The following is a 56,289-nucleotide window of genomic DNA, read 5'->3' as shown; positions in this document are numbered from 1 at the left end:
GTTCATCTATCTCGATCTCGCCTACGCACCGCCGTTTTCACCCGTTTGGGACCCGGTCGTGGTGGCAGCGCGGAAACTCGCTCGCGAGGCATGAAAAGAACGCGGGCCGACTCGGTCGAGTCATCGCGCGCTCGGCAAGGCACCGCTCGAACCAGGCAACGGTGCGCTGGCACGCGGCGCAGCAGTCCTGACTTCGTTCGCTGGCTTGCGCGACCGTCCGGGTCGACTACCCACAGCAGCCGGGTCCCGGTGTGCGACGAAGACTGGTCGTGCCTTGACAGCGCTCTTCCTTTCCCGGTAGAGTGAAGATGCTCGGTTGCCCTGCATCCTACACTGAGGAACGGACTCGAGGATGAGATCGGCAGGCAGGGGAGAATCGCGAGGCTGATTTTCATGCTCACAGTCGCCCTGAGTGATTGCCCCGGCAAGGAAACGAAGGCCATCGTCCGATGATCGTTCGGCTCATCATCCGAAGGCTTTTCTTCCTCATCTTCGTGCTGCTCGGCCTCTCGCTCATCACCTTCACCTTGTCTCACGTTGTGCCGAGCGATCCCGCGCGGATGATCGCTGGGCCACGGGCGAGCCCGGAGGCGGTCGAGAAGATCCGCAAGGAGTACGGGCTCGACCAGCCGCTTTGGCGCCAGTACGTGCGCTACGTGAGTGGTTTGGTTCGCTTCGACTTCGGCAAGTCGTTGACCTCCCGCCGTCCCGTCGCCGAGGATCTCAAGCGGTATCTGCCAGCCACGATCGAACTCGCGTTCTCCTCGATGCTGTTCGCGGTGATCCTCGGCATCCCTCTCGGTATTCTCTCAGCGGTCAAGCGCAACTCCCTGCTCGATCTCGTCGGCCGGACCATCTCGATTCTCGGCCTGTCGATTCCATCCTTTTGGCTGGCGCTCGTCCTGCAGTTCGTCCTGTTTGCCCAACTGGGGCTGCTCCCCGATGGGCAGCGACTCCCGATCGGAGTCAAGGAGCCGCCAACAGTCACGGGCTTGTTCACGGTCGATGCGCTCTTGGCTGGAAACCTTCCGCTCTTCTTCCTGGCCCTCAAGCACTTGCTCATGCCGTCATTGGTGCTCGGGCTCGCGGCGCTCGCGATCGTCACACGAATGGTCCGCTCGGGAATGTTGGAGGTTCTGGGACAGGATTACATCCGAACCGCGCGGGCCAAGGGACTGCGCCCGAGTACGGTCATCCTCCGCCACGCGCTCAAGAATGCTCTGCTCCCTGCTGTCACGGTGATCGGCCTGCAGTTCGGGTTGCTGATGGGCGGAGCCGTTCTCGTCGAAATCATCTTCTCCTGGCCAGGCATCGGTCGCTACGCCTTTCAAGCCATCCAGAACTTCGATTACAACGCCGTCATTTCGGTGACTCTAGTCATCGGTGCCGCCTACGTTCTCGTCAATCTCTTGGTCGACATCGCGTACGTGCTGCTCGATCCACGCATCCGGGTGACGTGACATGGAGCGAACCACGACTGCGACGACCAGGCCAGTGACCGTTCTGCTCGAACGACCACCGCGCCCGCGCACCCTCTCGAGCACGTTCATCGACTTCCTTCGTCACAGTCCGCTCAACCTGCTGGGCGTCGTCCTGATCGCTCTGTTTCTCTTCCTCGTGGTCTTCGGCAGCGCCCTCGCACCGCACGACCCGATCCAGCCGAACGTCGCCTTCAAGCTGCAACCACCCTCGTCCACGTACTGGTTCGGTACCGACGAGCTCGGACGCGACGTGTTCAGTCGGGTGCTGAGCGGCGCGAAATATTCCTTGGGTATCGCGTTCATCATTCTGTCGATCGCCGTCGTTGTCGGAACGCTGGTCGGTCTGATCGCTGGCTACGTGGGTGGGCTGGTCGACGAATTGCTCATGCGCCTGACCGATCTTTTCCTCGCCTTTCCGGCTCTCGTTCTCGCCATGGCGATCGCTGCGACACTCGGTCGCAACCTTCAGAACACGGTGATCGCGCTCGCCGTCGTGTACTGGCCATGGTACGCACGCCTCGTGCGCGGTCAGGTGCTGTGGCTCAAGGAGCGCGAGTTCATCGAGGCAGCGCGCGCGATCGGTGCCTCGCCCTGGCGTATCCTCAGCCGGCATATTCTGCCGAACACGCTTGCGGTGATCATCGTCCAACTGACGCTCGATGTGGGTTATGCAGTGTTAGCGACGTCCGGTCTGTCGTTTCTCGGACTCGGTGCCCAGCCTCCCACGCCCGAATGGGGTACGATGATCGCTGGTGCCCGAACCTTCTTCCGCGATGCCTGGTGGTACATCACGTTCCCAGGTCTGGCGCTCACCCTCACCGTTTTGGGTTTCAATCTCGTCGGTGACGGATTACGCGACTTTCTCGACCCGCGGACTCGGCGACGGTAACGATCGAGAGGAGGAGCACGATGGATCCCCGACGTCCCGAAGAATCGCTCGCCCTTCTGCTGGCAGCACGCAGTGGCCGGCTCACGCGACGGCAGATCTTGAGCCGCGGCCTGGCACTCGGTCTGTCCACCCCGACGATTCTCGCCTTGTTGTCTGCGTGTGCCCGAGGCGGTGAAACGCCGACCGCCCCTGCTCCAGTCGCGACCCCACAGCCCGGCCAAACCCCCACCGGCCGACGCGAATCGACGAATCGCGAGTTCGTCGTCCTCTTCTCCGGTGGCGTACCGGACCTCGATCCGCAATCAGCGTACGATAACCAGGCTTCGGCACTCTTTCTCGCTTGTTACGAGATGCTGATCAAGCTGAAGGGGGAGTCGACCTTCGACTACGAGCCGATGCTGGCTCGTGAGTGGTCGCACAACGACAACTTCACCGAGTTCACCTTCAAGCTGCCGCCGAACGCTGTCTTCCACGATGGCTCTCCGTGCGACGCCGACGCGGTCAAGCGCTCGTTCACGCGTTTCCTCGAGATGGGTCGAGGGCCCGTCAATGTGATCTCGCGCTTCGTCGAGGATCCCGACCAACAGATTCAGGTCGTCGACCCCACGACGATCAAGTTCGTCATGACCAAACCACAACCCCTCTTCCTGGCTGCGATGGCCTCCGAGTACGGGCCGCTGGTCGTCTCGCCGAAAGCGTGGGACGAGCACAAGACTGCCGACGATGAATTCGCGCACGACTGGTTCAGCCAGAACATCGTCGGTACCGGCCCGTACAAGGCGGTCGAACTCCTGCAGCTAGAACGGTTCGTCTTCGAGCGGTTCGAGCAGTATCACGGCGAGCGGCCCTTCTTCGACCGGATCATCGCTCGGGTCGTCCCCGAGGACGCCACCCGACGCCAACTCATGGAGACGGGCGAGGCTCACGCCTGTGCCTACATCAATCCGGAAGACCTTCTGGCCATGAAGCAGAATCCGAATCTCCAGATCGTCGAGTACGACACGACCGAGGTCGATTGGGTCCGGATGAACTACGCCTTGTTGTCCGCGAAAGCGCGTCAGGGATTCTGTTACGCGTGGCCATATCGAGAAGTAATCGAAAAGGTGTTGCGCGGCTATGCCAAGCCGATCAACGGGCCGATCGCTGATACCGTCATCGGTTACGACCCCTCCATACCGACCTACACGACCGACTTGCAGAAGGCCAAGCAGCTGCTCAGCGAGGCAGGGATCAAGGAAGGCGACACCTTCACGTACATGTACTCGAGCGGCGATCAGACGGACGCCGCGATGGCTCAGCTCTTCCAGGCCAATCTCGCCCAGATCGGTATCCGGCTCGAGCTCCAGCAGGTCGAGCGGGCAGCGCTCCTAGAACTCGCCTACGGTGATACACCGCCGGAACAGCGCCCGCACTTCATGTCCGGTGCATGGTGGCCGGACTACAACGATTCCTGGAACCAGATCTACCCAAATTATCACTCCGACTCGGTGGGTTCCAAGGGTTCGAACGCGATGTTCTACCAAAATCCCGAGGTCGATCGACTCATGAATCAGCTAAAGGATGCAGCGACGGAGGACGAGATCCGGCGCCTCACCGGGCAAATCGTCCGCATTCTCACCTGGGACGACCCAGCCGCTATCTTCTATGCCCAGATCAAGAAGGCCACTGTGCTGCAGAAGGATATTCGCGGTTACGTCCCCAACCCGATCTACATCAACAGCTACAACTTCTGGGCCATGTGGCGAGAAGCGCTCTGAACCGAGCGATCGGAGTGAGCCTCGTGAGCGCCAGCCGTGGCGCTCACGAGGCATTTTGCTGAAGGGAGTTTTTCGGATGACGACCGGATGGGGTGCACAGTCGATGGTCGCGCCGCTCCGGCGCGTCTTGCTCGTTCGACCTGTTCCACCCCCGAATCCAGACTGTTGGCGGGACTTCGGGTACCTCCACCCGATCGACCACGAGCGTGCGGCTGCCGAGCACACCGCACTCGTCACCCTGCTCGAGCGGGAGGGAATCGAGACCATCGTCGTCGAACCGGAGGACCCAGCTCTCCAAGATGCCATCTTCCCGTTCGACCCCGTCCTGGTCACATCGGCAGGAGCGATCCTCCTGCGTATGGGCGAGGAACTCCGTCAACCGGAGGTCGCTGCCCTCGAGCGGGTGCTGCGAGATCTCGGGATCCCGATCGTTGGCCGAATCCAGTCACCAGGCACCGTGGAGGGAGGCGATTGCCTCTGGCTCGACGAGCAGACCCTGATCGTCGGCCGCAGCTACCGGACGAACGATACGGGCATCGCCCAGCTCGCCGATCTGCTCCGCCCTCAGGCTGTCCAGGTCATCGCGGTAGATCTGCCGCACTGGCATGGCCCCGGCGAATGCCTGCACCTGCTCTCGCTCCTCAGCCCGGTCGATACCGATCTCGTCGTGGCGTATTTGCCGCTTCTCCCCGTGCGGCTGGCAGAAATGCTCGTCGACCGCAGAATCGAGATCATCCCTGTTCCAGAGGACGAGTTCGCGACCCAGGCACCGAATATCCTGGCACTCGCTCCCCGGCGTTGCGTCATCTTGAAGGAAAACCAGCGAACGATCGCTGCCCTCGAGGGAGCAGGCTGTACAGTCTTCGTCTACGACGGTCGAGAGATCTCGCATAATCGATCCGGCGGTCCAACTTGTCTGACTCGCCCTGTGCTCCGCGCGTGGTAGCTATGTGAACGAGGAATCGACGATGCCTCCCACACCATCCCAGCAACGCATCCTCGAATTCGCGCACAGTTTCCGCATCGCTGCACTCGCCATCACCTTCGCCGAACTCGGGATCGCCGAACAGCTCGGCGACGGACCGAAGTCCACCAGCGAGCTGGCGCTCGCCCTCGGAGCTGACCCCTCAGCGCTGGCCCGCTTCCTCCGCGCCGCTGCTGCTCTCGAACTCGTTACCGAAACACCAGTAGGATGGCAGCTCACTACTCTGAGCAGAGAAACGCTCGTCCCCAGTTCGCCGTCTTCGTTGGCCCATTTCCTCGCTGCCCAAGCAGCCTTTTATCGTCGCTGGAGCCTGCTCGCGGAAGCGGTGCGCACTGGTCGCGCACCGGAGGCCAGTCGCCGCGAAGAAGATGCCGGCGACTGGGTACGCCGCTTCACCCTCATGCTGTACGAAGTCGCTCGGATGACGAGCGAGGACGTGGCAAAAGCCTTGTTGCCGCTCCTGACCGATCGTCCGCGTCCGCGCGTTCTCGATCTCGGTGGTGGCCATGGGGAATACGCGATGGCGCTCGCGCGGCTCCATGCGGGGCTCGAGGCGACCGTCTTCGATCGTCCACCGGTCATCGCGGTGACGCGCGAACTGGTGGATCGGCAAGGATTGGGGAACCGGATCCAGCTCCAGGGTGGTGATTTCTTCGAGGACCCGCTCGGGGAAGCCTACGACCTCGTCCTTCTCTTCGGTGTTCTGAACGGGATGGGCGAGCAGGAGGCCGAGCGACTGCTGCGACGCGTTCGGCAGGTCCTGCTGCCGACCGGCTGGTTAGCGATCCGCGCAACGCCGCCCACAGCACCCCCCAGCGCCATCCTTCAGCATGCCCTTCACGATCTCCAAATGCTCTTAGCCACCGAGCGCGGACGCAATCCAACGGCGCAGGACTTGGAGTCATGGCTGGGAAGGGCTGGCTTCCACGAGTGGCGATGGATCGCCACCACCGATCCGGGCACTGCGCTGCTCGTCGCCCGCGCTCAACCGAGCGCACCCAGCGCGAGTTCCAGCACCCGGGCCTGATCTGCGGGGAGCACCTGGCGGGCGCATGCGACCTCGCGCCACTCCGCGCCACCGGCGAGCATGCTCCCCGCGCTGCGCCCGACGGCCACTGGTCCAGCCAACTGGACGAGCGCCCCGTCGCCATTCCGGACGAGCAGCGTTCCGTCGACCAGCTCTGGCAGGAAGGTCAGTGAGACCGGCTGCGACGGGAGCATCCGGGCGAGCAGTCGTTGGGCAGCCTCGGCAAACGACTCGAGCGGCTCCAGCGCGACCCAGGGCAGCATCCAGCTACCGGCTACCGGCACCAGCGCGACCGTTTCGAGCGTCTCGTCGAGGACGACCAGGATGACACCGGCCACGACACGTTCAGGCCACCTCACGTCCTCGAACGGTCGAAGCGGTATTTCTGGGGAAGCCGTCACGAGTTCGGCGAGCGAGGCCACGACTCGCTCCGGACGACGCAAGTCGCGCGCGGGGAAATCCGGCTCCTCTCTTGCTAAGAGAACCGCGGGAAGTCCCGCGCGATGCGCGCCGAGGACATCGCTGTCCACCCGGTCGCCGACGACCAGCACTGTCGCGCTCGCGGGCAGTGTCTCGAGCGCGAGCTGGAACATGAGCGGCTCCGGTTTGCCGACGACGAGCGGGCGCTGTCCGGTCGCGAGACGGATCGCACACACGACTGCCCCGGTGGCCGGCACCGTTCCGAGGGGCATCGGGTAAGATGCATCGGCATTGGTCGCGATGAAGCGAGCACCGCGTTGGACCAAAAGACTTCCTTTGACGACAGTCCGGAAATCCAGCCGCTCGTCCGCTCCCACGACGACGGCGTCAGGTACTCCCTCATCCACCACGGTGAGACCCACACGGGCCAGTTCCTCGGCGAGTCCCGCGCTCCCGACCACGTACGCCGTGCCGATACCGAGTTGAGGCAGCAGGCGGGCAGTCGCCCAGCCGCACGTCACGAGTTCCTCGACCGCCACGTCGATGCCGAGACGACGCAAGCGCTCAGCGAGTTGCTCGCGCGTCGGTCGTGGATCGTTGGTCAGGAACCGGAGATGCTTGCCCGTGGCTCGCAGCGTCGCGAGCGCCTCGGCGACGCCCGGAAGGAGCTGATCGCCCACGTAGACGACGCCGTCCAAGTCGAGCAACCAGGCATCGAAATCCAGCGCACGCATCCTTCCCCCTTTCCGCACCGAGTATGCCGACCGCCCGAGCATCCCGGTTGACGCCGGTGTGTCCGTCACCCGAACGGAGGCGACCTGTCCTCGCCCATTAGCGAGAAGCAGGATCGGATGACCGATTCATCGCGGCGCTGCTCCCATGAGACGCGTCGAGCCGAGCTCGCTCGAACCGAGCGAGTCGCGGGGCCCTTGCCAGCGTGCTGGCAGTTGCTGCTCTGCTCCGCTACCATGAGAGAAGAGGGGAAGGGTAGGGTGCATGACGGTTCCGGCCGCGACACGGCTATCCGCCCAACCGGACCGGCACTGGCAACCAAAACCATCCGAGCCGGTCGATCTCTCGATCGTGATTCCAGTCTACAACGAAGCTGAAAGCCTGCCGGAACTCTACCGTGCACTCTGCGAAACCCTGGCCACCCTCCCCGTGCGAGCCGAACTCGTCTTCGTCGACGACGGAAGTTCGGACGGATCGTCCCGTGTACTCCGCGAACTCTTCGTGAGCGATCCCCGCGTCCAGGTCATCGAGTTTCGTCGGAACTTCGGCAAATCCGCCGCACTCGCAGCCGGGTTCCGCGCCGCGCAGGGGCGCATCATCGTCACGCTGGACGCGGACCTCCAAGACGATCCGCGCGAGATTCCGCGCTTGCTCGACGCGCTCGAGCGAGCCGACCTCGTGACCGGTTGGAAAGCACCGCGTCGCGATCCCTGGACGAAGCGCTTGCCATCGTGGGTCTTCAACGCGCTCGTGCGGCTCCTCACTGGTATCCGGCTGCACGATGTCAACTGTGGACTCAAGGCCTATCGTGCCGAAGTTGTACGGGAAATTCCACTCTACGGAGAGCTTCACCGGTTCATCCCGGTCCTCGCTCACGCGCGGGGCTTTCGTGTCGTCGAACTTCCCGTGACGCACCACCCGCGCCGCTACGGACGCTCCAAATTCGGGCCAGCACGCTTCTTTCGCGGACTCTTCGACTTACTGACCGTGCTGTTCCTCACCCAGTACAGCCCTCGTCCTCTCCATTTGTTCGGTTGGTTCGGGCTCGCAGCGCTCGGTCTCGGGACTATCATCAATGGCTATCTGGCTCTCCAGTGGTTCCTCGGGCATCCGATCGGGCATCGACCGCTGCTCACGCTCGGCGTTCTCTTGATGACGCTCGGCGCGCAGTTCTTCTTGACCGGTCTCCTGGCCGAGCTCATCGCGCATTCCTCCCCGCGTCAGGACTACAGCATCCGTCAGCATTACCGGCACGACCATGAGTGACCGTTCGCATCACTTGGTCGGCGTGTCCTGTGGCCTCTGCGGCGCTGATGACCCCGAGCCACTGGGCTGGCTCGACGACATCCGCTACGGCACGCTGCCCCACCCTGTCCAGCTAGTTGCCTGCCGCGTCTGCGGTTTTCGCTACTTGACCCCTCAACCGCAACCCGGCAGCGAAGCGCTGTTCTATCCTGCTGGCTACGATCCCTACCGTCGAACCGGCTGGACCGCGGCGGCCCGACGGCTCCTCCTGCGGCGCGAAGTCCGCAAGCTGTGGCCCTGCCTGGCTCCGCCGCGCCATGTGTTGGAAATCGGCTGCGCGACCGGCGAACTCCTTCTCATCATCCGGGCCGCTGGTAACCCATTCGTGAGCGGGATCGAACCGGATCCCGCTGCAGCGCAGATCGCTCTCCGGCATGGTCTGGACGTACGGGTGGGCACCCTCGAGACGCTTCCTCTCCCCCGGGCCGCCTACGATACCGTCTTACTGCAGCACGTCCTGGAACACCTCCCCGAACCCGGTCGAGCTCTCTCCCGACTGGCTGCACTCCTCCGCCCAGGAGGTACCCTCGTGCTCTGGTTACCCAACGGCGACTCCTGGGCAGCGCGATGCTTCGGCTCCGCGTGGATGGGATACGACCCGCCACGCCACCGGAGCGTCTTCACGCCAGCGACGCTGCGTCGCGCGTGTGCCCAGGTCGGACTCGAGATCGTCGCTGAGCACCACGAATGGCACGGTCTGGAGTGGGCGTGGGGACTCCGGTTGGCCGCCCGCACGAGGGGATGGCGACGAATCGAGCATGTCCTCGCCCGGCTGCATTTCGCAGCGATCCTGGCGACTACACCGATCGCGATTGCGGCAGCACTCGCACGACGATCCGGGCGTATTCGGGTCCTGGCGCGCAAACGCATACCAGGACCGTGACGATGTCGTCCGAACGACTATTCCCTGGTGCTCGGGGCGATCGCGGGACAGTACGAGGCTCAGCCAGGTCTCTCCTGTCGCGAGAGGACTAGTCGAGTGAGTTACCGATCTGCTACACTTCTCGCAGGGCATGGGCCCTCGTAGCTCAAGGGATAGAGCGCTTGGCTTCGAACCAAGAGGTTGGGGGTTCGAATCCCTCCGAGGGTACTGGGGCAGCGAGCAGGGATTACCCTGCTCGCTCGTCGTTCCTGTGGTACGCGACCAGGGGGCGCGCGATGGATGCGGTCGTTCTCTCCATCGGTACCGAGCTGATCAACGGGCATCTCACCGACACCAACGCCACCTTCCTCGCCCGCGAACTCGCTGCCCTCGGTATCTCGCTCCGCTGGGTCGCGCAGGTCGGTGATGACCTCGACTGGATCGTGCGGATGCTCCGCCGTGCCTGGGAGGATGCCTCGCTCATCGTCACGACTGGAGGGATCGGGCCCACGGAGGACGATCTGACGCGCGAAGCGATCGCGCATCTCCTGGCTGAGCCACTCACGATCGATCCCGCATTGCTCGAAGATATCCGCGCCTTTTTCGCTGCCCGTGGCCTCACCATGCCGGAACGGAACGCCAAGCAAGCCTCGCGTATTCCCTCGTGCGAGCCGCTCCCGAATCCGATCGGCACCGCTCCAGGGTGGTTCGTCCACCGCGATGGGCACATCATCGTGACCATGCCGGGAGTCCCCCGCGAAATGATGCGCATGTGGCGTGAGCAAGCTGTTCCACGCGTACTCCCCCACATCGGCGGTGGTGCGATTCGCTTCCGCACGCTCAAGACGATCGGTCTGGGGGAATCGCTGGTCGAAGAGCGAATCCGCGATCTTCTCACGAACAGTCGCGCGCGCATCGCAACCTACGCCAAGGACGACGGCGTCCATGTCCGGATCACTGCGCACGCACCCGACGCCGGTGCAGCTGAGCGCCTTCTCGACGAGGTCGAGCGCGCACTCCGTGCTCGGCTCGGTCCGGCAGTGTACGGAACCGATGACACGACGCTCGGTGGGGCGATCCGCGAGCTGCTCGCACGCGCTGGCTGGACGCTCGCCATCACCGAATGGGGGAGTGGTGGTCGCTTGACGAGTCTCCTCGCCGAGGAACCAGCTGCCGGGCAGTTCCTGCGCACCGCAACGATCCTCACCGCCCAGCCGCCCGTCGCCTCCTCCCTCGAGGAGGTCGCCCGCGATCTCGCTCGGCGTACCGCGGTCACTGCGGGAAGCGACTGTGGCCTGGCGATCGTCGCGCGCATCGATCCAGGACCGACCGTCGATCGCAGCGTGGGGCAGGCAGCGCTAGCAGCGAGCACACCGACAACCGTCGTGACACGCTCGCACGAGATCATGTCGCATCCGCAAGAGATTCGCCGGCGGGTCGGGTTATGGGCAGCGGAGTTCCTGCGACTGGCATTGCTGGAGGCAGCGACTCGGGAATCGACCGCCACGTCTGCCTGATCCCATACCGTCGCCAGCGCCAGGCGAGCCCGAACGGATACCCTGCTTGCTTGGCCAGATCGCCGATGAGCCGCACCAGTGGTATCAGCAGGGCAGCTCGCACGAGCCAGTGCCGCGGATACTGCTGCCGCCGTCGCCAGAGTCGCCGGTACGGGCGCCGCAGATACGACGCAGCTCCAGCGAAAGCGAGCGCGAAGAGCCACCAGCGTCGCTGCCAGGCGACGAGCGGCAGGAAACCGAGATAGGTCGCATAGCGGATCAGGTGCCGAGCTGCAAAGAGACCAGCTTTCCCATCGCCACGGGCATAGCGGAAATACTGCAGGGCGAACGCTGCCAACGAGGAGCGCGGACGATAGCGGACGAGCGCCCGCGGCTCGAAACGGAAACGAGCTCCCGCTCGGTGCAGGCGCAAGTCGAAGATCACGTCCTCGCAATAGTCGAGCCATATCGGATAGCGGATTCCTGCGACGAACAGGCTACGCCGGAAGGCGACCGACCGGCTGGAGGGGAGAAAGCGTCGCGGATCGATTTCATCAGCATCGGGTAGCGTCGTGACACCGATCGCCAGCTCGACTGGCGTGCGCGGGTCAGCGACGAAAAAACCAGCGACCACATCGGGCGAGTCAGGTTCCTCGAACGGTGCGACCAGCCGCTCCAGCCAGTCGGGTGGGAGGACGACACCTCCATCGGTGACAGCGACGATATCGCCAGTTGCGACCGCGAGCCCGGCATTCCGCCCCTCGGCGATGTTCGCCCTCGGAAGGCTGATGACACGAAGCGGCAGCTGATCGAGCCACCGGTCCAGCACCTCCATCGTCCCGTCGTCTGACCCGCCATCGACGACGATCACTTCGTCCGGCCGACGGGTCTGAGCGACGAGCGAGGCGAGAAGCTCAGGCAGTGTTGTCGCCTCGTTTTTGACCGTCATGACGACGCTGACGCGCAACGGGTTCCCACTGTCCTGGCTCGACGCGCTCGAAGGCATGGAGCAGTTCCTCCTGACGCTCCAACATACGCGTTCTTTCCGGCTGCGACAGATCGTCGTAACCGATCAAGTGCAAGAAGCCATGAACGGTCAGGAAGGCGATCTCGCGTCCCACGCTGTGGCCAACCTCGGCTGCCTGCATGGCTGCTGTTTCCGCTGAGACAGCGATGTCCCCGAGGTACGGCGGCTCTCCTGGGAAACTCATGACATCGGTCGGCCCCGGAATTCCCTGGAACCGCTCGTGAAGTTCGGCGATCTCGTCATCGCGGCAAATCCAGACGCCAACTTCTCCCGTGACCCCCTCGCGTTCGGCGACGAAGCGGAGGAAGCGGGCCAGCCGTCGTACCGAGACCGGCCGGTCGAGTCCCTCGCTCAGGCGAATTCCGACACGGAGTGGCCAGCTCATGCCTCGGCCGCCGCCCGCTCGTCCACGCCGGTCACGACCGGTTCGCGGCGAACTTCCGGATATTCCACACGTGGGTGATAGACCCCCTCCAGCATAGTGAGGAAGACGCGCCGGATCTCCGTGATCTGGCGGAAGGTGAGATCGGCATCATCCAGCTGGCCGTCCTCCAAGCGCTCGCGAATCACGCGGTCGACGATCTCCGCGAGACGCTTCGAGACCGAGTGTGGATCACCCGGCTCGTACAACTTCCCGGACTGAGCGGCTGCACGCACTGCTGCCTCGACGCTGTCTGCCAACATGACGACTGCAGCTTCCTTGGACTGCGGTCGCGGCCCAGGATAGCGGAACGCTTGCTCGTCGACGGCCAGGCCAGATTCCTTGGCCTTGGCGTAGAAGTACTTGATCAGGGTCGTCCCATGATGCTGCTGGATGATATCGACGATCGGCTTGGGCAAGCGTGCCCGTTTGGCCAGCTTGACCCCCTCTGTCACGTGTTCCTCGATCAAGCGAGCACTCGTGAGCGGATCGAGTGAATCGTGAATGTTGAGGCGATTGGCTTGATTTTCCACGTACAACTCCGGGTGCAGCAGCTTGCCGATATCGTGGTAGAGCACACCCACGCGAGTCAAGAGAGGGTCGGCACCGACGACCTCGGCTGCTGCTTCTGCCAAATTGCTCACGACGAGACTATGGTGGTACGTACCCGGAGCCTCCCTCGCCAACCGGGACAGAAGCGGTTGCGTCGGATGCGCCAGTTCCAAGAGTTGGAGATGCGTCGTGATGCCGAGTAGCCGACCGAGCAAGCTGAAGGACAAAAAGCAGAGACTCGCCGAGAGTACCCCATTGATCCCGCTCTGCAAGAGAACGTTTGCCGCGAGGTTCCAGTCGACCACTTGCCGTCCGAGCGCGAGGAGCGCCGCCAGCGCAGTCGCACTGGTCGCTGCTGCCACGGCGATTCCCGCCCAGAGGAAGGTCACCGTCCGCTCGGCTCGCCAGACGACGACCGCCCCGGCCAGACTCCCGAAGCCGGCGACTAGAGTGGTGAGCAAGGAGAACCCATCGAGAATCCCCAGCGCCAAGGCCAGAAACCAGCTCGCCAAGAGCGCCGTGCGCAAGTCGAGGAGAACCGCAAAGAGCATCACCGTCCCAGCGACCGGGAACGAATAACGAAAATCGGGGATGGTGACCAGCAGACGTCCAGCCGCGAGCGTCAGCAGGACGAGACCGACGATCAACAGAAGCTGGCGCGGCTGTCTGGTATGCTGGACCGAGCGATAGAGCGCGAGGGCAAAGCCTCCCGCCCACAGCGCCAGAACACCCAGCAATCCCAAGAATTCCGGCCAGGACTGGCGCGGCGAAAGCAGCCCGAAGTACTCCAACTTCTCCAACGCCTCCGGTGTCACCGGATCGCCATCGCGGACGATCACCTGTCCGGCTTGCACCGTGACCATGACCGGAGACACCGCGGCAGCAGCCGCCTCGCGGGCCGCGCGCGTCGCTTGCTCATCCACGCGGACATTCGGACGAATGAACGGTCGGACGAGCACGACGACGAGCCGCCGTTCGACCGGATTCAACTCGATCGACACCCGTTCCGGAAGCTGTTCCTTGATCTGCGCCACGTTGTCCGAGCGAACCTCACCGGAGAGCACGCTGGCCAGAAGCCGCCGGGCTTCTCCCTCGATCCGACTCCAGCTCGCATCCGAGAGGCTCACCAGCAGTTGAGCATCTTCCGCACCCAATCCTTCGAGAGCGGACTGGGCTTGCTGGGTAGCCGCAGCCAGATCGGTACCCCGTTGGGCCCGAATCGCATCCAGCTGTGTGAGCAGCCGGTTGAGCGCTTCGAGTTGGGCTGCCTCCACTGCCGGATCGCGGACGAGAACGATGTTCCGGGCATCGTCATAGGCTTCTTGTCGCGCTTGCTGGGTCAGCAAGCGCGACTCGAACGTCGCCGTGTACGGTGCTTTGATCGTCCGGTCGGCGATCTGCCCCGGTTGGAGCGCGATCCCGCTCGCTTCCCAGGCGCCATAGACCAGCGCAGCGAGGGGTGCCCACAGGACGAGAAAGACGCCGAGCCAGACGAGAATTCGACGCGCTCGATGACGCAGCGCGATGAACGACAGGAGACAGTCGGACCAGAAGCGATCGAAACGAGACAGCACCGGCGCTCGTCACCTCGATTCGCTGCGTCGCCTCTCGAGGTCAACTCCCCGCAACCTCAGCGAGCGCCTTCTGCGCTGCTTCGGCGATGGCACGTCCCTCAGCTCGCGGCCCCACGCGTTCGCGCAGAACGGGCATCACGCGGCCCATATCTCGTGGACCGGTTGCGCCGACTTCCCGGACGACAGCTCGTGCCAGCTCCATGAGTTCGTCTGGTGACAGCTGCTGAGGCAGGTACGACTCCAGGACGCGAATCTGCGCTTCCTCGCGCTCGACCAGATCCTGACGCCCGCCCTGCGCGAACTGCTCGATCGCCTCGCGTCGCATCTTGATCTGACGACGGATGACCTCGATGATCTCTTCGTCCGTCAGCGGTCGCCCCTTGTCGATCTCCCGGTTCTTGATCTCCGCTCGCAGGAAACGGATCACTTCACGACGCGTCACATCGCCCGTTTTGACCGCCTCTTGAAGATCAGCGAGCAGACGCTCCGCTAAGGTGCTCACTCGTTCGTTTCCTCTCGTCATCGGATTCTGCGCTCGCGCCGATCAGCGACGACTGCGCGGCAGCATGGCGAAGGTTTCCGGGGCAGTATAGTCGAGCTGGATACGCTGCGTCAAATTCACCGGATCGGCACGACCCGAGCGAATGCCGCTATCCGACTCGGCACACTGGTCGAGAACCGCGTGGCGAGACAACTGGACAAGGGATCAGCGGAGCTGGTATACTCTGCCCAGTGCCGCGGCGCATTCGTCTAGCGGCCAAGGACACCGCCCTCTCAAGGCGGAGATCACGGGTTCGAATCCCGTATGCGCCACGGATCAGTGCCCCGTTCGAACGGACGGGGCACTGTTCATTCGAGGATCGTCATGCCGTCACCGAGCAGCAAAGGTTGCGCGACCCGATTCCCGGCATCGTCGGTGAACTCCAACATCGTCCGGGGTCGCCCCCACACGACGACGCTCGCTCCTTCGCTCAGCCGCGCTCGCTCGATCGTGAACCGGTACAGCGGGAACATGACGACGATCGCGCGCCAGTCGTCCGGCCCGTCCCCAAAGGAGACGCGCACCTGCACGAACAACAGGTCTCCCTGCTCGACGACTGTCCAAACGGTGCCGTGATAACGGAGCGGCATGTCCGCGTACGCGAAAAGATCACGATAGAGCTCGCGAACATCGACGTCGTTTCGGTAAGCCGAGTCTGGTGAGACAGTCATCAGCCGATCGCGTTCTTCGCCTTCCAGCGCGCTCGGCTGCTCTTCCGCTCGTTGCCATCTGGGCTGGTCCGGTGTCGCCGTGGGTGCGGGACGCGGTGCCGGCAGCGATGGCCCGAGTGGACTCGTTGCCAAACAGGAGGCACCGACGAGCATGACGAGGAGCAAAAGAAGCGAGCCACCACGCACCAGCACCATTGCCTGCGCTCCCCGGCTTCGTTCCTCCAGTGTACGTCAACCATCTCCACTGCCGCTGCTGTCCGGCTCCGCTCGCAGCTCGGCGAGCGCTTCCAGATGGGGCCGAAGCCACACCGGCAAGAGCGCGATCGGCAGCCGGGCGGCGATGCTCCGCAAGAGCGGTGTGGGCACCTTGCGCAGCTGCGCTGGTGTCAAAGCCGGCTGTGCCAAAATCCGTACCGTAAAACCGTGTCGGGCGAAGCATGCCCGTAGCTCACCAGGCGACAGCATCGAAGGATGCCAGAACGGATAATCGTCCAACCCAGCGACTCGGTAGTACAACTCGGCGAGGAGGCGGTTCGGAGTCTTCACCAAGTACCAGCCCCCGCGACGAAGAACACGCGCCACTTCCGCCAGATGCGCATCCAGATCATCGACATGCTCGATCAGGTCGGTCGCGATCACGACGTCGAAACTCCCTGAGCGGAAGGGTAAGCGCTCGGCATCCGCCAAAACGAGTGCGGCCGGTGTTGCTCGCCGGCTCGCTTCCCCCAGCGCCGTCCGGGCCAAATCGAGCCCGACGAGCCGCTCGAAGCCGCGCTCAGCCAGTGTCCGCAAGAGTGCACCGCCACCGCACCCCAGTTCCAGGATACGCACGGAGCGAGGCATGGCATCGAGTGCAGCCAAGAGCGCGTGCGGCACGTTGTACGCGCCGAAGGTGTTCGCCCAACTCGGGTAGAGGAGGTCGACCGCCTCGTAAAATCGGCGCCGGAGTTCGCGACTCGGTCGTTCCCGCCGAAAACGCTCGCTACACTGGCGGCAGAGGAACCGCCGTCCCGTGAAACGCGTGCCGCACAAGACACAATTACGAGACGACCGCTCGACGACCACGCTTCCTCCAGCTCCAAGCCAGGAGACCGAGCGCACCGATCGTCACGAGCATGTACCCGATGCCGAGTACAGGATCGCTGACGATCGCGCGAATCGCCCGGACGAGGATTGTCCGGACGAGCCAGCCGATCGGAACCGTTTCGCTGTAACGAGCATTGAAGACCAGCCCGCCCCAAATGCCCGGATCGTCGCGACTCGCCAGCGGCAAATTACCCGGCGGGCGCACCATCGACCAGTGCACGATGAGCGGTCGCTCTTTCGCTTCGACGATGAGCCGCAGATAGACGTCGCGAGTGGGCTGGATCGGGGAGAACCGCACCTCGAGTGTCCCCTCCACCCCCGACCAGCGACCCGCATCGAGCGAGGCTTCGGCCAACACCTGCGTCGCATACGTCGGACGAAACACGAGCGTCTCCGCCTGTGGATCACTCCACACTGTCACCGCGTGACCCGGCGCCGATCCGACTGCCTCGATCGTGAATCGAAACACTGCTCGATACGATTCAGGAATGGGCGCAAAGCGGAAGGTCACGTGGCTCTCGTCGGCGAGGTCCTGTACCGAGAGCCGCGCTTCGCGGAGTGGAACGTCCTCTCCCTCGCGATAGAGTCGCAAGAGCAACTCACCCCAGTTTTCGCGCCTGGGAGCGGGAAGGTCGGCGAACGACGCACGATCGATGTAACCGACACGCCCATCCGTGAGCCGCACGCGCACCCAACCCTCACGACTGCCGATCACCTCGACGGCCCCACCTCCCGGGAGCGCCGTGATTTCCCGACCAGCGATCGGCGCTTCTCGCACGATCGCCGAAACATCCTCGCGCAACCGCCCTATTCCAGTTCCGACATCGGCACCGTATGTGCCGACTCGAACGGTGATCCCGTCCAGATTGGGGTAGCGTGAGAGGAACCTCTGGGAAATCACGCGCCCCGGTAGGAGCTCCCCGATCCACCCTTGCGATGCCGGCCAAGCATAGAAATCGCTGTCTGGATAACGTGGATCGACCTCCGGTGCATAGACGATGCGGATCGTTCCACCCCCACCGAGCGAGGGACGCTCTCCAGGCGCGAAGTTGTCCGGCAAATTGAGGCGAAGACGGACAGCAGTGAGACCGTCGCGCGCGGAATAGAATGGCTGCTCGACTCGGGTGCGTACCGTGAGTGTGCTCGTACTCTCTGGTAACGTCGCGACCAGCGTCTGGGGAGCTCGGCAACCGAGGGACCACAGAACGATCCAGCCCAGCACGCACAGTCCGCGCAGGTTTCGCGGTCTCATGCCTCCATCCTCACCAACTCGCGGTCATCCTCGGGCGTCCCCTGCAAGCTCCAGCGCGCATCGACGAGCGCACGCCAGCCGATCCAAAGTGTCACCCCGGCAAAAGCGCCCCGGACGAAGGGCTGCCAGACCGATGCCGGTAGGAGCGCAGCCAGCAACAGTTGCGGGTCGGGTAACGTCTCGATCACGTCGCGTCCGAGCGGTAGCAAGAGCCCAGTCGTCGCTGCAGCGCCCCACCGCGGGAGCCAGGCCAAAAACAGCGCAGCCTGCGCCGCCGCGAGCACTGGCCCGGTGCGGTCACGGACCAAGGATGGTACGGCCAAGGGGAGGGACCAAATGACGTATTGCGGATGAAACGGGGTCAAGGCGACGATAGCACAGAGCACCGCGGCTGCCCCCGCGCAGTAGGCATCGACTCCGCGTGGCCCACGACTCCCCCACCAGCAGACGAATACGGTATAGGCCAGGGGCAGGATCGGCACCGCGACGTCGTCGCCAGCGGGTAGAGCGAGGGCGATCAGATAGCGGACATGCGGGTACTCGCCCAGCAAGGTCAGCGTGGGGCTCTGCCCCGTGCGCTGCAGGAGAACGAGATCGATCACCATCCAGAGCCCGCCGATACCTGCTGCCCCCAAAAGGACAGTCCGCCAGGAACGCCGGAAGGCTACGAGATAGAGCGGCACCACGAATACTGGGAAAAAGCGGGCAGCTGCGGCGAGGCTCGTGACCCCCAGCCCTGTCCAGCGCGCTCCTCGCCGGGCGAACTCGATCCCGATCAGCACGCCGACGACCCAGATACTGTCGTGTCGCCCGAACACGGCACTCGTGTAGACGACGATCGGGTTGAGCCACCAGAGCGCCACTGCCCAGCGCCGCTGCGCCGGCACGACTTGTCGTCCGATCAGCCAGCCCGCGATCGCATCGGCGATCAGGTACGGAAGCTTCATCAGGACCAGAGCTCGCCCGAGCAGCGGGTAGGCGAGGAAGCGAGCGATATCCTCCGGTTGTGCTCCGATACCGGCGACCGCCGCCGTCGGCGACCAAACGCTGGCGCTCCCTGGCAGGAAGGGGAGAATCAGGGCCAGCCAGGCGTCGTGCAGGAGTTGCGCGACCAGCTGCGAACTCCAGCTCCACCACGCACCAGTGGAAACGGCGAGATGAGCACGCGAGTAGACCTGATACAGGTCGGAATGGAAGGAGAGAGGCAAAAGGGCGAGACGGACGACGAGTCCCATGCCCCAGATCGCCACCAGCACGGGATCGAGCTGCCCATGATGTTGCCGAAAACGGTTGCGGATTCCGGATCGCATCACTGACGCGTTCCCCCTGCGACAGCGGAAATGACACCTACCCCCGCAAGCCCGAGGAGCGTGACGGCACGGTGCCAGATCAGGATCGCTCCGGCCGCCGCCGGATCGATCCCGAGCCAAGCAGCGATCGCCACCCCGCTCGCCTCGCGAACACCGATTCCACCCGGAATCGGTACCAGTGCACCGGCGAGCGCAGGGACGGCCAGCAGCACGATCGAGCCTGCCCAACCGATCTGCAATCCGGAAAGTGCGGCGAGAAGACCGAGCAGCAGGAGTTCCGCCGACCAGCGTCCCGCAGTTGCGCCCCACACGAGTGGATCACCGAGCATGGTGGTCACGAACAGCCAACTCACCACGAGCGCTCGTCGCATCCCCGGCAGACCACCTTTGCGAGCGACCGAACCGAGTACCCCGAGGAAGAGAACGACGACGAGCACGAGGGCCGCGGAGACGGCGAACGTTTCCGCTCGCAGCGGGATGGGCCGCTTGCCGATGAGGAGCAACCCACTGCCCGCCAGCACGGCCAGCACGGTGAGATCGATCAGCTGCTCGAGTACGACCGAAGGCACCGTTTTGGTTACGCCCATCTGCAGCCAGCGTCGCGCCAGAACGATCTTTGCCGGAGCCCAGCCGAAAGCAGGAACGAGATAGTTCGCCGTCGTTGCCGCGACGGTCACTCGCAGAGCTTCGACCATCGGAATCGGCTGGTGGGCGAGTTCGAGGATCCGGCGCCAGCGCCAGGCATAGCAGACTGGCGGCACGGCGCCGATCGCCACAGCGAGGGGAAGAACGCCCAAGGGAAGTTCGCCCAAGGCCTGCAGGAAGGCCGTCGACCCCACGCGCCAGACGACGGCAGTGAGCAGGCCGATGCCGAGGAGGAGGCAGAGGGCGCGTCGCACCCTGGCCGGCGGGCACACGGTCATAGCCAGACACCTCCCGTCTCGGGTCGCGAGGGGTCGAGCAAGGGACGCAAACGACTGGCCCGAGCCCGATCGGAGGCGACCGCCTCGAAGCGTGCTCGAGCGGCCCGGGCCAGCTCCGCTCGCCTGTCCGGCGAGCGGAGGGCCCGCAGCGCGGCAGCCAGCGCGTCGGCATCAGCCGGGGGCACGAGGAGCGCGATCTCTTCGCCGTCGGCCAACCAGCGGAGCGCAGGGCTGTCGCGCGTCACGATCGCAGACGCCATCGCCATCGCTTGGTACACCTTGTTGGGAACCACTCGACCCGCCTTCGCTGTTGCCCCGAAAATCCCGAGCACGACATCCGCCCACGCGATCCAGTGGGGAAGCTCGTGCTCCGGTACCCACGGGATGAAGGTGATGGTACGCAGTCCAGCCTCCGCTGCCCGCCCGCGTACCACTGCCTCGCACTGGCCGGTTCCGATCATCACCACCGCGAGTCGCTCGCCGACTCGTTCCAAGCGGTGAACCGCGTCGACGATCGTCTCGGCGCCGTGCAAGGGACTGTAGGTGCCGTAGAACAAAACGCGCAAGCAATCCGGATCATCGCCGCGTCTCACGACCTGCACCCGCCGTGCAGGATCGAAGAGACGTTCGTCCACACCGACGGGAAGAACGATGAAACGGGAAAGCGGTACTCCGGCGAGTGCTGCCCAACTCGCTGCCTGCTGAGGCGTGTCGGCCAGGATCACATCCGCTGCACGGAGTGCCACGCGATCGAGCCAACGGATGAGTCGCGCACGGCCCGTAGCCGGCGCGACGAGTCGCCGATCTTCGATGAAGGTTTCCGTCAGCGTGACCAGGGGATCGAACAGGACTCGGCGACCGAGTCGGCGGGCCAGCGGTGCCCAGCTGAGGATATCCCAATGGCCGGGATAGCCGAACAGGAGATCCTGCGCCCAGACGATCGCCGAGCAGGCACGAGGAACGAGGCGTATCTCGCCGAGTGCTACTCGCCGGGCTGTGGCTAGCAAAGCAGCTGCGTCACGGGACGGCGCCAAGCGATCACCGATCGTTTCCAGAACGGGGAGATGGACATCGCGGAGCACCGCACCGGCTGCGGTGAGCGCCGCAGCTGTCGTGCGGTTGCGGTGGTACGCGGCATCGAAGAGTCCGAGACGGACGATCCGGCGCACGCTCAGCCTCTCTGTCCAACATGTTGGGCGGCTACCGGCACGCTCCGCAGTTCGGGAGCGTTCGCCATCGGCAGCAGTGTACTCGTCCCTCAGGAACGAGGGAGAAAAAGAAAACCGGGCGCACTGTTCGTGCGCCCGGTTCGGCATCCGATCGAGTAGTCGGATCAGTACTCCATGCTGGGAGCCGGCGTCTTCTCCTTCTCCGGCTTCTCGGTGACCAACGCCTCGGTCGTGAGGATCATGGCCGCCACGGAGGCCGCGTTCTCCACCGCCGAGCGCGTCACCTTGACCGGGTCGATGACGCCCCACTCGAGGAGGTCACCGTACTCTTCGCGGATGACGTCGTACCCGATATTCGGGTTGTTCTGCTCCTTCTGGAGCCGCCGCACCGTCTCGATGACCACCGAGCCATCCAGGCCAGCGTTCTCGACGATGCCGCGGAGCGGCTCTTCGAGCGCCCGCTTGACGATCATCACACCGGTCTTGATGTCGCCCTCGGCCTGCACCTCGTCGAGCGCAGCGACCGCGTTGAGGAGCGCCACACCACCACCCGGCACGATACCCTCTTCGACCGCGGCGCGGGTCGCGCTCAAGGCATCTTCGACGCGGTGCTTCTTCTCCTTCAGCTCGACTTCGGTCGCCGCACCGACCTTGATCACAGCGACACCACCGGCCAGCTTCGCCAGCCGCTCCTGCAGCTTCTCGCGGTCGAAATCGCTGGTGGTCTGCTCGATCTGGGCCTTGATCTGCTCGATCCGCGCCTTGATGTCCTCCTCGCGACCGTACCCTTCGACGATCGTCGTCTTGTCCTTGGTCGCGACGACGCGGCGGGCACGACCCAGATCCTCCAGGCGCGCGGTCTCCAGCTTGCGCCCGAGTTCCTCCGAGATGACCGTACCGCCAGTCAGAATGGCGATGTCGCGCAGCATCTCCTTGCGGCGATCACCGAAGCCCGGCGCCTTGACAGCCAGCGCATTCAGCGTGCCGCGCAGCTTGTTGACGACCAGCGTCGCCAGCGCTTCGCCCTCGACGTCCTCAGCGATGATCACGAAGTTCTTGCTGACCTGCAACACCTTCTCGAGGATGGGCAGGATGTCGGAGACGGCCGAAACCTTCTTGTCGGTGATCAGGATGAAGGGCTCCTCGACCACCGCCTCCATGCGCTCCGGATTCGTGACGAAGTACGGGGAGATGTACCCGCGGTCGATCTCCATCCCCTCGGTGTACTCGACCTCGAAGGCCAGCCCCTTCGACTCCTCGACGGTGATGACACCGTCCTTGCCAACCTTCTCCATGACCTCAGCGATCAGATTCCCGATCTCGGGATCAGCCGCTGAGATGGTCGCGACATGGGCGATATCGTCGCGCCCGCGGACTTCCTTGGCCATCGACTTGAGGCGCTCCACGACCGCCTTGGTCGCCAGCTCGATACCGCGCTTGAGCAACATCGGGTTGGCTCCCGCAGCGACGTTCCGCAGCCCCTCGTGGACGATCGCCTGTGCCAGAACGGTCGCCGTCGTCGTCCCGTCACCGGCGACGTCGTTCGTCTTGGTCGCCGCCTCCTTCAGAAGCTGGGCCCCCATATTGGCGAAGGGATCCTCTAGCTCGATCTCCTTGGCGACCGTCACACCGTCATGACTGACCGTCGGAGCGCCATACTTCTTGTCCAGCGCGACATTGCGTCCCTTCGGTCCCAGCGTGGTCTTGACCGCATTGGCCAGGACATCGACGCCTTCTTTCAAGGACTGTCGAGCCTGCTCGTGGAAGCGGATCATCTTCGCCGGCATCGCTACCCTCCCGTCACTCGTCGCCTAATCCGACGTACCACTCGACCGATCGACTCATTCGGACAGAACAGCCAAGATGTCCTTCTCGCTCAGGATCAGGTACTCTTCGTCATCGATCTTGAGCTCGGTACCGGCATACTTGGCGAACAGCACCTCGTCGCCGACCTTGACCTCCATCGGCAGGCGCTTGCCGTCGTCCGTCAGCCGGCCCGGGCCCACGGCGACCACCTGCCCGCGCTGCGGCTTCTCCTTCGCTGTATCGGGCAGGACGATTCCACTCTTGGTCACTTCTTCCTTCTGGATCGGTTTGACCACGACGCGATCACCCAACGGTCGGATCTTCGTGGCAGTCGCCGTCATGTCCGTCCCTCCTCTGTCTCAGCACTTTCCTCCTTCCGCTGGTTAGCACTCTCGGGGCTCGAGTGCTAACCGCCATGTATCGTACTCAGGAAGCGTCCACTTTTCAAGGGGTCAACGACGACTGTTTGCGCCGAGTCGTGTCAGGACGATGAAGACGAGCACGCGGCATAATCGGCTGGGCAGAATCGAAGACGGCTGAGAGGAGGAACCGTGCTGCAGTATCACGTGGCCGAGCGAGTGCGTCAGCTTCGCCCTTCCCCGACGCTCGCAGTCAGCGACCGTGCTCGGGCACTCCGCCAACAGGGGATCGATGTCATCGATCTCGGTGGCGGTGACCCTGATTTCCCGACGCCCACGCACATTTGCCAAGCTGCAGCCGACGCGATGTTCCGCGGAGAGACGCACTACGTCGCGAGCGCTGGGATACCGGAACTCCGTCGAGCGATCGCCCGCAAGCTTCAGGCCGAAAACCGCATCCCGGTCACTCCAGACGAGATCATCGTCACGCCGGGAGGCAAGGCCGCACTGTTCGTTTCCATCCTCGCGCTGGTCGGCCCGGGCGACGACGTCTTGATGTTCGATCCCGGTTGGGTCTCCTACGAGCCGATGGTCGTCATGGCCGGTGCTCGCTGCCTACACGTCCCCTTGCTCCCAGAGGAGAACTACCGGATCACGCGAGAGGCTATCGAAGCCGTTCTCACTCCTCAGACGCGCCTCATGATCGTCAACAGTCCCAACAACCCCACCGGGCGCGTCCTCACGCGCGAGGAAGCCGAGGCGATCGTCACAGTGGCGCAGGAGCATGACATTCTGGTGATTTCCGACGAGATCTACGAAAAGATCATCTACGACGGTCGCGAACACCTGAGCTTGGCGGCTTTCCCCGGCATGGCCGAACGGACGCTCACCGTCAACGGCTTCTCGAAAGCGTATGCCATGACTGGTTGGCGACTCGGCTACGTCGCTGGACCGGCTCCGCTCATCCGGCAGATCATGAAGGTGCATAGCCACTCCGCGACCTGTGCGACGTCGTTCGCCCAGTGGGGCGGTGTCGCCGCGCTGGAAGGGCCGCAAGACGTCATCGACGCGATGGTCGCCGCCTGGGACCGTCGCCGCCGGTTCGTCACCGAGCGGCTCAACGCCATACCCGGCTTCCGGTGCCCATTGCCGGAGGGGGCATTCTATGCTTTTCCCGACGTCAGCGGCACCGGACTCTCCGGGCAAGAGGTCGCCCAGAAGCTCATCGAGGAAGCCTATGTCGGTGTCACGCCGGGCGATGCTTTTGGTGCTTCCGGCTCCGGTTGCATTCGCCTCAGTTTCGCGACCGCTGACGAGCTTTTGGAGCGGGCACTCGACCGCATCGCCAACGTGTTCGGTCGCTAGATGCCGGCGCGAACGATCTCGACACCCCGTCGCTCGACTTCAGCCAGGTAGCGGTTGAGGCCGACCTGGTCACCGGGGACATGACCGACGACGATGACCGAACCGGAGGCGCCACTGCGGAGCCGCTCGGCCTCCTCCGGGGCCAAATGGAGATACACGACCGTATCCACGCCGTGCGCGAAATAGGCTTGCGCGACGGATGCACCGCCGTTCGTTCCTGCCCCATGCACGACCGCGACGCGCCGCGCCGGCCGATCGACCGCGCCCACCGGAACCATGATCGGCACCGCACTCTCGGCGAACTCGGGTAACGTCCGCAGCGCATCGATCACATCCTGGACCGTCGATTCGCGGCCGAGCGTCGCCCGGTAGCGCTCGATCGCTTCGACCATCACCCGACGACCGATCTCGTCGAGCGGCAAATGCAAGTTCAGGAAGGGAATACCCAACAAGCGAGCGACAGCGGGAACCTGATCGTAGTTCGCCGCTTGTGCACGAAGAATCGCCCGCGAGAATAAGGGTTGCAACGCAGCCTTGGCAGCCGATGGCTCGACACCGTGCTCGACCATGAGTTCGACATGGCGGGTCAACACTTCGGGAAAGCGGAGAACTGCCCGTCCGCCGGCTGGGTGATGAGCCAAGACGCCGTCGCAACCGATGTCCCGGGCCACGAGCAGTTCGGCTGCCCCGACATCGAGCGCGACGAAGAGCCGGCGGACCCGTGCACCCGGTACGTAGACTTCGCTGTCCGCGGGCAAGCGCCGCATGTTCGCCATGTCCAGTGCGAGCGCGACCAATTCGTCGGTACTCATTCCACTCATCGCTTCTCGCCCTCCTTCCCCGCGATTGTCGCACAGGCCCGCCGTCAGCGACCGGCTCCGCTGATCGTCGAGCCACCGAGGAAACTCGCGCTGGCGATAGTCCTGAGAGTACCATTGCTGCGAGCGAGGAAGGCTCGTCGATCGGAGGATCCGGATGAGCGACCGGCGGGAAGTCGTACGGCTGACAGCGCTCGCCAGCTGCGCCGGTTGAGCGGGGAAGCTGGCTCCAGCAGCTCTGGCGCAGGTGCTGCGCCCGCTCGAATTCCAAGAAGACCCTCGGTTACTCGTCGGCTTGCAGACGAGCGACGACGCTGCGGTCTATCGTTTGGACGAGCATGACGCGCTCGTCCAGACGGTCGACTTCTTCCCGCCAGTGGTCGACGACGCCTATCTCTACGGCGCGATCGCTGCTGCCAATGCGCTCAGCGACGTGTACGCGATGGGCGGGGAACCGTTCCTCGCTCTCAATATCGCTGCCTGGCCGAACGATCTTGCGCTCGAGCTCCTGAGCGAGGTCTTCCGCGGTGGCCTCGACAAGGCACGCGAGGCTGGTGTGGTCATCGCGGGTGGCCACACGATCAGCGACGACGAGCCCAAGTACGGGTTAGTGGTGACTGGGCGAGTCGATCCGGCGCATGTCCTTACCAAGGCAGCAGCCCGACCGGGGGAACTCCTGTACCTCACGAAGCCGATCGGAACGGGAGCCATCACGACTGCGCTGAAGGCAGGAGTCGCTGAACCAGCGCACGTCGACAACGCCGTCGCCTGGATGGTGCGCCTCAACCGCACAGCGAGTCAGCTGCTCCTCGCCCACGGTGTCCGCGCCTGTACCGACGTGACCGGTTATGGCCTGGCCGGTCACGCGAGCGAAATCGCCCTCAAGAGTGGCGTGCGACTCGTCATCGCCGCACGCGCTGTCCCCGTCATGGACGGGGCCGATGCCTACGCACGGGCGGGTCGCTTACCTGGCGGCGCACAACGCAACCGAGCCTACTATGCAGAAGGTCCGGACGCAGTCGTGCGGCGCGGGCGCGGTATCCCGACGGTTCTGTGGGACCTCTTGTTCGATCCGGTGACGTCGGGCGGCCTCCTGTTCACGATCGCGGAGGAACGGGCATCGACCCTGGAGCAGGCATTCGCGGCAGCAGGTGAGCCGTTGTGGCGCATCGGCTTCGTCGATGAGGGTAGCGGTGTCGACATCGTCGCCGAACTCCCCGGATGATTTCCCGGGCCAGCGCGAGCGAGAGCCGGTACCCGTCCGGCAAGTCCTGCGGGAACTCGGGATTCGGCCGCGCAAGGCGCTCGGACAGCACTTCTTGCACGACCGCGCTATCGTCCGTCGTATCGTGGAAACAGCCCAGCTGCCACCTGATGCACTCGTCGTGGAAATCGGCCCTGGCCTGGGTATCCTCACCGAGGAACTCGCGCGCCGGGTACGATCGGTCATCGCCATCGAACTCGATGCGCGCCTCGCCGCACAACTCGCCGAACGCTTCCACGGCACTAACGTCCGTATCGTGCACGGTGATGCGCTCGCGGTCGATCTGGCAGCACTGACCGGCCAACGCCCCTATTTTGTGGTAGCCAATCTCCCGTACAATGTCGCGACGCCGATTCTGGAGCGACTCCTGAGGAGTGATCATCCACCCGAGCGCCTGGTCGTGATGGTTCAGCGCGAGGTAGCGGAGCGAATGGCAGCGCGCCCTCCGGCGATGAGCTATCTCGGTGTTCTCGTCCAGTTCTTCGCGCTCCCCCGGGTGGCCTTCCGCATCGGTCCAGGAGCCTTCACTCCACCACCCAAGGTCGAAAGTGCTGTCGTCGTGCTCGAGCGGCGCACTCCACCGTTGCCCAAGCACCATTGGGACAGCTTCTTCGCGCTCGTACGGGCAGGTTTTGCTCAGCGACGGAAGACGCTTCTCAATGCGCTGGCGACGGCCACGGGGATGGACAAGGAGATGCTGCGCACTCTGCTGCAGCGAGCAGGAATCGAGCCGTCGCGGCGAGCCGAAACGCTCACCGTGGACGAGTGGCTGTGCCTCTGGCGAGTCCTCCACGAGGACCTCGCGTCATGACCATACGCGTCAGAGTCCGGAAACCGTTCCGCTTGCTGGCACCTGCGAAACTCAATCTCGGCCTGGAAATTCTGGGCAAACGACCGGACGGCTATCACGAGATCGTGACCATTTTGCAGACGATCGACTTCGGTGATGAGATCCTTTTCGAGCCGGCAACGCGTCTCGACTATCAGCCACCCCCGGAAATCGAGGATGACTTAACGGTGCGCGCATTGCAGCTGCTCGCTGGGCATGGTATCGAGGTTCGAGCGCGCATTCAGCTCGTCAAGCGGATACCGGTCGCTGCCGGGCTCGGCGGGGGATCGAGCGATGCCGGCACGCTGCTCGGTGCGCTGGTCCATGCGGGGCTCCCGTACCCGCTGGCACGCCAGATCGCGAGCGACCTCGGGAGCGATGTGCCGTTCTTCCTCGCGGGAGGCACGGCACTCGCCACCGATCGGGGCACAGAGTTGGAACCACTCACCCCGCCTACTGGTTGGTTCGTGATCGTCGTACCGCCTCTCTCTCTGAGGAACAAAACGCGCACGCTCTACAGTTCCCTCACTCCCGCCGATTACAGCGACGGTACTGCGACGCGTCGTCAAGCCGAACACCTGCGCCAGTACCACGTGTTGGACCCTCATCTCGTCCGCAACGCGTTCCTTCGCCCGTTGCTCGCGTTTCCCCAAGTTCGGCTCGCGCTGGACGACATGCGGGCTGCTGGAGCGCAGTGGGCATGGCCCAGTGGTGCGGGGCCCGCCCTCTTCACGTGGAGCCCGCATCGATCCCGAGCCGACAAAATTGCAGCGCTTCTCCGGGCTCGCGGTTGGAAGCCGATCGTTGCCGAACCGTATCAACCGACCTGGCAGGAAGCGCTCACCTCGCTCCTGCTGGACTGAGATCGCCGAGCGTCAACGCTCGCCGCTGTCTCCTGGCGCATAACGCGACCACCAGGCACGCTCGCGTCCCTCCGGTGCACGCAGGAACAGGCCGTGCGCGTCGACCAGGAGATCCCCGGTCGTCGCGTCGTGAATGGCTGCCCGGGCCCGCGCAGACCGTGCTCGCTGCTGCTCGACCCAGCCGACGACTCGCAACGGCTGCCCGACCTCGACTGGTTGGCGGTACGCGATCTCCATCCTGGCCGTGACCATCAGATGGTGCGTCCGCGCGATCACCGCCCAACTCATTGCTTCGTCGAGCAAGGTGGCGAGGATCCCACCGTGGACGAGCCCAGCATAGCCTTCGTGCTCCGGACGCGGCGTGAAGAGCGCTTCGACCGCTTCCTGGCGACGATAGAACGCGAGACGAAGCCCGATCGGGTTTTGCTCACCGCATCCAAAGCACGCGTGGTCAGTGACACGGTTGACTCGCTGTTCCACCGATACAGCTCCTCCACTCAGTTTCCTGCTCGGCTCACGTTACCCCACTGGGGTACAATTCCGCTGTCGGCGGCTCGGTCGACCGGATAGCCACAATACGAGCCTAGCCCGGAGGACGAATCGATGGCCAGACGATACGAACAACTCTTCCAAGAGATCAAGCGGGCGATCCGCGAAGTCGATGTCCACCAGCTGTACCAGCAGCTTCGATCCGGACGGCGACCAGTCATCATCGACGTCCGCGAGCGCGAAGAGTGGGAGCAAGGGTACGTCCCGGGCGCGCTCTTCATCCCGCGCGGCTACCTCGAAATGCGGATCGAGGAAGAAGTCCCGGACAAGTCGACTCCGATCTATGTTTACTGTGCAGGTGGCGTGCGCTCGGCCTTTGCCGCAAAGACACTGGAAGAACTCGGCTACCAGAACGTGTATTCGGTGGCTGGAGGATTCAGTGCGTGGAAGCATGCTGGCTATCCCTTCGTGACACCGCGCCAGTGGACGCGCGAGCAACTCCAGCGATACAGCCGTCACTTCCTGATCCCGGAAGTGGGCGAAGAGGGACAAGCAAAACTGCTCGATTCCAAGGTGCTGATCATCGGTGCCGGTGGCTTGGGATCGCCAGCAGCGCTCTACTTGGCTGCCGCTGGCGTCGGGACACTCGGGATCGTCGACGCCGATGTGGTCGATCTGAGCAACTTGCAGCGGCAAATTCTCCACACGACCGATCGTGTCGGGCGTCCCAAGACAGAATCAGCTCGCGAGGCGATCACGGCGCTCAATCCGGACGTGCAGGTTATCGCACACGACGTATGGCTCAGCAGTCAGACGATCCTCGATGTGATCCGTGACTATGATGTGATCGTCAATGGGGCGGACAATTTCCCGACCCGCTATCTCGTCAACGACGCGGCGGTCCTCCTCGGCAAACCGGTCGTCGACGGCAGTATCTTCCGGTTCGATGGGCAAGTCACCGTCTACAAGCCGGGAGACGGGCCGTGCTACCGCTGTCTCTATCCTGAACCACCACCTCCTGAACTGGCGCCGAGTTGCGATCAGGCGGGCGTGCTCGGCGTCCTCCCTGGCGTCATCGGGGTCCTGCAAGCGACCGAAGCGATCAAGCTGTTGCTGGGGATCGGCGAACCGCTGGTCGGGCGCGTGCTCCTGTACGACGCCCTCGCGGCAACGTTCCGCGAACTGTCGGTGGAACGTGACCCGGAGTGCGCGGCCTGCGGTCCCAAGTCGACGCTCACGGTCGAGACGATCGGCCAGATCGATTATCAGCAGAGCTGCATCCTGCCGGTTCGCCAGACAGCGGCTGACTGACGCGGACCGATCGCGACAGGAAGAGAGCGGGCCGGGCGATCATGCCCGGCCCATCGCGCTTCAGGCACCGATCGACCGCTGGTCAGTCCTCGACGAGGATCGATTCCTCGGAGACTTGCCCATCGTTCACGCGAAAAGCCCGGACGACCGGCCGAACAGGATCAGCGAGCGAGCAGATCAGGAGAAGCATGTTCGGCCAGAAAGCGGCCAGCTCGACGTCCGTGCGCGAGGGATAGGCCTCGGTCGCCGGGTGGGAGTGATAGCTGCCCAGATGCTCCAATCCCGAACGCTCGATCTCGCGCAACACGCGAAACTGTTCCTCTGGATCCATGAAGAAGCGCTCGACGGCGATCGACCCAGGGGCATCCGGGCGGTAATCCCGACCAGGCGGAATGAGGCCGCGCTCGGCGAAAAACTCGACAGCGAGTTCGGCGCGATTGGTCACTGGGTAGACGCGCTCGATCCGCTCACCGCGTCCACCGAGAAGCCCGCAGGCCTCGCGAGGAGCCTCCCGCCGGGCATGCTCGATGATCGCCTGGTACTGGTCGCGGGGGATCCGGATCATCGGCCGCCTGCCATGGCCGGGATGATTCCAACCTCATCCCCGTCCGCGAGGGGGGTCTCCACGCCCTGAAGGGAGCGAATGTCCTTCCCGTTGACGAAGATGCTGACGAATCGCCGCACGCGCCCGTCCGGTTCGCAGATTCGCTCGCGAATTCCAGGATAGAGCTCGTCCAGCTTGGCCAGTGCCTCGGCGACTGTCTTCGCCTCCACATGCACCGCCGCGCGGTCCTCCGTAAAGCGGCGCAACGGTGCCGGGATGAGAATCGTCACTGCCATCGGTTCTCACGCTCCTTTCTCGACGACCAGTGTGCCTTTACCCTCGTTCCGGATGCCATAAGGGTGTGCTCAGGTACTTCAAGCCACTGTCGGGCAGGATGGCCACGATGACGCCCTGATCCAATTCGCGGGCGACCCGGAGCGCCGCAACGACGGCTGCCGCCGCCGAGGGGCCGAGGAGCAGTCCTTCGCAACGCGCGACTTCGCGCGCCAATCGGTAGGCCTCTTCGGTATCGACGAACTCCATCCGATCGACGAGCGAGGGATCGTAGATAGCAGGAGTCAGAGCGGTCGGCAAATGTTTCAGCCCTTCTAACCCATGGAACGGATCATCTGGCTGGACACCGACCAGGACGACGTCCGGGTTGGCTTCCTTGAGAAACCGTCCGGTTCCCATCATCGTTCCTGTGGTGCCGAGCCCCGCGACGAAGTGCGTCACTTGACCACGCGTCTGCTCCATGATCTCTGGGCCAGTCCCCTCGTAATGGGCGAGCCAATTCGCTGGATTACTGTATTGGTCCGCATAGTAATACCGATCAGGTTGCTCAGCAGCCAGTTGACGCGCGAGGCGGATGGCACCGTCCGTTCCCTCGTACGGATCACTGAAGATCAATTCAGCGCCGTAGGCACCCAGAATGGCCCGACGCTCCTCGCCGATGCTCCCCGGAACCACCAGCGTGACACCGAACCCGAGTGCTGCGCCGAGCATGGCATAGGCAATGCCAGTGTTACCGGAAGTTGCATCGAGCAGCCGACGGTTCGGTCCGAGCGCTCCCGTGCGCAGCGCCTCGCGGACGATCCTCCAGGCAGCACGGTCTTTGACCGAGCCACCTGGGTTGTACCACTCCGCCTTGACCAGCAACTGGACACGGTCCGAGATGCCAGAGATCGCCGGCAAGCGCTGGAGACAGAAGAGCGGCGTCCGCCCGATGCGTTCAGTGACCGTCTCTCCCAATCGGCATCCGAGCGAAGAACTCATGGCTCGCCACCCTTCGTCTCGCTTCACCACTCATCTTGCCACACGTACCCCGCAAGACCCGCGCAGCTCGCTCGATGCGCTTGCCGCTCCACGTGTCGCGCGGGGCCGGCAAGACGAAGTCCGTAGTAGGATAACCCCCGTGAGTGCCGGTTGGCACGCCCGACCATCGATCATGAGAGGCGCTCGCGAGTGCGCACGCACGTGCTGAACGACCGCTACCGGCTCGACGAGCCGATCGGCGAAGGTGGCATGGCTGTCGTCTACCGAGGGTACGACCTGCTCCTCGGCAGGCCAGTCGCGATCAAAGTGCTCCGCGGACAGTTCGCCGCCGATGTGAGCTTCCTCCGGCGTTTCGAACGCGAAGCACAGGCAGCAGCTCGTTTGAGTCATCCCAATATCGTCAGCGTCTACGACGTCGGTCGCGACGGTGCGATCCACTACATCGTCATGGAATTCGTTCCCGGCAAGACCTTGAAGCAGCTGATCCTCGAACGGGCGCCGATTCCGCTCGACGAGACCATCCGCATCGTCCGCCAGGTTGCGGCTGCCTTGGATTACGCTCATCAGCACGGGCTCGTTCACCGTGACATCAAGCCGCAGAACATCCTGGTCGATGAGCGCGGCTTCGTGAAGGTGACCGATTTCGGGATCGCGAAAGGGATCAGCGATGTCAGCCTGACCGAAGCTGGCTTCGGCATGGGCACGGTCCACTACGTTTCTCCGGAGCAAGCGCGTGGCGAACCGGCGACACCAGCCAGCGACATCTACTCACTGGGCATCGTCATCTATGAGATGCTCACCGGCCGACTGCCGTTCGAGGCGGACAGTCCGATCGGTCTCGCCATGAAGCATGTGCACGAACCGCCTCCGCCGCCGCGCCAGTTCGCTCCCTCCCTGCCTCCGGCGGTCGAGGCTATCGTCCTCCGCGCGCTGGCCAAGGATCCCCGCCAACGATTCCCGACTGCTGGCGCCCTGGCGCACGCACTGGCTCATTGGCAACACGCTGCACTACCGGGTACCGCACCCAGCCGAGCAACCCCGTCACGACCAGTCAACACTCGCCACCGCGGGCGAGCGACTTCTCCGGTCCGCCCAGCGAACCGGCCCACTGACATCGGCTGCGCTACCTGGCTCTTGGGGAGCGCGATCCTCGCTGGCATCGTTGCCTTGGTTGTCCTCGCCTTTCAGCTGGTCGATCTCCGCGCGTTGACAGGGGCCGGCGATCGGCCCGCTCCCACCCCCATATCCTTCGCCATTGCGCCGAGCCCGACGACTGAACCGAACCCCTCGCCGACGCTCGAACCGTCGCCGACCGTCGCTGCGACCCCGACGCCTGAACCGACACCGAACCTGACTCCGACACCCGAGTTAGCCCGCATACCGGATCTCGTCAACTCGACGTTGCGCCAGGCACAGGCCGCAGCCACAGCCGGGAACTTCCAACTGGCGATCGAGGAGATTTACGATAACGTCGTGCCTGCCGGGACGATCGTGCGACAGGATCCGCCCGCCGGCCAACTCGTCGAGAAGGGCAGCACGATCCGCGTTTGGGTGAGTAAGGGACCGGAGTGGATCACCTTGATCGGCTTGGCTGGCCGACCCTACACCGACGTGCTGCAACAGCTGCAGGGCCTGCCGGTTACGGTCGAGAAAGTCGAGGAAGGGAGTCGCACAGTTCCCGAGGGGTACGTCATCCGCACGGAACCTGCCGAGCAGGTCCGCAACGGCGGCACGGTCACCGTGTATGTCAGCGTCGGCGATCGCATCAAGGTGCCCGACCTGTACGGCAAACCATACCAACAAGCTGCTGTCGAACTGCAGCGCGCTGGTCTCGTCGTTCGCACCGTGACACCGCAAAGTTGCGAACAGATTCGCCAGAATATTGGGAATTTCGATTGCGACCAGTTTCCCGACGGTGGCGTGGTGAGTGCGTCCCTGCAATGGAATAGCTGGGTGCCACGCGGTTCGCCGATCGATATCGCGTATTACGAAAAGCAGCAGTGAGGCTCGTCAGTCTTCGTTCCACGATCGCCCGACCTGCGTTCGCTTGGTTGGCACTCGGTCTCCTGCTGGGCACCGTACTCGGAACTGCTGCGAGTCAGCTCCGCCCGACCGATCGCCTGGTCGTCGGTGGAACGGGTCGAACCCTCTCGGTTTTGCTCGTCACCGACCGGACTGAAGTGCTGATCGGGGGAGGCACCGATCCAAACGATGCAGCTGACTTCGTCGACCGTTCGACCGTTCCCTGGCAGCGACCGCTCGAACTCCTCGTCGTACCGGCATGGGATCCGGAACACATACCTGGCGCACTGGGGATCATCGAGCGAGGCAACGCGCACGCGATCGTGGTCTGGGGCCAAGCAGGGAACGAGCCAGCTTGGACGGTCCTGGAACGACGAGCCCAGACAGCAGGCATATCGTTCGAATGGATCCGCGGAGCAGCGGTGATCCCCATCGACGCCACGACGCGTCTTCTCCTCGAGACACGCCCCAACGGTGGAGTCATTTGCCTCGAGCGGGGAGAGCTGCGAGTCGTCATAGTCGATACAGGAGGTGAGCAGCCATCGAGAGCGTGTCGTCAATCGGCCGCGACGATCTCGCTGCGACGCACGATCACTCCCGAGGCACGTCTTCTCGTCCGTCCGCGTCCCCTGCGAGCGAGTGAACTTGCGAGCGCCGCACCGTACGAAGTGCAGCTCGAACGGGGCGAGCGACTGACTATCCGCCTTCGGGACGCTGAACTCCGCCTGCCACTCGACGCACTGCTCACCGACCCGCGACGCGTTCTGAGCCCACACTCGTCCTCGTCACGGGAGCCGGCTCGGTAACCGGTACCGGTTCGGTACTGCCCGCCCCCCGCGCGTCGCTCGATCGAAGCGAAGCGCGTCGAGGAGGAAACGGTACGCGCAACGTGCCGAACCGCAACAACGCTCCCAACGTGAGGAGAAACGCGCTGATCGCGAGCACCTGTGCCCAACCGAGCTCGACCACCCCACGGAGGACCACCTCGCGCAGCGTCGCGACGATGCCCAGTTCCACCATGAAGTCCACAGCGACTCGGTGCTCTTCCAAATAGACGACGAGGAGCCGCATGAGCTCCACCATGACCAACATGAAGAGAACTTCCGCGATCACGACGCGGAAGTCGAGTGCAGGACCGAAGAGGTGACTCAGGAGAATCAACAACGTGCGAACCATGAGGCCGAACAACACGAGAACGAGAGCGACGACGAGAATATCTTGTGCTCCTTCGAGAAAACGCCGGGACAGATGATGGATCTCGGTATGCGGAACGTGTCGACGTTCGTCAGGCTCCATCGTGCCCTCCCATCCTAGTCTCGAGCCATGATCCGTAATCTTCGGCGATTTTCCGAGCGACCATCCGCTTGACTGAGCCTCGACTCTGGGCGTCGAACCGTACTCGAACCGCTTCATGCTTACCATGCTGCTGACCCGGCAGAGTATCAGCATCCGCTCGGTCCTCGCGATCTTCCACATTAGTCCAGCCCTGACGAGTGAAGGGCAGTAGAGCCGTGCAGCTGCTCCCGAATGCACGGTTCGATCGACTCTCGAGTTCATTCTCCCGCTGGTAATCGAGTGCAGCGTCACGCGGCGTGGCGAGCCAACGGATGCGAATGCAGCAAAGACGATCGATCAGGACAGCTAACCTCATCAGACATGTCTTTTCGATATGAAGCAGTCTCATCGAGCTGTTCGTGATCGGCAACTCGACGCTCGTCTGGGCTTCTGGCGTGGAAGATTCAGTTTTCTCGCCTCCTTCGCCATGTTCCTCAGCCTGCTCGCCGGGGATACCGCAGGCCTACCACGCCGGTCCTACCCGCGGTTACCAGGAGAGTAACCATATGCTGTCCCGCTCGCGTTCTTCGGGCTCGCTTTTGCGGCCGCTCAACTCGCCTTCGTGTGGAATCTTCTCCGCACTGAACGCTCCCCACAACTGCCTGATCCCCGGCTCCAGTAGCGGGTCGACACGCGGCGCCGGCTAGAGCGGAATCACGCGAGGTCTAGCCGGCGCACTCCTCGTCTCACTCCGGCGGTATCTCCCGGAAAGCATACTCGACACGAATGCCCCGGCGCGCCTGGACAATTTTGGCGACCCAGTACACGACTGACCCGGCAATGAAGACACCAACGGTCAAGATTTGGACGTTGGGGAAATGGGCCAACCCGACGAAGGGATCCAGCCAGAACACGACCTCACAGATGAGCAAGCTGATCACGGCGAGAAGACCGACGATCGACATGACCGGTAATCCAGCCACACGCCAGCGCACTGGCGATGCCTCGAAATCCTCGCGCCGCCGATACGGGAATACGATCGCAGCGATCGCAGTGAGGATGAAAGAGATGATCCAGCCGAAGATCCCCACGATACTGGCGAGAACGATATGCCACGCGTAGAGCGCCAAGCAAATCTCTCCTAGGATCCCCACGACCAGGATGGCGACCAATGGTGTATGGGTCCGTGGGCTCACGTACGAGAGTTTCTCCGGCATCAGTCGGTCGAATGACCAGGCCAACAAGATACGCGTCGATGCCAGATACTTGATAGGTAACCACACGTAGGTCCAGAGCAGGAAGCCCAGCCCGATGAGAAGGAGCAAGAGGAGATTGTGGTGGACCACCGCACCTGCTAACTCGACGAAGGTGGGCGTGAAAGCGAGCCCGAGAGCTGCCGGATCGGCAGCTCCGATCGCTCCTAATCCGTCATAACCCACCATCTTCTGAAAAGCCGCGATCAAGAGCACGATCCACACCGTGCAGTAGAGAACAGAACCCGGCATGCCAAAAAATTGCGCCCGACGTGCGTTCTTCACCTCACCGCCGATGAAGCTGGAAGTGATGGCATAGAGCACAATGTAAAGCGGCAAGCTGAGCGGGAGGAAGGTCTGATACGCATCGAACGGGTGCGGTCGATACCCCGAACTCTCCCAGGCGACTCGGAAGGCGTTTTCGACACCACCTACTGCTCGCACGTACTCATCGAACCGGGAGATGAACGTCTCCCGGCTCGTCAGGAGAGCGACGACACCAGCCACAGCCACAGCGAGCGTCGCGAATGCAAAGGCGACATTCTGGATCCGGAAATAGATCTTGGTCCCGAGCGCAAAGATGCTTCCAAAAACGACAATGAGTACGGTTCCCGCGACGAAGATACCGAGCGGCGTCTGCCAGAAATCGGCGAAGCGCATGAGATCCGGATTGCGGTAGTGGGCTGCGAGCAGACGGAAGAGCGATGACAAGCCATACTGCCCAAAGTATGCCGCTGGAATACCAATGTACACGCTCAACCAGACCAGCCAATTGAAGCTACTGACGAATCCGAGGAGAGGAGACAAGGTCCGACTGATGTACACATAGTCGCCACCACTCCGTGGGAGAGCAGCCGCGAAGAAGGCGTACGTCGTTGCGTGGGCGAGAGCCAAGAGCCCAGCGACGAGGACACCGCCGAGCATGCTGGCTCCCGGATAGAATGCAGGAACGAACAGCAGGATGAAGAGTACGCCCAAACCGATGTTCTGGTTGTTCGTATTGTAGACGAAAATATCGAGGAGCGAAAGCTCCTTCGTCAGACCGGTCGCCTCGCGGACGAAGGTCCGCGGTCGCCCCCAACTGCGCCCTGCTGCCATCCCGCTCATCGTCTCCTCCACGAGTTTCTCTTACTCGACCGGGATTTCGCGATAGGCGAGCGAGAGATCGATGCCCTGGCGAGCTCGCCACCAGCGTGCGATCGCGTAAATGACGAGCCCGGAGAGGAAAATGGCGATGTTCAGCAGGAACATCCCGAAGCCGAGGATCCCCTCCCGCAGGGTGCTGGGATCCAAGCTGATCCCCGAATACGGATCGTTGAGATACGCCCACTGCATCACGAGACAGGCAACGATCGAGATCGCTCCCACCAGGCTCAAGACCGGAAGACGCCCGAGGCGCCACGCCACCGGCGAGCCCGTGAAGAGTTCGGGCCTTCGGTAGGGCAAGAGCACCGCACTGAGCGAGACCATGATGAAGGTCAAGAGGAAACCGAAGATGCCGACCAAGGTGGCAAAGTACGGCGTGAAGACATAGATCGCCAGCGAAACGATGGAAAGGGAACCCATCACCACGAGGCTCACCACCGGGGTATGGAAGCGCGGGCTCACCCAGGCCAACGCGGACGGCATCAGTCCATCGATCGCATAGGCCACGAGATTCCGCGAAGCATTGAGGATTTGTCCTGGCAGCCACGCGTAGCTCCAGAAGATGAACCCGAACCCGATGAGAAAAGCGACGAGCAGGCTGCCGCTTCCCAACGCGACGAGTTCGTGGAAACGCGGGGCGGCTGCTAAGCCGACCGCGCTCGCCCCCGCATCGCCGAGCGTGCTGATCGCGCCGATCAGATCAGCGCCGATCGCACGAGAAACGCTCCAGACGAGCAAAAGCCCCCAGACAAGGGCATAAACGACTGTTCCAGGAATCGCCCACACCTGGATCTTGCTCGCTTGCTTCACTTCCCCACCGATATACGCGCTCGAGAAACTGAAACCCATCGTGAGATAGATCCACGTCATGGTGATGATGGTGTTCCGCAGATCGAACGGTTGGGGCTGATAACCGCTTTCTCGGAGCAGCGCCTCCAAGATATCAGGGCGCCCAGCCAAATTTCCGAGATACTGGGCGAGATTCGACTGAAGCACAGCTGGCGACCGCACCAGCGCGACGAACACGACGAGGACTGTCGCCAACATCGCCAAGATGAACAAGATATTCTGCACACGGAAATAGACCCGAAGGCCGAGAATGAAAAGTCCTGTCAAAACCACAATCAGGAGTGCGCCGATGACGAACATTCCGGTCGGCGAAGCCGCCCAATCAGCGAAACGCAGGACGTCCTCGTTCCCAGTGAAAGCCGCCAGGATACGCATGAATGGCGCGATCCCGAAACTGGCTAGAAACGCCGAGGGGACGCCACCGTACAGGATCCACCACACCGTCGTGTTCCAGTTCGACATCATTCCCCAGGCCGGGCCGAGCACGCGGCTCACATAGACATAGTCGCCACCACTGCGCGGCATGATGGCCGCGAGCATACCGTAAGTCGCTGCGGTCGGCAGCGCCAGGAGTGCGCAGAAGAGCAGCGAAAGTGGGAGACTCACTCCCCCGTAGGAAGGCATGTACAGGAACATCAGTGCGACCATGAGGCCAATGGAGATGAAATTGACATTGTAGACGAGCGCGTCGAACCAGCCAGCCTCGCGCACGAGACCAGTCGCCGCGCGTGTAAAGACGCGCGGCCCTTTGGCCTGACTCCTGTCCGGCATTCGCTCTGCTCCTTTCTCGACCACATTCCCTCACTGCCTCACCGCTCCAACAACACCGCCCGGGTCGGCGCACCGTCCGCACCGGCGATCGGCAGAGGAAGACACACGAGGAGGTAGCGATCTCCTGCCGGGATCTCGCGGAGCCCGCGCAAGTTTTCGACGATCAAGACATCCGCGCCGAGCAGGCTCGCGTGAGCATGGGACGTTCCCTGCACCGTCGAATCGATGTTGAGCGCGTCGATGCCGACGAGTCCGATCCCTGACGCCGCCAACCAGATCGCCGCGTCCGCTGCGAGGTAGGGATGAACGAAATAACGGTCCGATCCCCAATACCGATCCCAGCCAGTCGCCAGGAGGACAGCAGCGCCGCGGGGAGGGATGCCGAGATGCTGCCGGAGCAACGCCAGCGAGATCGCGTCGTCATCGGCCAAGTCCGGAAGCTGGAGCAGGACAGCGGGCACGACGAATCGCTCTGCAGGATAATCGGTAATCGATCGCCCGTCGGGAAAGAAATGAGCCGGTGCATCGACGTGCGTTCCGGAGTGGCTGCCCATCGTCACACGGGTCACTCGCCACGGTGCCGAGGCCGCTACCGTTTCCAGACGCACTATGGGATCACCAGGGAAAACGAGCATGCCCGACTCGATCGGGTGCGAAATGTCATACACCCGCATCGTGTTCACCCACTGACGAGCTGATAGCTGGCCACGCGATCGTCCTCCAATCGGACGAGCGCGCCATGGAGGACTCCCTCACCGTAAGCCGAACCCGGGTTGATACAGAGCGTCCGACCGATGCGCACGGCTCCACGCGACTCGTGGATATGCCCATGGAGACTCAGAACCGGTTGGTACCGCTCGATCGCCTCGCGCACGGCGCGGCTCCCCACCGGAACCATGTTTGGTTGTCCGCCCACCATGACGACCGAGAGGTCCTCCCGCAGTTGCGGCGCACTGTCCAGCGTGGAGTCATAGGGTGGGCAGTGCAGGTTGAAGATCACCGGGAGGCTCGGATCCAACTCCCGGGCCAGTCGTTGGATGCGCGCGGCCAGCTCTTCCTCCGGGAGCTCGCGCGGGCTGTTCCATGGGGTCGGATTCGCCCAGGCGAGACTCAGCAGCTGATATCCGTCGATTTCCACGATCGCGCCATCGGGGTTGACGACGACGTCGCTTCCAGCGAGAGCATCGTCGATATCGAACTCGTCATCGTTCCCGGGCATGACGAAGCAGCGTACACCGGTTCCGCGCAAGCGTTCCTCGGCGAGGCGGACCCAGCGCGCGACCGACTCGCGCATCAGACGCCGAAAGACTTCGTCAGCATAGTCTCGATCCGCTTCCAGTCGAGCCAACTCCTCCGGACCGCAGCGGTACGGATAGAACCCATTGAAACGGATACGCTTCTCGGCTTCCGTTACCTCCTCCAGCGATCGCAGTACTTCGTGCCGTCCGAGGAAAGACATCTCCCAGTGGCCATCGACCTCCACGATCGGCACGAGCACCTTCCCGGTCAAGTCACCACCGAGAATGAGTGTGTCCACACCATAGAACTTTGCTGCGTTGAGGAATTTCAGAAAACATCGCTCCGAACCATGTATGTCACTCGTGTAGTAGAGCGCTAATCGACGCGTCGCTTGCCCTTTTCCTTTTCGGAACCAGACCATGCCACTTCCGTCCTACCCAGACCGGTGTTCAATCGCGCCGGACTTCCTCCGGCAACTCGTACCAGCGCTTGCGCTCACCGATCATCGCGCGCAGTTTCCAGGCACGACTCTTCGGTGCTTCTTCGACTGCCCGCCACAATTCTTCGAGGCGCCGCAAGGAGACGAATTCGTCAGCGAGTTCTCGCTCGAGGATCAGGGTCCGTACCCGATCGACGTTCTCCTTGGCCGTGCGATACCAACCCCAGTCCGTGCTCAAGACATCGACAATACGGCGAATATCGATCGTCTCCTCATCGCCATAACCAAGCGGATGATCATGAAGCAGGGCGACGATATCGATCAGATCTTTTTCGTTGGCCTCCCAGATCTGCAGCTTGGTCAACAGCAGGTCGGCAAGCGGAAGTGTCCAGCGATCCCGCTCCAGCCGGCCACGAAAGTCCAGGGTGTGGCACATGCGCAACTGATCGAGGAAGACGTCGATCTGCCGCTCGTGCAGCGGATCCCAGAAGAAGAGCCGCTGGTGACCGTGCAGCGTGTTGAACTCGCGATCCGCTTGATACCCGAGATCAGCGAAAAGCGCCTCGATCGCACGCTTCTGCGCCGACAACCCCACGAAGTCAGCATCACGATAGACACGTTGCAGCGCGCGGTGAGACGCACTCGGCGAGTGCAAAAAGACGGCGACGCCACCGAGAACCCGAAGGGTCACGCCACGCGCCTCAGCTGCCTCGAGCACGCGCCGCACCTCGTCGCGGATATCGTCGAGTGGCTGCGTCGAGACCGTCGTCGATTCCACCGATCAGACCTCCAGACCTTGTCTCGTTCTCTTCCCTCGCTCGAGCCGATCCGGCATCGCGAGGATCGGAAGAATTCGAGCTGAGTACAGCAATTTCCCGATCGACGACCGGGTTCACCTGACTCGGCCAAGTATAGGATACGTTCCCGCACCATACAATGAGAAACAGCCCATACCCGATTCACCGTCCGACCCACCGACGCAACGAACCGAAAGAGCTCGCGACGCAGCCTACCCGAAACCCCATCGACTCGATAGAGCGGAGCGCCTCAGCAGCCTCCGACGACTGCTCCGGAGAGGAGGTGAACGGCCAGGGAAGAAATCGGACTGTTCCTGTTCCTTTGGAACTGCGGGCTCGTCGAGACGCACGCATCGCGATAGAATGTGTGTGATGATTGCCGAGGTCGGATCACAAGCTGGGATAGATGGAGTATGGAAAAGAAAAACCCTTGCTCACCCATCCCGACGCGGACTCGACATCCTGCGGTCCGAGCATGGATCTATCTCATGCGGATCGCCTACCGTACCGAGCGCGAGTCGGCAACCCATGCCGCTGAGCACGGGCTCACCTTCGCCCAGCTCGACGTGATCTTCCATATCGGCAAGTGTCCCGGCATCACACAGCAGGAACTGGCTGAACGCCTGCTGGTCACGCCGGGTAACGTGACCCAGCTTCTCCAGCGGATGGAGCGGATGGGTCTGATCCGTCGAGTGCCCGAGGGACGTGCCAAGCGCTTGTATCTCACGGAAAAGGGTCAGGAATACTGTGAGCTCCTCCTGCCGAAGCAGGAGCAGCTGCACATCCAACAGTTCGCTGGGCTCACGCTCGAGGAGCAAGAGCAGTTGCTCCACTTGCTCATGAAGCTCGATCGCGCGCAGCGGCGGAAGGTGCGAGCGCTTCAAGCGGCCCGCAATCTCGCCCCATTCCCGGAAGCGTCCCGCGTCGCCAATAGCTAGCGCGTTCTCCGTTCGAGAATGACCAGGTCGCCTGGACGTACCCGTCCTGGCTGTCGCACGATCGCACAGACGCCACGCCGTCCGTAAAGCTCCTTGACGAGCTGTGCGTGATAGACAGCGACCGTACTGCAGGGCTTGTTCTGTGCCGTGATCTCCAGCACCGCCGTACCGACGCGGAGCACATCGCCTGGCACGAGGTCACTGAGATCACCCAACCCGACGACCGTGAGATTCTCCCCGAGATGGCCCGGCTCCAGCTGGATTCCGAGCTGCTCATTGACGTCGTCCAGCACTTCCTGGGCGACGATCGTCACTTGGCGTGTATTCGGCTCAGGATCGCCACGCTTCTTGTGACGATTCACCGGTCCAGCATGGTAATCACCCACGACACCATACGGTCCGATCTCGATCTCGACTCGCCGGTACTTGGGTACCCCACCATTCGGACTCGAGCAGACCGCCACGACTCGCCCCGTTCCGGTCATCACGGTCCCTCCTCTTCCACCGCTCGCTCCAGGCCTTCCGCCAAAGCTCTCAGTTCTGCGCGGATCCGCTGATAACGGACGGTGACATCTGCCCGCGGCACGACTCGCGCCCACTCGGCGACCTCAGCACGTGCCACATTCTCCAATGGCCGACCTCCCACACGAGCGAGAGCGACCAAAGCGGCACCGCGTAGCGAGGCTTCAGGATCCGGTGCGACGAGCAACGTCTTCCCGAGCGCATCGGCAACGATCTGCAACCAGCCAGGTGTCCCCTGCAACGCGTTCCCACTCGCGATGACCGTACCGATTTCGGGCCGGATCGCGACCAGTGCATCCAAGACATCAGCTAGGCGACAGGCGACCGCTTCCAGCGCTGCACGCAGGATCACGACGCCATCATGCCCCAGCCGGAGACCGGTCAACGTCGCTGCCGCATCTACCGGCCAGCGCAGGCTCCGCTCCCCAGCGATGGTCGGCAACCAGCGTACCCCTTCTGCACCGGCATCGATCTCGCTGACACGCTCCCAAAGCGCTTCTTCAGGAGGCAACACGAACCGCTGTCGGATCCAGTCGATCAGATTGCCGCCTTCGCTCAAGGCACCTCCGGCCAACACCTGGTCGCCATCCAAGCGATAGAGCCAGAGTCCCCAGGGAACGTCGACCGGGACCCCCTTCCACAGGACTCGCACCGCCGCCGAGGTTCCGATCATCACGGTGACCCGGTCGCCGCCGACTGCACCGCTCCCGACGTTACTGCACGCTCCATCGCCCCACGCCGGGTACCACACGGCAGTCGCCAGCTTCGGCCAACGCTTCGTGTACCCTCCGCTGAGATGCTGTCCCACATCGGTCACCACCGGCAGCTGCTCTGTCTGGATCCCGACCGCTCGGCAGGTTTCGGCGTCCCAGGCGAGCTGCCACGTATCGAACAGCCCTGTTCCGGAAGCCATCGAGATCGAGCTCACGAGGGCACCGGTCCACCGTCGGAAGAGATAATCAGGAAAGGAGCACCAGTACGTTGAGGATCGCCATGCGGGCGAGCTGAGACTCCGGTACCAGGCGAGGCGAGCGACTGGATAACTGGGATGGAGGTAACCCCCAGTGCGCCGATGATGCGCCATCCGGTCGAGCTCGGAGCGCAAACGCGCAGCCACTCCACGAGCACGCGTATCGGCCCACATGGTCACCGGTGTCGTCGGCTCTCCTTCTCCATTCAGCCCGACCAGACTATGCCAGAAACAGCTGATGCCGACCGCGCACACCGGTGCAGGCGCAGCGGCCTGCACGCGATCGAGCAGCGACTCGATCCGTTCGCACAGTAGGTGCGGATCGAGTTCAGCACGCCCATCAGGCCCCGTCTCCAAACGATACGGTATGCGCTGCCATGTCCCTTCGACCACTCGACCAGTCTGGTCGAAAACGCCAGCACGAACGGATGAACTCCCGATATCGAGCGCGAGGACGAAGACCTCTTGCCCCACGATCAATCCTCGGTCAGCCACTCCGGACCAGCGATCTGACGGATCCCACTCGATCGATCTTCGAGTCGATCGAGCAACTCGCGTATCGTCTTCCCCGATCGCGGATGAACGAAATGCGGAGCGACCTCGGCCAGCGGCACCAGGACGAACGCGCGCTCGTGCATGCGCGGATGCGGGACCACCAGTTGCGGCGTCTCGATGACGTCTTCACCGTACAGCAAAAGGTCCAGGTCCAACGTTCGCGGTGCATTCGGAAACGGTCGCTCGCGGCCAGCTCGTCGCTCGAGCGCGGCGAGAACCTGCATCAGCGACAACGGATCGCTGTTCGTCTCCAAAAGCACGACCGCATTAAGGAACCGAGGCTGTTCACGAAAGCCGACCGGCTCTGTCTCGTACAGGGACGAGACGCCCACCTGCTCCCCGACGACATCGAGCACGCGAACCGCCTCGCGCAGCAGCTTGCGACGGTCGCCCAAGTTGCTGCCCAAGCCGATGGCGACGATCACCATGTTCCACGCACCACCGCATCGCTCATCCGGACGACCCGCACCATCGCTGCGACGTCGTGCACGCGGACGATATCAGCACCGTTCGCGATCGCGAGTGCGACAGTTGCCGCAGTCCCCTCCAGCCGATCCTCGGGTGGCGTTCCCAAAACATACCCGATCGTGCGCTTGCGCGATGTCCCGACCAGAAGCGGGCGCCCCAACACGGTCAGGTCACGGAGACGTCGGAGCAGCAAGAGATTGAGTTCCGGTTCCTTGCCGAAACCGAATCCTGGATCGATGATGATCCGCTCCCATTTCACGCCTGCAGCCAAGGCACGGTCGATCCGCTGCGCCAGTTCTCGCACCAGTCGCGGGATGAGTTCCTCGGGACGACGGATTTCCAGGTCATGCATGATGACGACCGGCACCCCTGCCTGAGCCGCCAGTGATGCCATCGCTGGATCGGCAGTCAAACCCCGCACGTCGTTGATCATCGTCGCACCCGCGGCGAGCGCTGCCTCGGCGACCACCGCTTTGGAGGTGTCGATCGAGATCGGGATGTCCGGCAGCGCAGCGCGGATCGCCCGAACCGCTGGGATGACTCGCCGCAGCTCTTCCTCGGCGGGAACTGGCGTGTGGCCCGGGCGCGTCGATTCGCCACCGATGTCGAGGATGTCGGCTCCTGCTTCCACCATCGCTCGGGCACGCTCCACGACCTCTTCCAGCCGATCGACGAGCCCATCACCACTGAACGAATCGGGCGTCACATTGATGATCCCCATCACGAAGGTGCGGCGCCCCCATGGCCATCGATCGAAAGGTGGAGAGTCCACGCGTGGTACCTCGATCGCAGCGCTCGACACCATGTTCCCTCCTGCGTCCGCGTCAAGCATCCCGTACCCGACGAATTTCGACCCCGACTCGCTCGAGATGCGCCCCCGCGATCGGTGGTGCCAGCTTCCAGAGCCGCACCGTCACCGCCTGAACGAGCGGATAGTCCGCGAGAATCGTCCGAGCGATCGCCTCAGCGACCGACTCGATGAGCTGACGCGGCTCCCCCTCGACGATCGCTCGGACGGTATGGTACAGCGTGCCGTAGTTCACTGTGGCCTCGAGCGCGTCGCTCCTTCCCGCCGGAACGAGATCCAGCTCCACTTCGAGATCGACAGCGAAACGCTGACCGAGACGTCGCTCTTCGGGATGCACGCCGTGATAGGCATAGAACTCCATGCCGAGGAGGAGAATGCGATCGCTCATTCAGCGCTCCTCATTCGGTCGCTCCGAGGAGCTCTCGGACGTGGAGCTCGGGGTACTCTCACCAGCCAGGGGACGTGACTCTGCCCGTTCCAGCGTTTGGGGCGGCGTCATCGTCGGACCGGCCATGCTGATGGGGGCCGGCAGCCCCCAACCGGAGAATGCTGTCCAGGCCATCCCGAGTCCGAGAACGCCGATGACGAGGCTCCACCAGAATGTCCAACCGAAGGGAAGCGGCAGCATGCGGAAGAGCAGGACGATCGTCGTCCCGACCAGCATACCGAGCCACAAGGTGAGGCGGCGATCCTCCCGGAAGTGTCGCACCGGCAGGAAACGCATCAGCGCGATCCCCACCAAGACTTGGCTGAGATACAGAACAGCCAGCCAGATCCCCAAAAGGAGAAGCGCAGCCGGCACTCCGACAATCGACACCAACAAGAGGAGCGCGGCGATCGGCACCACGAGGAGCGCAGCGATTCCCCAAAGAACCGTGGGCAGGGGAGCGATGCGCAGCATATCCGTTGCGCGGGACGTCTGCCGCGGGAGCAGCACGATGAGCAGCGTTCCAGCGACGAGCGCCCAGCTCAACCGGAGCAACACGGTCGTCACCCAGTCGATAACCCGATCGAGAGCCGTTTTCGGTTCTCGCCCTGTGGTCGCCGGCCGGGGGGTATGCTCCTCCGGGCCGAGTACGCGCGCCCCGGGCGCAATGGTCGCCGGTTGTGGTGCCCGATAGCGGAGCGCTCCCCGCACTTCGGCACCATCGCGGATCTCGATGCGTTCCGCATCGACATCGATATCCCCGTTCACCCGCCCCGCCACGATCAACGTCCCGGCTGATCCGCGAATGTCCCCTTCGACCCGACCGTCGATCGTGATCGTTCCCGCTCCGATCACCGCGACGTCATGCCCGACGGTCGCCGATCGAGCGACGGACACACTTCCCGCCCCGAGGATCGCCAGGTCCCACCCGATCGGAGCAGTCACCTCGACCGTTCCGCCTGTGACCCGCAGACTCCCGGCGATCGGCCCATCGACGCGAATCGTGCCGGCGGCGAGCGTCGCATCGCCTCCCACTCGGCCGCTCACCACGATGCTCGAGGCTGCTGCGAAGACGTCGCGGGTCACCTCACCAGCGATGTCGATCGTGCTTCCCGCAGCGTAGAGATCGTCGTCGATCCGCTCTCCCTGGGACACGGTCACCGACGGCCCTGCCGACAGTTCTGCCGCCATCGCGGCCGGCGGGACCACGAGCAGCAAGAACCCGCCGAGAGCGAGCAGAATGGCGAGCAATCGTACACGCATCGCCTACCTCCCCTCTCCGCACGACTGGAGCGACGATACCAAATCGCGCCGCCGAGAGATGTCACGTGCGTGAAGCACCAGCACCGGTGCTTCTCGTTGGTCCTTGCCGAAACGACCAGCCGGGACTCGTCCGCTCGGTTCGACATATCGTTCTGGCTCACCGCGCGTCGCGCTGCCTTGCCAGGGCTCGCTCGATCAGCTACGGTTGCCCCAAAGCGAGGAGGATGGGTGATCGGTGTACGAGGACGAACTGCGCGTCCACCGCGCTTGGCTCCTCAGCGAACTCAGTCGACCTGACGCGTATCCGTTTCCGGTCGAGCGAGTCGAGGTCGAGGAAACGCACATCTCGCTCGTGTTTCTCGCGGGCCCCTATGCCTACAAGGTCAAGAAGCCGGTCAACTTCGGCTTCCTGGACTTCACCACGCTCGAGCGACGGCGGTTCTTTTGCGAGCAAGAAGTCCTACTCAACCAGCGACTGAGCGACGGAGTCTATCTCAGCGTGGTTCCGATTGCCCGTCTCGGATCCCACCTGCGTGTCGAGGGGGAGGGCGAGGTCGTCGAGTACGCGGTCAAGATGCGCCGGCTGGACTTCGAGCAAACACTCCTCCGGCGCCTCCAGCGGAACGCCGTCTCGCCCGAACTCGTGGCCGCACTCGCGGACCGGCTCGCTGCCTTCTATCGCGATGCCGCGCGCGGCCCGGAAATCGACCGCTGGGGAACACCGGAAGCAGTCTGGTTCAACATCCGCGAGAACCTGGAACAGACCGAGCCTTATATCGGGATCGTCCTGGCACCGATCCAACACCACTGGATCGCCACGAGCAGCGAGCGTTTTCTCCGCGAGCGACTCGATCTCTTTCAACGGCGGATCACCGAGGGCAGGATCGTCGAAGGGCACGGGGACCTTCACCTCGCCCACATCTTCGTCGAGGCAGAGAACCCGTACCGATTCCAGATCGTCGACTGTATCGAGTTCAATCCGCGGCTCCGCTGCGGCGATGTCGCCGTCGATCTCGCCTTTCTCAGCATGGACTTCGATCATCACGGGCAGAGCGAGAAAGGTCGATGGCTCGTCCTCCGTGCCAGTGATGCACTCGATGATCCCGAACTGCCCCTGCTCGTCCACTACTACAGCGTCTATCGAGCGCACGTGCGGGCCAAAGTGAACTGCTTCCGCCTCGACGAGCTCGCGCCGGAAAGCGACGAGTACGCCGCGGTGCGTGCCCACGCTGAGCGATACATCGATCTGGCCACCTCGTATCTCGTGGAACCGAGCGAACCGCTTTTGATTTTGGTCGGGGGCTTGTCCGGTACCGGCAAGAGCGCGCTCGCTCGGCGGCTGAGTCGGTGTCTCGGCATCACGGTCCACTCGTCCGATGTCGTCCGCAAGCAGCTCGCGGGAATACCGCTGGAGCGCCGACAAGAGGTTCCCTACGGGGCGGAGATTTACGGGCCTGAGCTGACGCGCGCGACCTACGAGTATCTCTTGGCCCAGGCCAACCAGGAACTGGCGAGCGGCCGGTCGGTCGTGCTCGATGCGACCTTCCTCGACACGCACTGGCGCGAGCGTGCCGTTACCATCGCGGTGGAGCACGGCGCGACACCGATCCTCATCGAGTGCCGCTGTCCAGCCGAGGTGGTCGAAGAGCGATTGCGCTACCGTGCACAGGAACCCGGGCAAGTGAGCGAGGCGACCTGGGCGATCTATTTGGAGCAACGTGCCCGGTACGGTGAGCGGATAGAACCGATCCCCGGACTCCGCCATCTCGTCGTCGACAATGCGCAGCCCTTGCCGATGGCCTTGGATGCCGTCCTCGCGCAGCTCCCACTCCGCGACCGCCTTTAGCCAGCGTTCCGCTCACTCGTCACCTCGCGGGGCTCGAGCGGCGGAGCCGCCAAGCGCAGATAGCGTCGCACGCTCAGCCGGTTCCGCGCATCGTCCGCTAGTCCGAGGAGTTCCAAGAGCTCGTCCTCAGTGGCACCACGTTTGGCTTGCTCGACCGCAAAAGTGTGGCGCAACGTCTGGGGTGTTACCAGTTTCTCGATCCCGGCTGCCTTCGCCACTCGCTCGACCATCTTGTTGAGTGACTGAGGCAGGATCGGCACGAGCCGGTCCTGTGGGCCTTCTTCCACCACCAATTGGTGGTAGATCTCGGTCAGCTCCCGATTCGCTGCCAGCTTGCGCTCGCGCAGTCGGCGTTTCGGTTGCTCAGCGAAGACGTAGACGATCGGGTGTTCGGGATCGCTCCAGTCGATGTGGGCAGCGCGGAGCGCGATCACTTCGTGTCGGGAGAGACCGAGTCGCAGCATCAGCCAGATCGCCAGGTGTGTTCGTGGTCCTTCGGCAGCAGCAGCCTCGAGCAAGCGCGCCTGTTCGTCGGCAAACAAGGGTTGCGGTGTCTTCAGCGGGATCCGATCCGAGTAGAACGCAGCAGTCGGATCGACCTCCACCACCTTTGCGCGAGTGATCAAGAACTTGTAGAACGTCGAGAGCGTCGTCAAGCGCCGCTTGCGCGTCGATCGTCCGCGGCTCTCGTTCAGAAACGTCGCCACATCTCGTTCGTCGATCTCCCGGATCGGCTTCGGGCCGACGAGCGATTCGAAGACCGCCAGATCGTAGCTGTACGATTTGACCGTGTTGGGGGGATGACCGGCCTGCTCGAGATACCGACGAAACCAGAACCGCGCCACGTCGAGCGAGGAATCGGGTGTCAAGACTGGCAGGAATCCGACCGCTCCCCGTAGCTTGCCATCGCTTCCCAGTTCGAAGAGCGGCGGTTGCATGACCGGTAGCCGCTGGCTCTCTCGGTCTCGGCTCGCCATGGCACCCCCAGGCGCACAAATGTTCTGCCACGTGCAGCGTACCCCGGCCGCTCGCGACTGTCAAGGAAGCGAGCACGGCATGCTTAGATGGAACCCACTCGCGGCACGCCGTACCCCGTGCGAAGAGCATCGAACAGACAGGGCAGAGCACAGCATTCGGCCAAGCAAGAGGGTCGTGGCGTGTCCCCGAGTAGCCTGCTCTCTAGCCGCGAGCAGTCTCGGTTCGTCCCTCACCGCGACCGACCTCGTCACCAGGAGAGGCACGACTCCCGGAACCAGCACACGATTCCACCCGTTTCACCATGGAACGAGGACGCGATCGCGGTCGTCTCCAGCGAGGAACGAAACAGGAGCACGAAGCTGACCACCTTGCCGCTCGGCAGACGCAGCAGTAGTGTGGTCAGGATTCGTCACCTGGCGGATGGAGGGGAACATGGGCCGGAGCGAGTGGATCATCGATCGGCAGGAAGCGCTGGGTACACGGGGGATGGTTGCGGCCAAGCACGAAATTGCGGCGGAAGTGGGAGCGAGCGTGCTCGAGGACGGGGGCAATGCGATCGACGCCGCAGTCGCCACGGCTTTCGCGGTCGGCGTCGTCGAGCCGTTCATGAGCGGGATCGGTGGCGGTGGGCTGATGCTCGTCCACTCGGCAGCCACGCGCGAGACGATCGCTCTCGACTTCGGGATGTGCGCTCCGCTGGCTGCGCGTCCTGACCTCTATACGCTCCTACCGGGCACGAGCCCGACTCGTTTCGGCTGGCGAGCTGTCGAAGGCGATGCGAATGTCCACGGCCCCTTGGCGATCGCGGTTCCCGGCACTGTCGCCGGTCTCGCCACTGCGGCCGAACGCTGGGGGACGCGCCCGCTCGCCGAACTCCTCCAGCCCGCGATCCGCCTGGCCCGCGACGGTTTTCCCGTGAGCTGGCAGACGAGCTTGGAGATGGCCCAGGATGCCGAACTCTTGGCACGGTACGCCAGCACACGGACGATCTTCACGCGGAACGGTTTCCCGCTCCCAGTGTTCACTGGGCTCCAGCCGACCATTCTTCGCCAGCCGGATCTCGCTCGCTCGTTGGAAGCGATCGCTCGAGACGGTGCCGACACGTTCTATCGTGGCGAACTCGGGAAGACACTCGTGGAGGGTCTGCGCAGCCTCGGAGCGATCGTCACTGAAGAGGATCTCGCACGCTACCGCGTGCGCATCGCTGCACCGCTGTGGGGTCGCTATCGCACCTGTCGGATCGCGACGGCACCTGCTCCCAGCGGAGGCCCGACTCTCCTCGAGTCCCTCCACATCATGGACTGCTTCGACCTCGGCGCCAGCGGACACAATACTGATCGAACACTCCACATACTCATCGAAGCGTTCCGACAAGCTTTCGTGGATCGTTTTACCTACCTCGCGGATCCCGCTTTCGTCCTGGTACCGGTCGATGCGCTCATCGACCCATCCTACGCTCGCGACCGAGCGCAGGAGATCGGCGAGCACGCCCGAACGAGGATCGACCCGGGGCAGCCATCCCGGCTCGGAATCGAACAGACCTTTGAGCGGTCGCTCCCCAACTACGGTGCGGGTTCGACCACGCACATCTGCGTAGTCGACCGCTGGGGCAATGCCGTCACGCTGACACAGACGCTGCTCTCGGCTTGGGGATCCCGCGTCGTCGCACCGGGAACGGGAATTTTGATGAACAACGGGATGTTCTGGTTCGATCCGGAGCCGGGTCGTGCCAACTCGATCGCCCCCGGCAAGCGCCCGCTCGCCAACATGACGCCGACCCTGGTGTTCAGCGGTGACCAGTTCCTGCTCGCGCTCGGCGCGATGGGTGGGCGACGCATCATCAACGCCATGGCCCAGATCATCAGCAATGTCGTCGATCACCGGATGGGAATCCAGGCGGCTATTTCTGCACCGCGCGTCGATTGCAGCGTGCAACCAACCGCCGTCAGCAGCCGGATCCCGGAAGCGGTGATCGCCGGACTGCGCGAACGTGGGCACACGCTCCAGGTGGTTCGAGAAGACTTCGCGGACGTACCGTTCGCCAGCCCGGTCGGTATTCTGCGCGACGCGGACAGCATACTGCATGGCGGTGCCAATCCCTACTATCCCGCCATGGTGATCGGCCTCGAGTGAGCGAGCGGTGATGTCCGAACAGAGAGATCGAGCACCACCCAAGCCGACCAGGACGGGCAGCGAACCTCGGTATCGTGAGCGGAGGAAACGAGGGCTAGCAGCGAGCTCGCTGCGTCGATGCTCTCCTCCGGTTCCTTTTTGCTGGCTCGCTCGGCTGGCTCATCGGCTCGGGGGCGGGATCCTCGTCATACCAGTCCTGAGTCTCGTCTGCAGGTTCGACATGCATTCGGCAGCCGGCGCGAGCGTCGTGTCCATCGCCGTCACCCCGAGCGGAGCCGCCGCTGCCTACGTCGGCGACCATTTGACCAATGTGCGAGCCGCTATCCTCCTCGAGTTGGCGACGAGCACCGGTACTGAGCGGGGTGCGCTCCTCGCACCCTTCCTACCGGGTCGCGCGCTGTACTTTCTCTTCACAGGGTTCCTTCTTCTGTCGCACGGCCCCATGGCACGCCGACTCAGCGAAGAAGTACTTGCCGAGTCTGACCGGACTAGCTCGCTCGCCGGGTCCAGCCAGGCGGCGTATCCAGACCGCGCGCTCGGCCGAGCGGGGACGGACGAGTCGACCCGCGTACCAGTCGGCTTCGCGACCATGTTCATCGCCGGCCTCGCGTCTGCGTTGCTCGACCTCGGTGCCGGAGCACTCAAAGTTCCGGCCATGGACTGGAGCATGCGGATGACGATGAAAGTCTCGACCGCGACCACCAATCTCATGATCGGTGTGACCGCGGCGGTCAGTGCTGGGAGCTATTTCTGGCGCGGTGACGTCGTCCCGATCATCGTGACCCCGGTGGTGCTGGGCGTGCTCGCGGGATCGCTGCGCGGAGCACGACTCCTGCACCGCCTGACCAACCGACGCGCTCGGCAACTCTTCATACCCAATCTCTGCTCATCATCGCGGTGCAGATGCTATTGCGAGGACGCAAAGTGCGGTGACAAGTCACACGACGAGACAGCAGCTCAGGCAGTATCATCGGTCCGATGAGATTCGACTCGAGAACGAATCGATCTGCTCGTCAGCCGCGTCTTGCGTTGGGACGTGCATTGCGCTGCCACGATCGGTGCGGTCGGGTTCTTGCTCTTCGTGCTTCGCGGCGCTCAGCCCGGCGACCCACAGACGTTGGAGGAACTCCTCGGCTTCCGTTCGGAAGCATTCCCGATCACCCTTCCAGCGATGGTTCGCGGCATCTCGACCGCTCGACCGGACGACATCATGCGGCTGGGGATCCTCGTCCCGAGCCTCACCTCGATCCGACGGGTCGCGCTCGTACCGGTGCTCTTCGTCTTGCAGCGGGACTTTGTTTCTGTCGCCATTTCCGCGATCGTCTTCGCAAGCGTGCTTCTCGAACTCACGAGCAGCATCGGTCGATGAACGAGGGTGTCTCTCGGCGAGCGATCGCTCGTGCATTTTGTGTTACGATCCCACGCTGGGAGGCGTGCGGACTGCTCGCGGAGCACTCGGTGGCCCAGCAAGAAGCCTCGACGAGACAGACGAGGGACGACGCGACGCGTTGTCACGAGGAAGCGTTGGGACAGTTGTCCGATCGACTCGCTCGCCTCTATCGGTTGTGGCTCGCGATCGTGCTCGTCGTCCTCGTCGTCGGCACCGCCCTCGATCTGATCGAGGATCGTCAGTTGGAAACCCACACGGTCCCGCTTTCCGGACTGCTCGCGCGGTTGACTGCTGGCGACCCAGCTGCGCTCGAAACAGCAGCGCTCCTGATCGTGGCTCTGGGGCCGGTTGCCGGCCTCGTCATGATCGTCGCCAACTGTGCCCGCTCTGGTGATCGGCGAACCGCGCTGTTGGCGCTCGCGGTCCTCGTCGTCGTCGCCGTGCTCCCGGTCGCCCGCTCGTTTGCTGGGCGGTAACATGAGTCACCTGGCTGAACTCGCCGTTTTGATCGTCGCTGCATTATCGGGGACACTGGGTGCGATGGTCGGGCTCGGCGGCGGCGTCTTCATGGTACCGATCTTTTCGGCCTTTCTGGGCGTCCCCATCAAGACAGCGATCGCTGCCAGCGCACTGGCCGTGATCGTCAATTCGCTCGGCGGCGCATCGGTGTATCTGAAGCATCGCATGGTCAATATCCGGTTAGCACTGGTCTTGCTCATCGCCACCACGCTCGGGGCGATCGCTGGTGCCGTGTTGGTCTCGATCGCGCCGGTCGATGTCCTACGACTCGTCTTCGCGCTCGCATTGTACGGGATGACCGGGCTCCTCAGCACGCGGCGCGCCAGTAGCGACCCGATTACGAGCGGTGTCGATCGCCTGTCTCTCGCCGGATCGTTCTACGATCCGGCCGCCGGTGCCGTGGTGCGCTATATCCCCCAGCGTGTCGCCTTGGGTACCGCGGCGAGCACCCTCGCGGGCTTCCTCTCGGGACTTCTCGGAGTAGGCGGCGGCTTCATGCAAGTTCCCCTGATGAACACGCTCATGCGTATTCCCGTGAAGGCAGCTGCCGCGACCAGTGCGTACATGATCGGGGTAACGGTCGTCGGGAGCGTGCTGCTCTACTATGGCAACGACCTTCTCGTTCCACAGGTCGCGGTCCCCGCAGTGATCGGCGTCTTCCTCGGATCGCAGATCGGCTCGCGGTTGGGTCGGCAGATTCGCGGCTTGTGGCTCCGTCGCGTCCTCATCCTGATCTTGCTCTACCTCGCGACCACGCTTCTCCTCCAGGCACTCGGTGTACCAGTGCCAGGCGCTCGCTGAGCGAGCTCCCGAGCGATCCGCCCGGGCTTCTCGACCGTACCGTCCACCGAACACGCTCATGCCTATTTCCGCTGCCCGAGGAGCTGCTCCGTGGGACGCTGCGCCTGCAACAGGCTGTCTTCCTCACGATGCTGTTCACCTCCGGCGCGCTCGTCGCATCGCGAACCGTCGCGTGGGCACTCGACGCGCCGGAAGGAGACCGCTCCATCGTGACAACCGCACTGGGCACGAGCGCAGCGAGCCCACGCACTGCAGTCACCATGCCCCCGCATCGATCACGGCGCCACTCGGAGAGCCTGTCACGTCCGTCGTGACCAACACTGGTGGAGGACGACACGATCTGGTGGTGAAACTGGAGTTCCGCGGGATTCAACAACGGTCGTTCGCGACGAATCTCCTGCCTGGCGAGCCAAGAGAGGCCACGTTCACCTTCGGCGCGTCAGTTGACTGGGAAATGGAGTGCCCGGTCGGCAACTA

The 56,289-nt window shown here is 63.5% G+C and carries 54 protein-coding genes and 2 tRNA genes (1 of these 56 only partly in view); 25 read left to right on the top strand and 31 right to left on the bottom strand.

The genetic code is table 11. From position 1 onward, the window contains the following. The 6 genes from ACWIVK_RS04085 to ACWIVK_RS04060 all read left to right on the top strand — a co-directional run. Nucleotides 1–94 carry the 3' portion of an FAD-dependent oxidoreductase gene (locus ACWIVK_RS04085; protein WP_448575305.1) on the top strand. It extends 1,265 nt beyond the left edge of the window, so the window shows 94 of its 1,359 coding nt (coding positions 1,266–1,359); its start codon lies off the left edge, out of view; its stop codon occupies nucleotides 92–94. Between the two features lie 355 nt (nucleotides 95–449). Next, complete coding sequence (locus tag ACWIVK_RS04080; RefSeq protein WP_448575304.1) at nucleotides 450–1,460, top strand: ABC transporter permease; 1,011 nt, start codon at nucleotides 450–452, stop codon at nucleotides 1,458–1,460. A 1-nt stretch (nucleotide 1,461) separates the two neighbouring features. Then, complete coding sequence (gene nikC / locus ACWIVK_RS04075) at nucleotides 1,462–2,370, top strand: nickel transporter permease (RefSeq protein WP_448575303.1); 909 nt, start codon at nucleotides 1,462–1,464, stop codon at nucleotides 2,368–2,370. 20 nt (nucleotides 2,371–2,390) lie between these two features. After that, nucleotides 2,391–4,127, top strand: coding sequence for an ABC transporter substrate-binding protein (locus tag ACWIVK_RS04070; RefSeq protein WP_448575302.1), 1,737 nt, complete (start codon nucleotides 2,391–2,393; stop codon nucleotides 4,125–4,127). A 76-nt stretch (nucleotides 4,128–4,203) separates the two neighbouring features. Then, nucleotides 4,204–5,073, top strand: a complete 870-nt coding sequence (locus tag ACWIVK_RS04065; RefSeq protein WP_448575301.1) for a dimethylarginine dimethylaminohydrolase family protein — start codon at nucleotides 4,204–4,206, stop codon at nucleotides 5,071–5,073. A gap of 22 nt (nucleotides 5,074–5,095) precedes the next feature. Next, on the top strand, nucleotides 5,096–6,139 hold the full coding sequence (locus tag ACWIVK_RS04060; protein ID WP_448575300.1) for a methyltransferase: 1,044 nt from the start codon (nucleotides 5,096–5,098) through the stop codon (nucleotides 6,137–6,139). On the opposite strand, the gene ACWIVK_RS04055 is transcribed toward ACWIVK_RS04060, so the two are convergent. Next, a complete protein-coding gene (locus ACWIVK_RS04055; protein ID WP_448575299.1) occupies nucleotides 6,097–7,293 on the bottom strand; it encodes an HAD-IIA family hydrolase in 1,197 nt (398 codons plus the stop codon). The two genes, ACWIVK_RS04060 and ACWIVK_RS04055, sit on opposite strands and share 43 nt — an antisense overlap. A gap of 262 nt (nucleotides 7,294–7,555) precedes the next feature. Between ACWIVK_RS04055 and ACWIVK_RS04050 the strand changes: the two genes are divergently transcribed. The 4 genes from ACWIVK_RS04050 (at nucleotide 7,556) to ACWIVK_RS04035 (ending at nucleotide 10,975) form a co-directional block, all read left to right on the top strand. Continuing rightward, a complete protein-coding gene (locus tag ACWIVK_RS04050) occupies nucleotides 7,556–8,557 on the top strand; it encodes a glycosyltransferase family 2 protein (protein ID WP_448575298.1) in 1,002 nt (333 codons plus the stop codon). Beyond that, nucleotides 8,550–9,479 (top strand): class I SAM-dependent methyltransferase, encoded by a 930-nt coding sequence (locus ACWIVK_RS04045; protein ID WP_448575297.1) that lies wholly within the window; start codon nucleotides 8,550–8,552, stop codon nucleotides 9,477–9,479. The genes ACWIVK_RS04050 and ACWIVK_RS04045 overlap by 8 nt, the downstream gene beginning before the upstream one ends. A gap of 134 nt (nucleotides 9,480–9,613) precedes the next feature. Further along, a tRNA-Arg gene (locus ACWIVK_RS04040) sits at nucleotides 9,614–9,686 on the top strand. Between the two features lie 68 nt (nucleotides 9,687–9,754). Beyond that, nucleotides 9,755–10,975, top strand: coding sequence for a CinA family nicotinamide mononucleotide deamidase-related protein (locus tag ACWIVK_RS04035; protein WP_448575296.1), 1,221 nt, complete (start codon nucleotides 9,755–9,757; stop codon nucleotides 10,973–10,975). On the opposite strand, the gene ACWIVK_RS04030 is transcribed toward ACWIVK_RS04035, so the two are convergent. The 4 genes from ACWIVK_RS04030 to ACWIVK_RS04015 are packed head-to-tail and all read right to left on the bottom strand — an operon-like array spanning nucleotide 10,863 to nucleotide 15,030. Next, nucleotides 10,863–11,960, bottom strand: a complete 1,098-nt coding sequence (locus ACWIVK_RS04030) for a glycosyltransferase (RefSeq protein ID WP_448575295.1) — start codon at nucleotides 11,958–11,960, stop codon at nucleotides 10,863–10,865. The genes ACWIVK_RS04035 and ACWIVK_RS04030 overlap by 113 nt on opposite strands. Beyond that, nucleotides 11,869–12,366 carry an rRNA maturation RNase YbeY gene (gene ybeY, locus ACWIVK_RS04025; RefSeq protein ID WP_448575294.1) on the bottom strand — a complete coding sequence of 166 codons (498 nt, stop codon included), beginning with the start codon at nucleotides 12,364–12,366 and terminating at the stop codon, nucleotides 11,869–11,871. Before ybeY ends, ACWIVK_RS04030 begins: the two co-directional genes overlap by 92 nt. After that, on the bottom strand, nucleotides 12,363–14,528 hold the full coding sequence (locus ACWIVK_RS04020) for an HD family phosphohydrolase (RefSeq protein ID WP_448575293.1): 2,166 nt from the start codon (nucleotides 14,526–14,528) through the stop codon (nucleotides 12,363–12,365). Before ACWIVK_RS04020 ends, ybeY begins: the two co-directional genes overlap by 4 nt. Before the next feature lie 40 nt (nucleotides 14,529–14,568). Further along, entirely contained in the window at nucleotides 14,569–15,030 is a 462-nt protein-coding gene (locus ACWIVK_RS04015; protein WP_448575292.1) for a GatB/YqeY domain-containing protein, read from the bottom strand. A 237-nt stretch (nucleotides 15,031–15,267) separates the two neighbouring features. Here ACWIVK_RS04015 and ACWIVK_RS04010 point away from each other — a divergent pair. Beyond that, a tRNA-Glu gene (locus tag ACWIVK_RS04010) sits at nucleotides 15,268–15,341 on the top strand. Nucleotides 15,342–15,377: 36 nt separating this feature from the next. Here the strand turns inward: ACWIVK_RS04010 and ACWIVK_RS04005 are convergent. The 8 genes from ACWIVK_RS04005 to groES form a co-directional block, all read right to left on the bottom strand. After that, complete coding sequence (locus ACWIVK_RS04005) at nucleotides 15,378–15,935, bottom strand: hypothetical protein (RefSeq protein WP_448575291.1); 558 nt, start codon at nucleotides 15,933–15,935, stop codon at nucleotides 15,378–15,380. Nucleotides 15,936–15,971: 36 nt separating this feature from the next. After that, nucleotides 15,972–16,805 (bottom strand): class I SAM-dependent methyltransferase, encoded by an 834-nt coding sequence (locus ACWIVK_RS04000; protein ID WP_448575290.1) that lies wholly within the window; start codon nucleotides 16,803–16,805, stop codon nucleotides 15,972–15,974. Beyond that, a complete protein-coding gene (locus ACWIVK_RS03995) occupies nucleotides 16,780–18,078 on the bottom strand; it encodes an SH3 domain-containing protein (RefSeq protein WP_448575289.1) in 1,299 nt (432 codons plus the stop codon). Before ACWIVK_RS03995 ends, ACWIVK_RS04000 begins: the two co-directional genes overlap by 26 nt. Then, nucleotides 18,075–19,388: a hypothetical protein gene (locus ACWIVK_RS03990; RefSeq protein WP_448575288.1), complete on the bottom strand. Its 1,314-nt coding sequence runs from the start codon at nucleotides 19,386–19,388 to the stop codon at nucleotides 18,075–18,077. Before ACWIVK_RS03990 ends, ACWIVK_RS03995 begins: the two co-directional genes overlap by 4 nt. Next, nucleotides 19,388–20,311 carry a lysylphosphatidylglycerol synthase transmembrane domain-containing protein gene (locus ACWIVK_RS03985; RefSeq protein WP_448575287.1) on the bottom strand — a complete coding sequence of 308 codons (924 nt, stop codon included), beginning with the start codon at nucleotides 20,309–20,311 and terminating at the stop codon, nucleotides 19,388–19,390. Before ACWIVK_RS03985 ends, ACWIVK_RS03990 begins: the two co-directional genes overlap by 1 nt. Beyond that, the gene (locus ACWIVK_RS03980; RefSeq protein WP_448575286.1) at nucleotides 20,308–21,480 is read right to left on the bottom strand and encodes a glycosyltransferase; all 1,173 of its coding nucleotides are present in this window, start codon (nucleotides 21,478–21,480) and stop codon (nucleotides 20,308–20,310) included. The genes ACWIVK_RS03985 and ACWIVK_RS03980 overlap by 4 nt, the downstream gene beginning before the upstream one ends. Nucleotides 21,481–21,644: 164 nt before the next feature. Further along, on the bottom strand, nucleotides 21,645–23,267 hold the full coding sequence (groL, locus tag ACWIVK_RS03975; protein WP_448575285.1) for a chaperonin GroEL: 1,623 nt from the start codon (nucleotides 23,265–23,267) through the stop codon (nucleotides 21,645–21,647). A gap of 54 nt (nucleotides 23,268–23,321) precedes the next feature. Next, a complete protein-coding gene (gene groES / locus ACWIVK_RS03970; protein WP_015922250.1) occupies nucleotides 23,322–23,627 on the bottom strand; it encodes a co-chaperone GroES in 306 nt (101 codons plus the stop codon). A gap of 210 nt (nucleotides 23,628–23,837) precedes the next feature. On the opposite strand from groES, the gene ACWIVK_RS03965 reads away from it, so the two are divergent. Then, nucleotides 23,838–25,010 (top strand): pyridoxal phosphate-dependent aminotransferase, encoded by a 1,173-nt coding sequence (locus ACWIVK_RS03965; RefSeq protein ID WP_448575283.1) that lies wholly within the window; start codon nucleotides 23,838–23,840, stop codon nucleotides 25,008–25,010. Here the strand turns inward: ACWIVK_RS03965 and ACWIVK_RS03960 are convergent. Then, complete coding sequence (locus ACWIVK_RS03960; RefSeq protein WP_448575282.1) at nucleotides 25,007–25,831, bottom strand: hypothetical protein; 825 nt, start codon at nucleotides 25,829–25,831, stop codon at nucleotides 25,007–25,009. The genes ACWIVK_RS03965 and ACWIVK_RS03960 overlap by 4 nt on opposite strands. 154 nt (nucleotides 25,832–25,985) lie before the next feature. Here ACWIVK_RS03960 and selD point away from each other — a divergent pair, with 154 nt between their 5' ends. The 3 genes from selD to ispE are packed head-to-tail and all read left to right on the top strand — an operon-like array spanning nucleotide 25,986 to nucleotide 28,784. Further along, nucleotides 25,986–27,053 carry a selenide, water dikinase SelD gene (selD, locus tag ACWIVK_RS03955; protein WP_448575280.1) on the top strand — a complete coding sequence of 356 codons (1,068 nt, stop codon included), beginning with the start codon at nucleotides 25,986–25,988 and terminating at the stop codon, nucleotides 27,051–27,053. Then, a complete protein-coding gene (gene rsmA / locus ACWIVK_RS03950) occupies nucleotides 27,022–27,903 on the top strand; it encodes a 16S rRNA (adenine(1518)-N(6)/adenine(1519)-N(6))-dimethyltransferase RsmA (protein WP_448575279.1) in 882 nt (293 codons plus the stop codon). The genes selD and rsmA overlap by 32 nt, the downstream gene beginning before the upstream one ends. Beyond that, nucleotides 27,900–28,784 (top strand): 4-(cytidine 5'-diphospho)-2-C-methyl-D-erythritol kinase, encoded by an 885-nt coding sequence (ispE, locus tag ACWIVK_RS03945; RefSeq protein ID WP_448575277.1) that lies wholly within the window; start codon nucleotides 27,900–27,902, stop codon nucleotides 28,782–28,784. Before rsmA ends, ispE begins: the two co-directional genes overlap by 4 nt. Before the next feature lie 12 nt (nucleotides 28,785–28,796). On the opposite strand, the gene ACWIVK_RS03940 is transcribed toward ispE, so the two are convergent. After that, the gene (locus ACWIVK_RS03940; RefSeq protein ID WP_448575276.1) at nucleotides 28,797–29,264 is read right to left on the bottom strand and encodes a PaaI family thioesterase; all 468 of its coding nucleotides are present in this window, start codon (nucleotides 29,262–29,264) and stop codon (nucleotides 28,797–28,799) included. A gap of 123 nt (nucleotides 29,265–29,387) precedes the next feature. Between ACWIVK_RS03940 and moeB the strand changes: the two genes are divergently transcribed. Beyond that, nucleotides 29,388–30,584 (top strand): molybdopterin-synthase adenylyltransferase MoeB, encoded by a 1,197-nt coding sequence (gene moeB, locus ACWIVK_RS03935; protein WP_448575274.1) that lies wholly within the window; start codon nucleotides 29,388–29,390, stop codon nucleotides 30,582–30,584. An 82-nt stretch (nucleotides 30,585–30,666) separates the two neighbouring features. On the opposite strand, the gene ACWIVK_RS03930 is transcribed toward moeB, so the two are convergent. From ACWIVK_RS03930 to ACWIVK_RS03920, 3 genes are read right to left on the bottom strand one after another with little or no spacing between them, the layout of a single operon-like run. Next, complete coding sequence (locus tag ACWIVK_RS03930) at nucleotides 30,667–31,149, bottom strand: Mov34/MPN/PAD-1 family protein (RefSeq protein WP_448575272.1); 483 nt, start codon at nucleotides 31,147–31,149, stop codon at nucleotides 30,667–30,669. Continuing rightward, complete coding sequence (locus ACWIVK_RS03925; RefSeq protein WP_448575271.1) at nucleotides 31,146–31,424, bottom strand: ubiquitin-like small modifier protein 1; 279 nt, start codon at nucleotides 31,422–31,424, stop codon at nucleotides 31,146–31,148. The genes ACWIVK_RS03930 and ACWIVK_RS03925 overlap by 4 nt, the downstream gene beginning before the upstream one ends. Nucleotides 31,425–31,461: 37 nt before the next feature. Continuing rightward, complete coding sequence (locus tag ACWIVK_RS03920; protein WP_448575269.1) at nucleotides 31,462–32,403, bottom strand: PLP-dependent cysteine synthase family protein; 942 nt, start codon at nucleotides 32,401–32,403, stop codon at nucleotides 31,462–31,464. Between the two features lie 189 nt (nucleotides 32,404–32,592). On the opposite strand from ACWIVK_RS03920, the gene ACWIVK_RS03915 reads away from it, so the two are divergent. Next, nucleotides 32,593–34,407 (top strand): protein kinase domain-containing protein, encoded by a 1,815-nt coding sequence (locus ACWIVK_RS03915; protein WP_448575267.1) that lies wholly within the window; start codon nucleotides 32,593–32,595, stop codon nucleotides 34,405–34,407. Next, nucleotides 34,404–35,231 carry a hypothetical protein gene (locus ACWIVK_RS03910; RefSeq protein WP_448575266.1) on the top strand — a complete coding sequence of 276 codons (828 nt, stop codon included), beginning with the start codon at nucleotides 34,404–34,406 and terminating at the stop codon, nucleotides 35,229–35,231. The genes ACWIVK_RS03915 and ACWIVK_RS03910 overlap by 4 nt, the downstream gene beginning before the upstream one ends. Here the strand turns inward: ACWIVK_RS03910 and ACWIVK_RS03905 are convergent. The 6 genes from ACWIVK_RS03905 to ACWIVK_RS03880 all read right to left on the bottom strand — a co-directional run bounded on the left by ACWIVK_RS03905 (nucleotide 35,170) and on the right by ACWIVK_RS03880 (nucleotide 42,175). After that, on the bottom strand, nucleotides 35,170–35,721 hold the full coding sequence (locus ACWIVK_RS03905) for a phosphate-starvation-inducible PsiE family protein (RefSeq protein WP_448575265.1): 552 nt from the start codon (nucleotides 35,719–35,721) through the stop codon (nucleotides 35,170–35,172). The genes ACWIVK_RS03910 and ACWIVK_RS03905 overlap by 62 nt on opposite strands. 725 nt (nucleotides 35,722–36,446) lie before the next feature. Then, on the bottom strand, nucleotides 36,447–38,060 hold the full coding sequence (locus ACWIVK_RS03900; RefSeq protein ID WP_448575263.1) for an APC family permease: 1,614 nt from the start codon (nucleotides 38,058–38,060) through the stop codon (nucleotides 36,447–36,449). A 21-nt stretch (nucleotides 38,061–38,081) separates the two neighbouring features. Further along, nucleotides 38,082–39,719 carry an APC family permease gene (locus tag ACWIVK_RS03895; RefSeq protein WP_448575262.1) on the bottom strand — a complete coding sequence of 546 codons (1,638 nt, stop codon included), beginning with the start codon at nucleotides 39,717–39,719 and terminating at the stop codon, nucleotides 38,082–38,084. Nucleotides 39,720–39,757: 38 nt separating this feature from the next. Then, nucleotides 39,758–40,393 (bottom strand): cyclase family protein, encoded by a 636-nt coding sequence (locus ACWIVK_RS03890; protein ID WP_448575261.1) that lies wholly within the window; start codon nucleotides 40,391–40,393, stop codon nucleotides 39,758–39,760. A gap of 5 nt (nucleotides 40,394–40,398) precedes the next feature. After that, nucleotides 40,399–41,379, bottom strand: a complete 981-nt coding sequence (locus tag ACWIVK_RS03885) for a metallophosphoesterase family protein (RefSeq protein ID WP_448575259.1) — start codon at nucleotides 41,377–41,379, stop codon at nucleotides 40,399–40,401. Nucleotides 41,380–41,407: 28 nt separating this feature from the next. Further along, nucleotides 41,408–42,175 (bottom strand): hypothetical protein, encoded by a 768-nt coding sequence (locus ACWIVK_RS03880; RefSeq protein ID WP_226980683.1) that lies wholly within the window; start codon nucleotides 42,173–42,175, stop codon nucleotides 41,408–41,410. Nucleotides 42,176–42,682: 507 nt separating this feature from the next. On the opposite strand from ACWIVK_RS03880, the gene ACWIVK_RS03875 reads away from it, so the two are divergent. Further along, nucleotides 42,683–43,132: a MarR family winged helix-turn-helix transcriptional regulator gene (locus ACWIVK_RS03875; protein WP_052294070.1), complete on the top strand. Its 450-nt coding sequence runs from the start codon at nucleotides 42,683–42,685 to the stop codon at nucleotides 43,130–43,132. On the opposite strand, the gene ACWIVK_RS03870 is transcribed toward ACWIVK_RS03875, so the two are convergent. The 6 genes from ACWIVK_RS03870 to ACWIVK_RS03845 are packed head-to-tail and all read right to left on the bottom strand — an operon-like array spanning nucleotide 43,129 to nucleotide 48,145. Continuing rightward, the gene (locus ACWIVK_RS03870; RefSeq protein ID WP_448575258.1) at nucleotides 43,129–43,617 is read right to left on the bottom strand and encodes an MOSC domain-containing protein; all 489 of its coding nucleotides are present in this window, start codon (nucleotides 43,615–43,617) and stop codon (nucleotides 43,129–43,131) included. The two genes, ACWIVK_RS03875 and ACWIVK_RS03870, sit on opposite strands and share 4 nt — an antisense overlap. Next, the gene (locus ACWIVK_RS03865; RefSeq protein ID WP_448575256.1) at nucleotides 43,617–45,098 is read right to left on the bottom strand and encodes a gluconokinase; all 1,482 of its coding nucleotides are present in this window, start codon (nucleotides 45,096–45,098) and stop codon (nucleotides 43,617–43,619) included. The genes ACWIVK_RS03870 and ACWIVK_RS03865 overlap by 1 nt, the downstream gene beginning before the upstream one ends. A gap of 2 nt (nucleotides 45,099–45,100) precedes the next feature. Then, nucleotides 45,101–45,607, bottom strand: coding sequence for a 2-amino-4-hydroxy-6-hydroxymethyldihydropteridine diphosphokinase (gene folK / locus ACWIVK_RS03860; protein WP_448575255.1), 507 nt, complete (start codon nucleotides 45,605–45,607; stop codon nucleotides 45,101–45,103). After that, nucleotides 45,601–46,452 carry a dihydropteroate synthase gene (gene folP, locus ACWIVK_RS03855; RefSeq protein ID WP_448575254.1) on the bottom strand — a complete coding sequence of 284 codons (852 nt, stop codon included), beginning with the start codon at nucleotides 46,450–46,452 and terminating at the stop codon, nucleotides 45,601–45,603. Before folP ends, folK begins: the two co-directional genes overlap by 7 nt. Nucleotides 46,453–46,471: 19 nt before the next feature. Further along, a complete protein-coding gene (gene folB / locus ACWIVK_RS03850) occupies nucleotides 46,472–46,843 on the bottom strand; it encodes a dihydroneopterin aldolase (protein ID WP_448575253.1) in 372 nt (123 codons plus the stop codon). Then, entirely contained in the window at nucleotides 46,844–48,145 is a 1,302-nt protein-coding gene (locus ACWIVK_RS03845) for a hypothetical protein (RefSeq protein WP_448575251.1), read from the bottom strand. It abuts the gene before it with no gap. 235 nt (nucleotides 48,146–48,380) lie between these two features. Between ACWIVK_RS03845 and ACWIVK_RS03840 the strand changes: the two genes are divergently transcribed. Then, a complete protein-coding gene (locus tag ACWIVK_RS03840; protein ID WP_448575250.1) occupies nucleotides 48,381–49,991 on the top strand; it encodes a bifunctional aminoglycoside phosphotransferase/ATP-binding protein in 1,611 nt (536 codons plus the stop codon). Here the strand turns inward: ACWIVK_RS03840 and ACWIVK_RS03835 are convergent. Further along, nucleotides 49,988–50,968: a tyrosine-type recombinase/integrase gene (locus tag ACWIVK_RS03835; protein ID WP_448575249.1), complete on the bottom strand. Its 981-nt coding sequence runs from the start codon at nucleotides 50,966–50,968 to the stop codon at nucleotides 49,988–49,990. The two genes, ACWIVK_RS03840 and ACWIVK_RS03835, sit on opposite strands and share 4 nt — an antisense overlap. Before the next feature lie 433 nt (nucleotides 50,969–51,401). Here ACWIVK_RS03835 and ggt point away from each other — a divergent pair, with 433 nt between their 5' ends. The 5 genes from ggt (at nucleotide 51,402) to ACWIVK_RS03810 (ending at nucleotide 55,812) form a co-directional block, all read left to right on the top strand. Further along, the gene (gene ggt / locus ACWIVK_RS03830) at nucleotides 51,402–53,102 is read left to right on the top strand and encodes a gamma-glutamyltransferase (protein ID WP_448575248.1); all 1,701 of its coding nucleotides are present in this window, start codon (nucleotides 51,402–51,404) and stop codon (nucleotides 53,100–53,102) included. A 220-nt stretch (nucleotides 53,103–53,322) separates the two neighbouring features. Continuing rightward, nucleotides 53,323–54,084: a sulfite exporter TauE/SafE family protein gene (locus tag ACWIVK_RS03825; protein ID WP_448575247.1), complete on the top strand. Its 762-nt coding sequence runs from the start codon at nucleotides 53,323–53,325 to the stop codon at nucleotides 54,082–54,084. Nucleotides 54,085–54,126: 42 nt separating this feature from the next. Continuing rightward, complete coding sequence (locus ACWIVK_RS03820) at nucleotides 54,127–54,471, top strand: DUF1634 domain-containing protein (RefSeq protein ID WP_448575246.1); 345 nt, start codon at nucleotides 54,127–54,129, stop codon at nucleotides 54,469–54,471. Beyond that, nucleotides 54,468–54,968 carry a hypothetical protein gene (locus ACWIVK_RS03815; protein ID WP_448575245.1) on the top strand — a complete coding sequence of 167 codons (501 nt, stop codon included), beginning with the start codon at nucleotides 54,468–54,470 and terminating at the stop codon, nucleotides 54,966–54,968. Before ACWIVK_RS03820 ends, ACWIVK_RS03815 begins: the two co-directional genes overlap by 4 nt. Before the next feature lies 1 nt (nucleotide 54,969). After that, nucleotides 54,970–55,812 (top strand): sulfite exporter TauE/SafE family protein, encoded by an 843-nt coding sequence (locus ACWIVK_RS03810; protein ID WP_448575244.1) that lies wholly within the window; start codon nucleotides 54,970–54,972, stop codon nucleotides 55,810–55,812. Nucleotides 55,813–56,289 lie beyond the last annotated feature (477 nt).

Source organism: Thermomicrobium sp. (assembly GCF_053493975.1).
The sequence above is the reverse complement of the archived record's forward strand: the minus strand, read 5'-3'. Positions and strand labels throughout refer to the sequence as shown.

Excerpts from the sequence above, each read along its gene's own strand:
- ACWIVK_RS03825 (WP_448575247.1), top strand. The coding sequence starts at position 53,323 with ATGCATTCGGCAGCCGGCGCGAGCGTCGTGTCCATCGCCGTCACCCCG.
- folK (WP_448575255.1), bottom strand. The coding sequence starts at position 45,607 with ATGGTGATCGTCGCCATCGGCTTGGGCAGCAACTTGGGCGACCGTCGC.
- ACWIVK_RS03930 (WP_448575272.1), bottom strand. The coding sequence starts at position 31,149 with ATGATCCGGATCCCCCGCGACCAGTACCAGGCGATCATCGAGCATGCC.
- ACWIVK_RS03995 (WP_448575289.1), bottom strand. The coding sequence starts at position 18,078 with ATGAGACCGCGAAACCTGCGCGGACTGTGCGTGCTGGGCTGGATCGTT.
- groL (WP_448575285.1), bottom strand. The coding sequence starts at position 23,267 with ATGCCGGCGAAGATGATCCGCTTCCACGAGCAGGCTCGACAGTCCTTG.
- ACWIVK_RS04030 (WP_448575295.1), bottom strand. The coding sequence starts at position 11,960 with ATGCCTTCGAGCGCGTCGAGCCAGGACAGTGGGAACCCGTTGCGCGTC.
- ACWIVK_RS03990 (WP_448575288.1), bottom strand. The coding sequence starts at position 19,388 with ATGCGATCCGGAATCCGCAACCGTTTTCGGCAACATCATGGGCAGCTC.
- folB (WP_448575253.1), bottom strand. The coding sequence starts at position 46,843 with ATGAGCGATCGCATTCTCCTCCTCGGCATGGAGTTCTATGCCTATCAC.
- ACWIVK_RS04005 (WP_448575291.1), bottom strand. The coding sequence starts at position 15,935 with ATGGTGCTGGTGCGTGGTGGCTCGCTTCTTTTGCTCCTCGTCATGCTC.
- ACWIVK_RS03810 (WP_448575244.1), top strand. The coding sequence starts at position 54,970 with ATGAGTCACCTGGCTGAACTCGCCGTTTTGATCGTCGCTGCATTATCG.
- ACWIVK_RS03845 (WP_448575251.1), bottom strand. The coding sequence starts at position 48,145 with ATGCGTGTACGATTGCTCGCCATTCTGCTCGCTCTCGGCGGGTTCTTG.
- ACWIVK_RS03890 (WP_448575261.1), bottom strand. The coding sequence starts at position 40,393 with ATGCGGGTGTATGACATTTCGCACCCGATCGAGTCGGGCATGCTCGTT.
- folP (WP_448575254.1), bottom strand. The coding sequence starts at position 46,452 with ATGGTGTCGAGCGCTGCGATCGAGGTACCACGCGTGGACTCTCCACCT.
- ACWIVK_RS03905 (WP_448575265.1), bottom strand. The coding sequence starts at position 35,721 with ATGGAGCCTGACGAACGTCGACACGTTCCGCATACCGAGATCCATCAT.
- ACWIVK_RS04050 (WP_448575298.1), top strand. The coding sequence starts at position 7,556 with ATGACGGTTCCGGCCGCGACACGGCTATCCGCCCAACCGGACCGGCAC.
- ACWIVK_RS03960 (WP_448575282.1), bottom strand. The coding sequence starts at position 25,831 with ATGAGTGGAATGAGTACCGACGAATTGGTCGCGCTCGCACTGGACATG.
- ggt (WP_448575248.1), top strand. The coding sequence starts at position 51,402 with ATGGGCCGGAGCGAGTGGATCATCGATCGGCAGGAAGCGCTGGGTACA.
- ACWIVK_RS04070 (WP_448575302.1), top strand. The coding sequence starts at position 2,391 with ATGGATCCCCGACGTCCCGAAGAATCGCTCGCCCTTCTGCTGGCAGCA.
- nikC (WP_448575303.1), top strand. The coding sequence starts at position 1,462 with ATGGAGCGAACCACGACTGCGACGACCAGGCCAGTGACCGTTCTGCTC.
- ispE (WP_448575277.1), top strand. The coding sequence starts at position 27,900 with ATGACCATACGCGTCAGAGTCCGGAAACCGTTCCGCTTGCTGGCACCT.
- ybeY (WP_448575294.1), bottom strand. The coding sequence starts at position 12,366 with ATGAGCTGGCCACTCCGTGTCGGAATTCGCCTGAGCGAGGGACTCGAC.
- ACWIVK_RS03920 (WP_448575269.1), bottom strand. The coding sequence starts at position 32,403 with ATGAGTTCTTCGCTCGGATGCCGATTGGGAGAGACGGTCACTGAACGC.
- ACWIVK_RS03815 (WP_448575245.1), top strand. The coding sequence starts at position 54,468 with ATGAACGAGGGTGTCTCTCGGCGAGCGATCGCTCGTGCATTTTGTGTT.
- ACWIVK_RS04080 (WP_448575304.1), top strand. The coding sequence starts at position 450 with ATGATCGTTCGGCTCATCATCCGAAGGCTTTTCTTCCTCATCTTCGTG.
- ACWIVK_RS03925 (WP_448575271.1), bottom strand. The coding sequence starts at position 31,424 with ATGGCAGTGACGATTCTCATCCCGGCACCGTTGCGCCGCTTTACGGAG.
- ACWIVK_RS03900 (WP_448575263.1), bottom strand. The coding sequence starts at position 38,060 with ATGAGCGGGATGGCAGCAGGGCGCAGTTGGGGGCGACCGCGGACCTTC.
- ACWIVK_RS03985 (WP_448575287.1), bottom strand. The coding sequence starts at position 20,311 with ATGACCGTGTGCCCGCCGGCCAGGGTGCGACGCGCCCTCTGCCTCCTC.
- ACWIVK_RS03895 (WP_448575262.1), bottom strand. The coding sequence starts at position 39,719 with ATGCCGGACAGGAGTCAGGCCAAAGGGCCGCGCGTCTTTACACGCGCG.
- ACWIVK_RS04035 (WP_448575296.1), top strand. The coding sequence starts at position 9,755 with ATGGATGCGGTCGTTCTCTCCATCGGTACCGAGCTGATCAACGGGCAT.
- ACWIVK_RS03870 (WP_448575258.1), bottom strand. The coding sequence starts at position 43,617 with ATGACCGGAACGGGGCGAGTCGTGGCGGTCTGCTCGAGTCCGAATGGT.
- ACWIVK_RS04065 (WP_448575301.1), top strand. The coding sequence starts at position 4,204 with ATGACGACCGGATGGGGTGCACAGTCGATGGTCGCGCCGCTCCGGCGC.
- ACWIVK_RS03875 (WP_052294070.1), top strand. The coding sequence starts at position 42,683 with ATGCGGATCGCCTACCGTACCGAGCGCGAGTCGGCAACCCATGCCGCT.
- ACWIVK_RS04060 (WP_448575300.1), top strand. The coding sequence starts at position 5,096 with ATGCCTCCCACACCATCCCAGCAACGCATCCTCGAATTCGCGCACAGT.
- ACWIVK_RS04055 (WP_448575299.1), bottom strand. The coding sequence starts at position 7,293 with ATGCGTGCGCTGGATTTCGATGCCTGGTTGCTCGACTTGGACGGCGTC.
- ACWIVK_RS03835 (WP_448575249.1), bottom strand. The coding sequence starts at position 50,968 with ATGGCGAGCCGAGACCGAGAGAGCCAGCGGCTACCGGTCATGCAACCG.
- ACWIVK_RS03885 (WP_448575259.1), bottom strand. The coding sequence starts at position 41,379 with ATGGTCTGGTTCCGAAAAGGAAAAGGGCAAGCGACGCGTCGATTAGCG.
- groES (WP_015922250.1), bottom strand. The coding sequence starts at position 23,627 with ATGACGGCGACTGCCACGAAGATCCGACCGTTGGGTGATCGCGTCGTG.
- ACWIVK_RS04045 (WP_448575297.1), top strand. The coding sequence starts at position 8,550 with ATGAGTGACCGTTCGCATCACTTGGTCGGCGTGTCCTGTGGCCTCTGC.
- moeB (WP_448575274.1), top strand. The coding sequence starts at position 29,388 with ATGGCCAGACGATACGAACAACTCTTCCAAGAGATCAAGCGGGCGATC.